This is a genomic window from Actinomycetospora sp. 2LY8.5 (assembly GCF_057180585.1).
The window spans coordinates 1-57671 of sequence record NZ_JBXUHE010000040.1 but is presented as its reverse complement, the minus strand read 5'-3'; the positions used below and the strand labels follow the sequence as shown (position 1 = coordinate 57671).

The following is a 57671-nucleotide window of genomic DNA, read 5'->3' as shown; positions in this document are numbered from 1 at the left end:
ACCTTCAGGCCAAGGTCGACCCGTGCATCAGCCTCACCGGCGAGCACGTCCTCCTTGGTCACGAAGTGCAGGAAGAACGTGCGGGTGCTGACATCCGCCTTCTCGGCGATCTGCGCGACCGTGGTCTCCTCGAAGCCCTGCTCGGTGAACAGCTCCACCGCCGCATCGACCAGCGCGCGGCGCGTGGCGAGCTTCTTGCGCTCCCGCCGACCCATCTCCTCGCTCACGACGCGAAGTATTACAGTCAGCACCTAAATGCAGTAGCTGTATCGCTACACTTGATGCATCGACAGCAGAGAGATGCGGGACGTCGCGGGGCGCGAGGCGTTGGTAACCGGCGGGACCCAAGGGATCAGGCGCGGGATCGCCGAGGAGCTCGTCCGAACCGGCGCGAGGGTCGCCCTCGCCGATCTCGACCGCTACCGCCTTCTAACGACAGAGGACGAGCCGGCGGCGGCCGGAGACCTGGTCGCGCTGGGTCGCGAGGCGTCGCCGTCAAGCGCCGATCCGCCACCCGCGGGCGCGCCGACGCACCTCCCAGAACACGGTATAGCGACCGCCCCTCGCGAGGAGGTCCTCGTGTCGGCCCTGTTCGGCGATCGTGCCGTCGTCACCGAGCACGAGGATCCAGTCGGCCGCGACGACCGTCGGCAGCTGGTGGGCGATCACGACGAGGGTCCGCCGAGCCATGAGCGCGCGCATCGACCGGGTCACGACCGTGGCGTTCTCGGGATCGAGCGCAGCCGTGGCCTCGTCGAGCATCACGATCGGCGCGTCCTTGAGGATCGCCCGCGCGACCGACACCCGCTGGCGCTCGCCACCCGAGAGCGCCACCCCGCCCTCCCCCACCGCGGTCGCCCAGCCATCGGGCAATTGCGCGACGACCTCGTCGAGACCGGCGAGCCGGGCCGCCTCGGCGACGTCGACGTCGGAGGCGTCCGGGCGGCCCATGCGGACGTTGGCCTCGAGGGTGTCGTCGAACAGGTAGACGTCCTGAAGACCATCGACAGCTGACCGCGCATGTCGGCGTCGTCCAGCTCGCGGACGTCGACCCCGCCGACCAGCACCGACCCGTCCGCCACGTCGGGGAACCCGCCCGATCAACGTGGTGATCGTCGTCTTGCCGGAGCCGGACGGCCCCACCAGCGCCACCATCGTCCGCGGGGCGACGCGGAACGAGACGCCGTCGAGCACCGTGCGCTCGGTGGCGTAGCCGAAGCGGACGTCGCGGAATTCGATCGCCCCCGGCTCCTCGACGGCCACGGGTTGCGCAGGCGCAGGCAGCGGGCGCTCGTCGAGGATACTGACCACGCGCGCGAGGTCGTTGCGGGCCATCCGCAGCGCCCCGGCGAGCAGGCCGACGTCGGCCAGCGGCCCGACGAACCGGGCCCCGAGCGCGATGACCGCGACGAGCACGGCGGCCTGCACCGACCCGGCCACGGCCAGCCCCGCGCCGACGACGATGATCGCCGACAGGGTCATCTGTACCGCGATGCCGCTCATGATCGAGCCCGGGACGCTGGCCCACACCGACCGTCTCCCGGCGGCCCGCTGCTCGGCGATCGCGTCCGAGAAGGGCCGGTATCCCTCCGCGCCGCGGCCGAACGCGCGCAGCACCGGCTGGCGGCGGGCGAACTCGACGGCCCGGCTGCCGGCGACGACACCGGCCTGGTCGACCGCCTGGTCGGTGCGGGCGATCAGGCGGGCGCTGGCGGTGAACGCGAGCGCGATCACCGGCGTCGCGACCACCGCGACCAGGCCGAGGCGCCAGTCGAGGAACAGCATGACCACGGCGATCGTCGCCGGGGTGACGACGCCGGTGACCAGCGGCGCGAGCAGGTGTGCGCAGACCCCGCCGACGGTCGTGGTGCCGGTGGTGGCGCTGCGGGTGAGACGACCGATGCGCTCGGAGCTGAACCAGCCCGGCGGCAGCGTGACGATGTGGTCGCCGAGGCGGTGGTGCAGGGTGCGCAGGATCGTCAGCGCGACCGCGAAGCCCGACATGGACTGCAGGTAGTGGACGACGCAGGTCGCGACGACGGCGGCCAGCATGATCGGGAGCCATCCCGCCGCCGTGGCGGTGTCGCCGACCAGCAACGCCGAGAGGGTCGGGACGAGCAGCGCCAGGGAGAGCCCTTGCAGCACCCCGTAGAGCACCAGCCACGCCAGGAAGCGTCGCAGCGCCGGCGTGTGCGACGGACCGAGGATGGTCGAGAGCAGGGAGATCACGAGCGCTCCTCCGTCGTGGTGCCGGCGGCCTCGGCCGCGGCGTGGGCGCTCCACATCCGCGAGTAGAGTCCGCCCGCCGCCACGAGGTCGTGGTGTCGGCCGCGCTCGACGACCCGGCCGCCGTCGAGGACGACGATCTGGTCGGCGTCGGCGATGCTCGGCAAGCGGTGCGCGATCACGAGCAGGGTGCGGCCGTGCGCCAGCTCGCTCAGTGCGTCCTGGATGGCGGCCTCGGCCTCCGGGTCGGCGAACGCCGTGGCCTCGTCGAGGACGAGCACCGGGGTATCGGCGAGCAGGGCCCGGGCGATCGAGACGCGCTGGGCCTCGCCACCGGAGAGCACCGCGTCCTCGCCGATCACCAAGTCGTAGCCGCGGGGCAGCTCGAGGATGCGATCGTGGATGCGTGCGACCCGGGCGGCCGCCTCGACCTGCTCGTCGGTGGCGTCCGGCGCGCCGAGCCGCAGGTTGTGGGCGACGGTGCCGCGCAGCAGCCCGACGTCCTGGAGCACGAAGCCGACGTGGCGGTAGAGCTCGTCGGCGGCGATGTCGCGCACGTGAACGCCGCCGACGCGCACTGCGCCGGCGGCGACGTCGTGGAAGCGGGGGAACGAGCGTCGCGAGCGTCGACTTGCTGGCTCCGGACGGCCCGACGAGCGCGGTGACGGTGCCGGCGGGCAGCGTCAGGTCGATGTCCTGCAGCGTGGCGGCCTCCCCATAGGAGAACGACACGTTCTCGAACTCCACGTCGGCACCGTCGGGGACCCGCGGAGTACTCGGCGCCGCCAGCGGCGGCGTCGCGAGCAGCGTCGCGATGCGCCCGGCGGCGGCCGTGGCCTGCAGGGAAGCTCCGCGGGGCCGGCTCGCTTGGTGGGTCCCGGTCGCGCCGGCACCGGGCTGAGATCACCCGCCCCGTTCAGCACCTGTCTCCGGTTCTCGACGCCCTAAGGTTCCCGGTGTACCGGTGGTAGGCGGTCATGCCTGCTGCGGCGGACCTCAATGGGACACCTGGTCGGCAGTCGACTCCAGCCAACCCACCCACGTCAACGGGCGGAGGGAGCGTGCGGCCACCTTCCTGGGGCGTCGAGTTCGTCGGCGATGTCGTAGCCGTGGATCCAGTCCAGCTGCTCCGGCAGGGAGCGCAACGCCCGATCGCGGTCGGCCGAGGTCGCGCCGTCCGGCCGGTGAAAGATCTCCGAGTTCACCCATGACGCCCGCTGCACCTGCCTTGTGCGCGTCCGTCGGCGGGCCTCGAATGTGCTCAGGGCTGCCGGGAGGTCCGCGACCGTGCAGTCGGCCAGCAACCTCGCCAGCAGATAGGCGTCCTCGATGGTCTGGTTCGCCCCCTGGCCCTGGTGCGGCAGCATCGAGTGCGCGGCGTCGCCGAGCAGGACGATGTTGCCACGATGCCATGACGACAGGGGCGGGAGCGAGTACAGCGCCCATCGCGGACTCTGCTCGCATGCGGTGACCATCTCGACTACGGCGTGATGCCAGCCGGCGAATTCGGCCTCGACCGTGCCCGCTGGCGCGTCCTGCAACCATCGATCGACGGGCCACGGGACGGGGCCCGGGACCACTGCGAGGAAGTTTACGCGATCCCCGGCGATCGGATAGTGGAGGATATGCGCACCCGGCCCCATCCAGAACTGAATCGCGAACGGATCGGGCAGCGACGGTAGGGCGTTGATGGGGACGATTCCTCGGAACGCCGACGTCGACGAGTACTGTGGAACGACGCCCTCGGGGACGACCCAGTCTCGGACCACGGAGTGGACGCCGTCGGCGCCGACGACGACGTCGGCGGTCACGGTGGCGCCGTTCGCGAAGGTGAGCTCGATCTCCGCCGCCTGCTGGGTGATCGCCTTCAGTGTGTGGCCGAGGTGCAGCCGCTCGGGGGCGAGCGCTGAGGCCAACACAGTCTGGAGGCTCACGCGGTGCAGGCCGAGGAACTCGGCACCATAGCGTTGCGTGTAGGTCTCCCTCATCGGGAACGCGATCGATCGGGCACCGTCCGACCAGTGTCGGTACACGACCTCGGTCGGCTCCACGGAGACCTCGGTGAGCCGCTCGCCCACGCCGAGCCTACGCAGGACACGCGTGCCGTTGGCAGCCAGGCCCACCGCGGCCCCGGCCTCCCGCAGCTCCGGTGCATGCTCGTACACGTTTGCCTCGACGCCGAATCGACGCAGCGTTAGCGCGAGGGTCAGGCCGCCGATACCACCACCGACGATCGCGATTCGTGGCACATCCATGTCCTTCATCTCCGGTCCCGTCGTCCGTCCGACGTCCGCGCGAACTGCCTCCGAGCGCCCAGCGTCCAGCGCCGCCACCATGGCCGTCTCCTGGCACGTCTCAGATGTAGGTGGTGATGTTCTCGGGAAGCTCGAACTCGGCCCGGGCGAACGCCTCGTACATGAGGGTCGGATTGATCCACGCATGACGGCTGCCGACACTGAGGTCCCTCCAGTACCGCTGCACCACGCTGCCCTCGCTGAAGGACGAGGCTCCGCCGAGGTCGAGGAGTCCGTTCATCGCCGCCTGCATCCGCCGCACCCCGTGCGAGGTGTCCATGCGGCAGCGCGCTCGCACCGCGGGCGGCAGGGCGCGGCCGCCAACCGTCTCGTCCTCGAGGGTCGACGCCGCGCGCAGGATGTGCAGCCAGGCGCTGTCGATGCTCATCCGCGCCTTCCCGTACTCGGCGTTGAGGACCCCGGAGTCGGTCTTCTTGCTGAAGTCGAAGTAGGAGACGCCACGGTCGGGGAGATCGCGTGCGACGACCGTGGCAGCCCCTTCGACGGCGCCGAGCAGCGGGCCCATCAGCGCGACGCTGAACATCGCCGCGAATGGGATCCGGTCCATGTACTCACCGTCCGCCGCCGGATTCGCCTCCTGCGCGAGGCGGCCGCTCAACGTCATCATCAGCTCTCGGGGCACTCGGACCTCGTCGGCGATGACGGTGTTGCTCCCCGTCGCCCGCATGCCGGCGACCCGCCAGGTGTCTTTGATCGACAGTTCCGACATCGGCATGAAGGCGAATCCGACCTCGGCGGGGCCGGCGGCGGCGTTCTCGATCCGGACCCCGCCGAAGAACCAATTCGCATGGAGGCAGCCGCTGGCGAACCCCCAGGTGCCGGAGACGAGGTACCCGCCGTCGCTGGTCGGGCGGGCTCGCCCGTTGAAACCGTTGACCCCGCACACCAGCGGCCGCCCGCCCGGTGCGCCGAGGATGGTCCGTGCGCCCTCCTCGGGCAGATAGGCTCCGGCCATCGCCGTGCTGTAGCTGATCAAGGTGAAGACCCAGGCCGTCGCCGGGCAGCCCTTCGCCAGCTCGGCCGCCACTCGGAGATGGTCCTGCAACCTCGCGCCGAGGCCACCCCATCGCCGGGGGACGACCAAGTCGAAGAAGCCCTTCTGGACGAGGGCTTCGATGGTGTCGTCGGAGACCCGACGTCGTTCCTCGGCGTCGGGTGCACGTTCCAGCAGGACGTCGTGCAGCTCGCGCGCCTGGGCGAGCAGCTGCTCGGGGGTGGTCTCGGTGGTTGTCATGAGTGAGCCTCCAGTTCGCTCGGCGTCGGCGGAAGGGGCGCGTCGGTACCCGTCGGCCGCGCCTCACGCGGCCGTGGCGGGGGACTCGCACATGTGCTCGGCGGCCAGGAAGCCGAAGGCCGATGACTGACCGAGCGAGATCCCGCCGCTGGCGTAGATCCGCCCCATCACGCTGGCGGCGGACGTTCCGCAGGCGTAGAGCCCCTCGATGCGCTTCCCGTCGGGGGTCAACACTGCGGCGTTCTCGTCGGTCACCAGACCGCCGGCCATGCCCAGGTCGCCGGGCACGACCTGCACCGCGTAGAACGGAGCCCGCTCCAGCGCGCCCAGACAGGGATTGGGCTGCACCGCCGGATCGCCGTACACCTGGTCGTAGGCCGACACGCCCCGGTGGAAGTCCTCGTCCACTCCACGGCGCGCCATGGCGTTGAACCTCGCGACCTGTTCGACGAGTCCCGTCGGGTCGATGCCGCACTGCACGGCGAGGTCGCGGATCGAGCTGGCCTTCTTCAGGTGCCCGCTTCGCAGCCACGCGGTGGGGCGCAGCCTGGGGAGCGACGAGCCGAGCGGGAAGCGGTTGCGGTGCTGGGAGTCGAGGATGAGCCAGGCTGGTACCGCGGGGACGACTCGTTGGCGCTCGTACATCGCCTTGCCGACGGCCATGTAGTTGCACGCCTCGTTGGTGAACCTGCTGCCCGTAGAGTCGACGATCATGGTGTGAGGCTGGTGTCGCTCGGCGAAGAACAGCTCAGGCTGCCCGGTCGGGCCGATGAGCAGCGGGAACCAGTACGCCTCGTCGAGGTTGTCCACCGCGGCGCCGAGCTCGGTGCCGCGGGCGTAGGCGTCCCCGGTGTCCGCAGGGACCGTCAGTGACCAGTCCGTTGAGACCGGGTGCGGACCGAACTTCTCCCGGAGCTCCTGGCTCTGCGCGAAGCCGCCGCAGTTGAGGAGTACGCCACGCCGCGCTCGGATCCGCATCATCCCGCGGCTGGTGCGGGCGAGGACTCCGGTGACCCGGTCACCCTCCCGTAGGACGTCCACCATCTCGGTGTTCAGCAGGATTGGGATCGACAGCTGCTGTGCAGCGTGGAGCAGCTGGCCGATGTAGGCGGCGCCAAGCGTCAACGGCTGCACGCCCCGCAACTTCGTCCAGTACGACCTGGCGAGCACACCGGCCGCCGCCGCTGCCGCCCGCGGAGACGTCATGGCAAACGACATCTTCTTGGCGTCCCCGATCGAGCTCATCAACGCGCCCAGGGGGAACTGCTTGGAGTCGACGACCCAATTGCGGCCCGGACCGAGGCGGCGCGCGTCGAACAGCGGCGAATTGAGCATCCGGCCGTCGGACTTGCCCCCCGGCAGCTCCGGGTAGTAGTCGGGGTAGTGGTCGACGAAGAATCGGCAGCCAACGGACTCGAGGAACGAGAGCATGCGCCGTCCGCCCGCGAGGTACGCCCTCTTTCGGGCGGTGTCGGTTGCTGGTCCCGCGTTGCCGACCGCAGCCTCTAGGTAGTCCAGACCGTCGTCCACGGAGTCCGCCACGCCCGCGGCCCGCTGGCAGGGGTTGTCCGCGAACCACAATGCGCCGAGCGACCGGGACGAGGTCCCTCCGACGTGTGGGCTGCTTTCGATGACCAGCGGCTTGTAGCCGCGCGAGCGGCTCACCATAGCCGCGATCAGGCCGCCCGGGCCCGCGCCAACCGAGACGACATCAACCTCGATGTCCCTGATGCCACCTAACTCCGTTGACGACATATCGTCCTCCTCATCTCGTTCAACCGACCAGATCGAGTACCGATCGCACGACCGCCGACTCGCGATGGCTGGCGCCATCGAGACCCGGTCGAAAAGTGTCACCACGCCCGCCGACTTGCCCGAGTCGACCGCGGTCTGGCGGCGCTTCGACTAGAGAGAACTGCGTGAACACACGCGGCGGGCTGTGGGCGGCTCGACGTGGCTGCCCGCCCGGACCGGGAGGACGCCAGCAGGTTGTCGGTCAAACAGTCAGGTGCTGGAGATCGGCAGCGGCCTCCGCCGAGATCATGGGAGTGCCTTCGGTGAAGAACCCGGAGGGGAGTTGGGTGCCTCCGATCGCCAGCCCGTCAGCAGCGAACTCCTCCATCGTCCACGTCTTCGTCTCCCCGTCCGGATCGAAGTGCAGGAACCCCGAGTTGCCAAACAGCTCGATCCGGTTCCCGCCAGGCTCGAAAACGTAAAGGAACGCGCCCTGGGTGATCCCGTGAACGTCGGGCCCGGCCTCGATCTTGATGCCGTACTCGCGAAACATCTCGGCGGCATCGACATTGTGCTGGTAAATCCCATAGTAGAAGGCGAGGTGGTGCAGGCGCCCGCGAGCCCCGTAGGCGTCGCGCATAATTGCGATCTCGTGACCGAGCAGGTTGCTCGAGAGCCAGGCACCGATCTCGTCCCCACCGTCGACGACGCGCTCACGGGTCAGGTAGCCGAGGTGTCGTTCAAGCGACTCGCGGGTGCCCGCAACGTCCCGAGCGAGGAGGTTGACGTGATCGAGTCGCTTCACAGGGATGCCCTGGAGTGGGCGCTTGGAGGCGCGCGACTTGATCGGAGAGCGCAGTTCTGCGGGCGCGTCGTACTTCTGCGCCTCCCATAACAGGGCGAACTCGTGGCCGTCGGGCGTGCGATAAGCAAAGGTCTTCCCGTAACCGAACTCGTCCTCGTGCCACCGACCGTCGACGTTGCCATCCCGGAGGGACTTCACCCGACGATCTAGAGCGGACGCCGACCGCGTCCGCAGGGCGGAGTGCCGGAGCCCAGCCTCGGGAGCCTCAGTGAGCTTCAGGCTCCACTCGTACGGATCCTCGTAGCCGCGAAGGTACGCCGACTGCCCCTCACGTCTGACCTCGTACATTCCGAGCAGCTGAGTGAAGAACCGCAGTGACTCGTCGGGGTTGGGCGTCAACAACTCGACCCGTGCGAGGTGGGCGATCTCCGTGCTCAATGTTTCCATCTCTTCTCCTTCGGATCGAACGTCTTCGCGTGCCTATTCCGCCAGAAAGTCGCCCACCAAGGCGCAGAACCGTTCAGCCTGCTCAACCTGGACCCAGTGACCACATCGGCCGAACACATGGAGCTGGGAGCGAGGGATCATCATGTTGAGCTGCACGGAGGACTCCAGTGGGATCACCCGGTCCTCCCGGCCGTGGACAATCAAAGTCTCCTGCTCGATCGAGGCGAGACTTTCGTCAGACAGACTCATGCGGTCCAGCGCTGCCTGACGTGGCGGCGGGAACATGCGGGCCCATGCCTCGGCGACTTCTGGTCGTGCGGCCGCATCGTGGCGGGCCTCGGCCACTTCGTCCGTGACGAGCCCCTGGTCATAGGCGAACAGAGCCAGCAGCTCACGCATCTGTTGCCGCTCCGGCGTGTAGCCCCAGACGGCGTCGAGGGCGGCGGTTATCGTGAAGCTGCGTCCGACACTGCCCATGAGGACAAGTCGCTCCGCGCGCTTCTCGAGCGCGAGCCGCAACGCCATCCCCCCTCCGAAGCTGTTGCCGACCACGTGCACTTTGTCGAGCCCCAGGGCGTCGAGGAAGCCGATCAGGTGGTCGACCCACGCCTCGACCGAGTACACCGTCCCCTGCGGTCGTTCGGTATCCCCGAAGCCAAGGATGTCAGGGGCGACGACGCGGAACCGCTGTGCCAACGTCCGCAAGGTCCCGCTCCAGTTCGCCCAGGCCGAGACACCAGGACCGGAGCCGTGAAGCAGCAGGACCGAGGTCCCCTCGCAGTCACCGGCGTCGTAATAGTGGGTCCCGACGCCGTCGACCATGACGCGGTAGCCTCGTGACTCGACTCTGGCCATGCGGTCGATCCACCTCCGTGGTCCTGTTAGACGTCAGTGGACCTCGCCACCCGCGCGCGCCGGAAGCGTCGTTTCGGTGGGTAGAACGCGCGAACCGCGCCAGCTGGGTCCGCACGGTGCGCCACTGGCGTCCGCGCGTCCTTCGGGGCATCATGTGTTGGTGGGCACGCGAAGGGGCATCAACTTGACGCCCTCGCCTAGATGCTCCCGGCGCCGATCGATCTCTGGTCAGATCTGTCATGTCCACAGACACCAGTGGCGGTGGTCAACGTGAGCGGAGGACCGTCGGGGAAAGCCGACGTCACGGTGCGCTCGATCTTGACGGCCCTGGACGTGCTCGACTGCTTCGTATCGGACGAGGAGATCGGCGTATCGGAGATCGGTCGCCGGCTCGGAGTCTCGAAGAGCACGGTCTACAGGATCCTGTCCACGTTGTCCCGCCGCGGGTTCATCGAGCAGAACCGCGACACGAACCGGTACCGGGTGGGTCTCCACATATTCGAACTCGGACAACTCGCTGCGACCCGCCTACGATTGCGCCAGGAGGCCATGCCGCTGCTCGAGGAAATCCGGCAACGGACCGGCAGCACGGTCCAGCTGTCCACGCCTGACGGGGTGGACGTGATATTCGTCGAGCGGTTGCAGAGCGCTCGCGGGCTCGAGCTACTGATGCCGTTCGGACGACGAACTCCCTCCCATGCCGCGAGCGGTGGCAAGATCGTCGCAGCTCACGACGAAGCGTTTGCGCAGGCACGGCGTACGTGCGGATTCCCGAAGCTGACACCACGGACTACGGCCTCTGTCGAGGAGTTCGACCAGCATCTCTCGTTCGCCCGGCACAGCGGCTACGCTGTCACGTTCGATGAGGTTGCTATTGGCCTATCGTCCGTCGCCGCCCCCATCTTCGATTCCGCTGGCCAGGTCGTCGCGGCTCTCTCGATGATCGACGTGTCAGAGAACGTGCGGGCACGCACGGAGAGAATGGGACGGCTGGCGACCGAGTCGGCGCGCAAGCTGTCTCGATCGGTCTGAACCGGCCAGGAGCACCGGGCTAGTGCTCCTCGGACGTGTGCCTCACACGCTCGCACCTCTCCGACTCTTCTGGCTACAGGGTGCGTCGATGTCGTATCGGGCCTGGCCGCAGCCGCGCGGTCCTCTCGCGTGGCTCCGAGAACGCGACGCCGGCGTGCGTGGCGGTCACGGCGCTGGACACGTTGCGCGGGTCCGACACGGACGACATTGACTGCCGTGATTGGCATGGCGGTCGCGAAGGACGCCCTGTGGACGACGAAGATCCCCAGTCGGCGATTGGTGATGCCACGGCAGCCTGGCCGGTTGGACGCGGCGCTGCAGCCCGAAGCGATCGACGCCCTGCTGGTGGTCGACGCCAAGGTGGCCGGTAGCCCGCTCGACCGGGCTGATGGTCTCCTCGACCAGATGACCAAGTCCGTTCTGGGCGGGCCCTGCAGGGCGAGGCGTCCCATCACGTGGCTACGAGCGCGACGCCCCCGTCTGGGTCGGTTCGGGGGACGTCGCCACGCTACCGTCCGGTCCCTGCTCCACTATGGAGCTCTTGCACTCCGAGTCCGGAAGAGCGCTACATGCGCAGTGGATCGGGTGCTGTCCGGACCTTCGATCTGATCACGTCCGCGCCGCAGTCGGCGAGCAGCCGCCCACAGCACGGGCCGGCGATGAGCGTACCGAGTTCCAGTACCCCCACGGCGTGCACTGCGCCCTCGTGCCGGACCGGGCGCGGTCAGAGCTGGCCACCGGCGTCCACGACCTGCATCGAGCCGGTGATGTACCGGCCGCTGTCGGAGACGAGGAACAGGATGGTCTCTGAGATGTCCGATGGCTCGAGGGCTGCGATGGGGAGCTTGTTGAGGGTGCGAGTCGCCACCTCGAAGTCCTCCCTCGTGGGGTTCTCCAGGTCTGGCCGGAAGAGCCGGTACATCGCGTCGTTGAGGATCATGTCGGTGTTCACCATCGTCGGGTGCACCGTGTTGACTCGGATGCTGTGCGGCGCGAGCTCCTTGGCCATCACCTTTGCCAACATCACCAGGCCCGCCTTCGACGCTCCATAATGAGCGGTGTTCTCGTTCGCGTAGATCGCCGCCAGCGAGCTGATGATCACAACGGATCCGCCGCGACCACCTCTCACGATGTGCGGAACGGAGGCCTTCAGCGATTTCCATACGCCGGTGAGATTGATGTCTATCATGTCCTGCCACGTCTGGTCGGACATGCTCAATGTGGGTGCCGGACTCGAGATCCCCGCGTTAGCGACGACGATGTCCAGGCGTCCGAACTCCGCGATGCCCATCTCGACGGCGGCCTCAAGACCTGCGGGGTCCCGGACGTCGGCCTCGGCAGCGACGATCCGTCGGTCCAGCGCCTCCACCTGCCGGACGACCTGAGCAAGGTCCTCAGCTGTGGCCAGCGGATACGGCACGGTGTCGACCACCGCCGTGGTGTCCACCGCGATGATGTCGGCCCCCTCTTCCGCGAGGCGGACGGCGTGGCTGCGGCCCTGACCTCGCGCCGCACCGGTGATGAACGCGACCTGTCCGTCCAGTTTCCCCATGTTTCCTCTCTTCGATTGCGTCAGGGCACGGCCGAATCAGCCCTGGAGAGACGACCGTCTTGAACCGCTCGGTCCGAAGGTCAACGACCGCCGGGCATGCCGCAATTCGAGCGTTCCACGTCATGACGAAATTCGCCGACGCAATTGGCGACGGTCGCGCTGACGTGCGCCGGACGTCGACGAGATTGTCACGCAGGACCCTCCCGGGAGGGACCCAGGCGTCGAGGACTATGCGGCGCGTCAGGGCTCCGCGCCGTGATCGGAACGTGTGCCGTACCCGGCGGTAGCCGGTGCTTGTTCGTGGGCGACAAAATTCGCCCTTGGAGCACACATACACGCCGCCAGCCCAGCGGCCCAGATAGACGACCGAACCGAGAGAATGGTCCAGGTTCGACAAACGGGGCGCGGTTCGCGCTCATCGCGTGGCCGGTGGTGTCGCCCAAGACCTACTCGCGGCCGCCGATCTGCCGTAGGAGTTGATCGTTGTCGAAGACGACGGTTTCGTCAAGGAGTCGGTCCTCATCGAAGTGGAAGATCGCGACCCCTGGTACGTCGACATTGCGGCCGGTCGGCTCGATGCCCGAGTAGCTCCCCCGGTGCTGCGCGGTGAAGTAGCCGTAGAGGATCACTGCACTGTCGGCGTGATGGGTCTCGGTGACGTGGTAGTAGAAGTCGGGGAACGCGGAGAGTAGGGCGGTGAGGCCCGCCTTGACGGCGTCGTGGCCGTCGAGTTCCTGGCCGAGCATGATGTATCGGGGTCGGTGGTGGAAGGTCGCGAGGGTCCGTTCCAGATCCCCGACGTTCTCGGCGTCGAGGTGCTCGTCGACGATTGCTTGTCGTCGCTCTCGCAGTGTCGTCAGCGGCTCCGCGGCGGTCACTGGGAGTCCTCCCATGTGGGTTCGGCGAACACAGGGTCGACGTCCATCGTGATCCGGTAGTCCACGATGGCGTCGCCGCGCAGGCGGATGACCGTCACGCACGGCAGCTCCACCTGCCGGTCAGTGCCGGCGTGGAAGCCGATGGAGAACTCAGCGATGATGATGTTCGGCTGATGCCAGACCTCGACGATGGTGTGTGTGGTGGTTCCGAGCGCGTTCAGGGCGCTGACGACGGCTTGTCGGATGTTCTCCCGGCCGTGCACAGGGTCCTGGTTCGCGAACCGGAAGCGAGCGTCGGCGGCGAACGGTTCCAGGTAGGTGTCGACGTCGCCGTTGTCGAGCGCGGCGGTCATCTGCACTACCCGCTCACGGGCTGTCTCCAGGTTGAGCTCGGTGGAAATTGACATTCTGCACCTCATGTTGTTGTCGGCTTGCTCCGATTGCACGACCCTCGGGCGTCAGCCGGTGGCTCGCCGAGAGAGCGGCGGGCACCCGTATAGCCGCTGATGCCTTGGTCAGCCGTACAGCCCGATGGGACCGTCTTGGAGATTGATGACGACGCCCTTGGTCAGGGTGTAGTGGCCGATCGTTTCGGCGCTGCCCTCGCGCCCAAAGCCGCTCTGCTTGTAGCCGCCGAATGCTTGCCCCTGCACGAAGTTGTAGTAACGGTTGACCCACACGGTGCCAGTCTGGAGGCCACGCGCGAGCCGGTGGGTCCGCGCGAGGTCGGTCGAGAAGATCCCGCCGCCAAGGCCGTAGATCGAGTCGTTTGCCATCTCCAGCACCTGCTCCTCGCTCTTCCAGGGGAAGACGCACGTGACTGGGCCGAAAATCTCCTCCTGCGCGATCGTCATGTCGCGGGTGACGTCAGTGAAGATCGTCGGCTCCACGAAATACCCGCCGTCGAAGCCAGGTACCGTTGCGCGCTGGCCGCCAGTGAGCGCAGTGGCCCCCTCTTCCTCGCCTAGCTCCAGGTAACGCAGCACACGGTCGAGCTGGAGCTGTGATGCCTGCGGTCCGAGCTGGGTGGTGGGCTGGGTAGGGTCGCCGTGACGGACTTTGCGGATGGTGTCGGCGAAGCGGGAAACGAATTCCTCGTAGACTCCTTCCTGCACGAAACAGCGGCTACCCGCCAGGCAGATTTCGCCCTTCATCAGCGTCGTCGACATCACCGCGCCTTCGACGGCCTGGTCGAGGTCGGCGTCATCACAGATGATCATCGCGGACTTGCCGCCCAGCTCGAGGGTCTGCGGAATGATGTTCTTCTGGGCGTACCCCATGATCGTTCGGGCGGTGGGGCGGGACCCTGTGAAGGCGACCTTGCGGACCTTCGGATTGGTCACCAACGCCTCGCCAACGGCTGGGCCGTAACCGGTGAGGATGTTCACCACGCCCGGCGGGAGGATGTCCGAGCACTCCTTGATGAACTCCAGCACCGACAGGCAGACGCTCTCGGCCGGCTTGAGCACGACGGTGTTGCCCGCCGCCAGCGCGGGTCCGAGCTTGAAGGACATGCTGATGAGCGGGATGTTCCACGGAATGATCTGGGCGCAGACACCGATAGGTTCGCGGTGGGTGATCATCGTCGCGCCGGGCAGATCGACGGTGTCGCCGTGCAGGTCGGAGACGGCCCCGGCGTAGACGTCGAACATCCCCGACGCCATCGGCACATCGGCCATGTGGGACTCGGCGAGCGTCTTGCCGTTGTCTAGAGTCTCCATCATGGCATAGTCGTTGGCCCGCGCCTTGAGCCTTCGGCCCATCTCGAACAGGATCGCTTGGCGCTCGTAAGGTGAGGTGGCGGCCCACGTCGGGAATGCCCGGTACGCGGCGTCGACCGCTCGGGCGGCGTCGTTCTCGTTGCCGGCGGCGATTCGCGAGATCTCTTCGCCGGTCGCGGGGCTGAGGATCGGTATGGTCTCGCCCGAATCCCCGCCGACCCATTCGCCGTCGATGAACAGCCCGTATTCCGCCTGGAAGTACCGACTCGCCAACTCTTCGAGGGGCGACGGGCCGGGCAGTGTGACAGACATTCTATACTCCTCCTCGCTCGTTCGACCCACTAGACTGCATTAGGGCTACGAGCCCAGTTCGAAACCTGGCGGGGGAAGCTGCCCCCATGCGCTGAAAACCTGAGCGAAGTCGCCGATGTCCCAGTAATTCGGGCCCGCGGCTCTGTTGGCCGCCCGCCCCATCTCGGCGGACAACTCGTAACGGTTGCCGCCCGGTGTCTTGAAGTAGGTGAAGAGGTTCGACCCGATCACGTGTCGGCCGGGGCCGACTTCCACCGGCAGCCCCACGTGGCCGAGAAGATCAGCGCTGCGTTTCATGTGCTCGATGTTGTCGAGCGTCCACGCGAGGTGGTGCAACGTGTACCCCCCTCCAGTGAGGAACGCCATGTCGTGCTGGTAGTCGCTGGTATGCAGCCAGCCCCCGAAGTAGCCCCCATCAGGTGTTTGGATGACATCCGACGCTCGGAAGTCCAGCAGCTGCGTGAAGAAGTTGGTGAACTCCCGGCCGTTCTCGAGCATCACGGTCACATGGTCGACATCGAGCGGCGCGATCCCGGTCCCGCGAGGATGGGCCGGCCGCGCAACTGACAGATACTCCACGCTCTCCTTGAGAGTCACCAACTCGATGACGTGCCCGCTCGGCGCGGCGAAGTGAAGCGCCTTGCCGACTCCGGGGTCGGGGTCGGACCGCAGCTGCGTCTCGATCCCGGCGTCGCGCAACCGACCATCATAGCGGTCGAGGTCCTCGTCCGAGGTCACGTCGAACGCGATGCGCTTCACCCCGGTGCCTCCGGTGGTGAGGATGACATCAGCGTTGTTGTCGATCCCGCATCCGAGGTAGATGGATTCGCCGACTCGATCCAGCTCGACCAGACCAAGTGTCTCGCGATGGAACTGGAGCCCAGCCTCTGCCTCGTTGATTCCGACCTCGACATGCGAGAGCTTCTGAATCCCCATTGGAATACCTTCCCGTCGCCTGGTCCTGTGGTGTTCCCCTACGACGAGGCATGTAGCAGCGGGTTCCTCGTCAGTGAGCCTCGACACCGAAGGGGCTCACTCGGGGACGGTCTCAAATGTCCGATTTCTTCCCGAACTCGTCAGCGAAACTGACGCTGCCACGGCTCTCCCGGAGATCGGCGTCCATGGCGTCGAGGAGTCGAGAGTTCTCGATGATGACCATGTGCACGTCTCGGTCGTGCGCGTAGTGGCGATGCCAGATCCACGGCGGCGTGAAGACGAAATCGCCCTTCTTCCACTCGACGACCTGGTCGCCGATCTCCGACCACCCGGTGCCTTCGGTCACGTAGTGGACCGACTCGTGCACGTGCCGCTGCAGGTCCGTCGCCGTCCCGCCCGGTATCATCTGGAGGAAAAACTCGACCGTCTTCATCGGCAGGTGTCGGATCAAGCCGATGTGCGAAGGATTGTCGGTGCTACCTCTTAGCCAGCAGGCATCCTCGGAGTGCGTCACGAGGTGCGGCTCGGTGACGTCCTGGTCGTCGCGCTCGTGCACGCGACGGAGCTGCTGGAGGAATTCCTGGAGGCCTTCCTCGCTCAGCTTGGCGCTCTGCGGCTCGGTCATGGGTGTCCTCCAAGACAACGGGGTGAGGAGCCATCGAGATGGCTGCAATCACGCTCGGATCGGGCGTCTATCCGGTCGGGAGCTCCTGCGACCGCGTCTCGCGAGCGGAGAGCGTGCAGAACAGTGAAACCAGCGCGAGGGCCGCAATGTAGAGTGCAATGGGCCAGAAGTGCCCGACCGCCGCGAGCAGGGCGGTCGCGATCAGCGGAGTGAAGCCGCCGGCGAGCGCGGAGGTGAGCTGGACCCCCAGAGAGACGCCACTGAGACGAACCTGTGTGGTGAACAGCTCAGCGAAAAAGGCACCGACCGGAGCGCTGATCGGCGCGTGTCCGAGACCGAAAGCCAGGATCAGTGCCAGCTGGATCAACCCGGTCGACTTCGTGTTCATCAGCAGGAAAAAGGGCGCGGCGAAGGCCGTCAGGAACACGGCACCGATGACCATGACCGGCCGCCGTCCGATACGGTCGGAGAGCGCGCCCCAGAGCGGCAGCGTGATCATCTCCGCGACCGCCCCGAGGAGGACAGCGGCCAGCAGCGTCGAGTTGGGGAGGCCGAGGAAGGTGCTGCCGTAGGCGACCGAGAAGGTCGCGATGAAGAAGAAGGCCGCCGTTTCTCCCGACTTCATCCCGAGGATGAGCAGGATCTGCCTCCAGTGTTGGCGGAGCACCTCGAGCATCGGAGCTCGCACCGTCCGGTTCTGCGTCCGGGCTGCCTCGAATACGCTTGACTCCGGCACGCTCAGCCGCACCGCGAGGCCGACTCCGACGAGCAGCAGGCTGAGCAGGAAGGGGACCCGCCAACCCCAATCGAGGAAGGTCGCCCGGTCGAGACCGGCGACCGCCCCGAAGGCCAGAGTCGCGAGCACGAGACCTGCCGCCATCCCGACCCCGGGCCACGCGCCGAAGAAGCCGCGCCGTGCAGAGCGGGCTCCATCGGCTTCAGCCGCCATCACAAAGGCTCCTCCCTGCTCGCCCCCCATAGCGACGCCCTGGAGCAGCCGGAGGACGACGAGCAGGATCGGCGCCGCGACACCAATCGTTTCGTAGGTCGGCAGCAGCCCGATGAGGGTGGAGACGACCCCCATGCCGATCATCGTCGTGATGAGGACGCTCTTGCGTCCGATGCGGTCCCCGAGGCTTCCGAAGATCACGCCGCCGAGCGGGCGGGCCAGGAAGCCAACACCGAAGGTAGCCAATGCCGCGAGCGTACCGACCACCGGATCGGCGTCGGGGAAGAACAACGTGCCGAATACGAGCGACGCCGCAGTGCCGTACAGCACGAAGTCGTACATTTCCATCGCGGTGCCGGCAGCGGCGGCGGTCACGGTGCGAGCGGTCCCCGGCCCGGTGCTCGTCCGAGCGGTCGACACCGCATCGCTGTCAACGGTCGACACAGGTGGGTCCTCTCTCAGAGGTGGCGGCTCGTGACCGGCACGCCCGGACGGGAGACGGTCGGCATGACGGAAGAGGGAAACGGGGTCCGGTGGTACACCGCCGACGGGCGCACATGGCCGCGGCGGCTCGCCTACACCGTGACGGTGGCCTGCTGGGCGCGACTCAAGTCGGCCCACCGCCGCCCGGCCTCTATGGCTCCATCGAGGTAGTCCTGCGGGGCGCTCTGGTAGGGCGGACGCGCGGGGCCGGGATCGACGACCCCTGCTGCCGCGATCCGCGCCTTGTCCAGCGGGATGTTGTAGAGCGAGAACTGCGAGAAGTCCCCGCCGGGCATCAGGGTCTCGTACGTGTGCCTGATGCCGTTCGTGATTTCCTCGGCGTCGTCCCAATCGGCTGACGAGATCGCTTTCCGCAGCCGCTCCAACGGTGCGGTGCCGCAGGCCGTGCTCGGGGTCCAGCACGCAGGCGCCCGGCCGCCCGCCAAGCGGTTTGCGTCGAGCCAGTCGGCGTCCATGGGGAGTAGCCGGAGCTCGTCTCCGCAGGCGGCGACGTCGTCAGCGTATTGCGGGCCAAGTGGTGGGTACTTGGCGCCGATGAGCGTCGGGATCTCAGCGAGGCGCGCATACACCTCCGGGGTGATCTTGCCCTTGAAGGCGGACGGATTGTCATAGAGGATGACCGGGGTCTCCGGCAGCGCCTCTGCAACTTCCGAATAGAAGCGGACGGTGCTGTCAGCGTCCAGCTGGCACCACATCGGCCGCCCAAGGAACAGCCCGGTGGCGCCGGCGTCCAACAGCCTGCGAGCCCGACTGATCGTCTCCCGCGTGTGCATCGTGGTCGCGCCGACGAAGATCGGAGCCCGTCCGCTGCACTCGGCGGCGACCGTCTCCGTGAACGTCACCGCCTCCTGCTCGGTGACCGTCGCCCCTTCACCGAACGTCCCCAGCGTGATCAGGGCGTCCACGCTGTGGGAGACGCCGCGGATCATCTCGGTAGTCGTTGCCACATCTACCGTGTCATCGGCGTCCCACCGTCTAGCATCCGACGTCGCCGGCGTCGGGACGATCCCTACGACACCGACCAGGTCCTCGGCCAACTGCATCCGCACCACGACTTGCTCCTTGTGTGAGGGTAGAAGGACGAACCGGGTACGTCCCGGCCGGACATCTCGAGTCCGGGGCGGGGGCACCGCACTCAGTGACCAACCGGCCAACCCGAGGAGAGGCTGCGGTCGTGCGACGACTCCCGCGCCCCGCCAACGTCGGTCTCGTCAGACGTACATGGTGACGTTGGGCTCGACGCCGAGATCAGCTCTGGCGAATGCCTCGAACATCAGCGAGGAGCCGATCCAGGCGTGCCTGCTCCCGACGCTCAGATCCCGCCACAGCCGCTGGAGCGGGTTGGACTCCGCGAAAGACGAGGCACCGCTGATGTCAAGGAGGATGTCCATGGCGGTCCGCATGGCGATCGCCGCCTCCGAGGCGTCGGCGCGGCAACGAATCCGGACCTCCGGGGGCAGCTGGGCCTCGAGGGTGCCCTGCTCGAGGGTGTCTGCCGCGCGCATCACATGCAGCCACGCAGTGTCGATCTGCATCCGGGCCCGGCCGAGCTGGGACAGGAGCGTCCCCGAGTCCGTCTGCTTGTCGAACTCGAAGTACGACACACCCCGCTTGGGCATGTTCTTGCTGACGACGTCGTATGCAGCCTCGACGGCGCCCAGGCACGGACCCATCAACCCGATGCTGAACAGTGGCGCGAAGGGCATCCGGTCCAGGACCTCACTGTCGGGGCCCGGGGCGATCTCCTGTGCCTGCCGGTCACCGATCCGCAACATGAGCTCGGGGCGAACCGTCAGCTTCTCCCCGATGACAGTGTTGCTCCCGGTCGCGCGCATGCCCGCGACGTTCCAGGTGTCCTTGATCGAGAGGTCCGAGAATGGGATGAAGGCCCACCCGAAGTCGACGGGGTTGTCATCCTCGTCCAGGATCATGACCCCGCCCATGAACCAGTCGGAGTGCAGACTGCCGCTCGCGAACCCCCATCGACCCGAGACGACGTACTGACCGTTCGGCGTCTGCTTCGCGCTCCCGGTGAAACCGTTGACGCCGCAGACGAGCGGCCGTCGCCCGGACCCGTACACGAGGTTCGCGCCCGCCTCCGGGAGGTACGCCCCCGCGATGCCGGTGATGAAACCGATGATCGTCAGTACCCAGCCGCTGGAGGGGCAGCCCTTGGCGACCTCGGCGGCCACCTTGACCTGACTCTTGATCCCCTCCCCCATCCCGCCCCAGCGGCGCGGGACCAGGAGCTCGAAGAAGCCCTCCTCGTACAGCGCGTCGATCGTCTCCTGCGGGAGTCGGCGGTCACGTTCCGCGCCGGCGGCACGTTCGGCAAGGACCGAGCGGAGGTCCCGCGCCTTGGCGAGCAAGGCGTCGGTGCCCTGAAGCGTTGAGGTCATCGTTTCAGCTCCTACGGTTACGTGGGTCGACGCGGCGGGCGCCACAACTGATCGGGCACGGTCGGCGATGTGCTGGAACGGCGTCAGGAAGCCCGCGGTACGGTGGTGGATTGCGACGCCATGTGCTCGGCTGCCAAGAACCCGAACACTGACGACTGGCCCAGGGAAATGCCACCGCCTGCGTAGACTCGGCCCATCGCGCTCGCGGCGACAGTTCCGCACGCGTACAGGCCGGGAACAGCGCGGCCGTCCTCCGAGATCACTGCCCCGTTCTCGTCGGTGCGGACGCCGCCTGCCATCCCCAGGTCTCCAGGGATGACCTTGGCGGCGTAGAACGGGCCCTTCTCCACCGGCCCGAGACACGGGTTGGGACGTATCCGCGGGTCACCGTAAACCCGGTCGTAGGCCGACCGGCCGCGGTGGAACTCGTCGTCCTCGCCGCTCCGGGCTGCCTCGTTGAAGCTCTTGACCTGGGCCTCCAGCCCTGCCGAGTCGATGCCGCACTCGTCGGCGAGCTCGCGCAACGATGAGGCCTTCTTCAGGTGGCCGCTGCGCAGCCACTTGCGCGGTTCCGCCATGGGAAGCGCCGCTCCCAACGAGTAGCTGCGCCGGTGCTGCGCATCGACAATCAACCAGGCGGGCACCGCCGGGACCGTGCGCTGCCGCTCGTACATCGACCGTCCGAACTCCATGTAGTTCGACGCCTCGTTGCCGAACCTCCTGCCGGAGGAGTCGACGATGATGCTGTGCGGCAGGTGCCGTTCGGCCAGGAACATCTGCGGCTTGCCGTCCGCCCCGACCAGCAGCGGAAGCCAGTAGGCCTCGTCCAGGTTGTCGCTCGCCGCGCCGAGCGCGAGCGCGGCCCGGTAACCGTCGCCGGTGTCCCCTGCCGCAGTCAGCGTCCAGGCCGTCGACGCAGGGTGCGGTCCGAATCTCTCCCGGAGGTCGAGGTCACGGGCGAACCCGCCGGTGTCGAGCAGCACCCCCCGCCTCGCTCGTATCCGACGGGTCACCCCGCCACTGCGGACGACGGCGCCGACCACCCGGCCGTCCTCGACCAGGAGCTCGGTCATCGCCGTCCGGAGCGCGACAGGGACGCCGAGCCCACGTGCGGCGTACAGCAGCTGCGACACGTAGGCCGCGCCGAGGGTCCGGGGTTTCACGCCGCGCAGCTTCATCCAGTACGAGCGAGCCACCACGGCGACCGCCGCACGGGCCATCGTGGCCGACGTCCCGGCCAGCGCCATCTTCTTCATGTCGGCGAGTGATTCGACGACGACGCCCATCGGGAGGGGGGCGGGAGGATCGACAAGGTCCTGCGCCGGGCCGAGCCGTCGGGCGTCGAACAACGGCGAATTCAACATCCGCCCATCCATTTTGCCGCCGGGCGCCTCCGGGTAATAGTCCGGATAATGGTCGATGAAGAACCGCAGACCACGCTCCTCGAGGAACCTCAACATCTGTGGACCCGCCTCCAGGTACGCCCTGTGGCGACGTGAGTTCGCGGACGGACCAGGATCGACGACTGCCTGCAAGTACTCCAGCGCGCTGTCCAGCGCGTCCTGGTGGCCCTCAGCGCGTTGGCGCGGATTGTCGGCGAACCAGAGCGCGCCGAACGACTTCGTCGACGTCCCGCCGACGAACGAGGTCTTCTCGATCACCAGCGGCTCTAGGCCGTGGGCATGGGCGACCATCGCGGCCACCAGGCCTCCAGGCCCAGCCCCCACCGCCAACACGTCGACAACCTGGTCGACCTCTTCAGTCGATTCCATAGCGGACACGCCACGCTCCCGAGTCGATACCAAGAGAGGAGGAGCCCGGCGAAATCACGCAGCGTCCACGACGCCCTCACGAGGACGTGACATATCGGAGCGAAGCATCGGTGAACCGGACCCACCAGCCAGCCCCAATCAAGGGCCGAGAACTTGGCGCGAGGGTCGTCCCGATCGAGGACAGGCCCCCCACTAACCGGCGCCGTGCGTGACCGACGTTACCGCCATGCGACAGGCCCGTCAACAATCTCGACGGATGCGACGACGAGCTCTATGGTTCAGCCAGACGAGGTGACGTCGCCCGAGACGTTGGCGCACAGTCACCTTGGGATCGTCCAGCTCCGCGCCGCCGGGGTGCAGGCGAGCGACTTGCTCCATGGAGCCGCTGCCGATGATCGCATTCGCGACACACACACGGCGCCGAGTGGCCGCTCGACCGATGCTGTGTCTCCCGACCAAGCGCATGAGGACGTGTTCGACGCGAGAGCCGAGCTTCGATCCTCCGCTCATCGATGCGACCTCGAGTTCCGCTCCGGGCGGTCCTCGACGAGGAGAAGCAGGATGCTAGAGCTCGAGCCGGTGAGCAGTGACCCGACGCGGCTCCATCGGGCCTATGGGTGCTTACCCAGTGGCGTGACCGCGATCTGCGCCGCGGACTCTGAGGCGAAGCCGGCGGGCATGTCAGCGAGCTCAGTCACTTCGGTTTCCTTAAGTCCGCCGCTGGTGTCGGTGTGCATGCAGAACACATCCACCACTTGGCCGAAGCTGCGGGCCCTCCCCCGAGTCGGCGTCAGCGTGCTCGCAACGGACCAGGATCGGGCGGCACAGCGTCTGGCGTCGAAGGACAGCGAGGGGTTCGGAGACCTCAACTGGACACGCACCGAGGACGGCAGCATGCTCGTGCACGGGGCAGCGGCCTGGCTGGAGCGCACAGCACAGACCGAGATTGCGGCCGGCGACCACCGCATCGTGCTCCTGCGTCTCCACGCGGTGGCGGCGTGGCCTGGGCGTACTCCGCTGGTGTTCCATGCCAGCCGGTTCCGTCGCCTCGAAGAGATCGCGTGATCTCGCTGTCGAGCGAGTCAGCGAGGGACGGCTCGTCGTCTTCGCCGCCTCCGACGAGCTCTGGGATCACAGGTCCGGTCCGACCGCGCCGGGCCGAGCCGACCGCGCCGGGGCGGGGCGGGGCGTTCGGGGTAGAAGTGAGACCCGAGCCACCCGTGGCCTCCGGCGACGGCCCGCCACTCTCGATGTCCTGATCAGCTCCTCCCCATCTCCATCGCCGGCGGCGGCTCGACGCCGTCCCCGGACTCGGCCTGGTCGACGACGTTGCGCCGTTCGCGCGCGGGCACGGCGAACGCGGCGAGCGCGCCGAGCAGGGCGATGGCGGCGAAGAACCCGAAGTTCCAACCGAGCCCCAGGCCGGACCCGACGAGATAGCCGCCGATGATGGGTCCGGCGACCGCGCCGAGGCGCCCGATCCCGGTGCTGAGGCCGAGGGCCGTGGCTCGCGTGCGGTCATGGAAGTAGGTGGCGACGTAGCCGAACACGACGATCTGCGTGCCGACGGAGGCGGCTCCGGCCACGGCGATGATGAAGTAGAGGATGATCGGCGGCAGGGGGATCGTCAGCGCTCCGATCGCGAGCGCACCGAGGACGAAGGCCGCTCCGGCCACCGGGCGACCGCCGTGGCGGTCAGCGAGCGCTGAGCCCGCGAGCGCGCCGGCGATGCCACCCAGGTTGAACACGACGAGGAACGCGATGGCCGGTCCGAGCGCGTAGCCGCCCTGGCGCATGAGTTGCGGCAGCCATGTGTTGAGACCGTAGACGAGCAGGAAGCCGCAGACGTTGGCGAGCGCGAACAGGGTGATGGCGAGCATCGCGCGGGCCCCGCGCAAACGTTCCTTGCCTGGTGTCGCCGCTGCGGCGGCGCGGCGCGGCTCGAAGCCCGGCGACTCGGGGAGTCGCCAGATCGCCAGCGGAACGAGGGTCACCAACGCGAGGCCGCCGAGGGCGAAGAGCACGCGGAAGCCCAGCGGTTCCAGCAGGATTGCGCCCAGGAACCCGGCGAGTACGCCACCGACGGGGAAGCCGCACAGCATCAGGGCGTTGAGCAGGTTGCGACGGCGGGGTTCGACCGACTCCACGACGAGCGCGATCGCTGTCGGTGCAAGTCCACCGAAGCCGAGACCGGCCAGGAACCGTCCGAGACCGAGCAGGCCGGGGTTGGGTGCGGCGGCGACGACGAGCATCATGAGCGAGAACAGGACCACGCAGCCGATAAACAGTTTCCGGCGTCCGAAGCGGTCGGCAAGGCTGCCCGCTGCGATGGCGCCGAGGAACATGCCGAGCAGGGCGTAGCTGCCGATGACGCCGACCTGCTGCGGGGTGAGGTCCCACTCGGGGTGCTCGAGCAGGGCGGGGACGGCCGAGCCGTAGACGATGAGGTCGTAACCGTCGAAGACGATCGCGGCGAAGCCGATGCCGACGACTGTGCGGCCGCCTCTCGATCCAGGGGTCGCTGTCGTCGGGCTGGCGTTCATCGGGTCTCCTGTGGTGATGGTGTGGTTGGCTAAGTGGTGGGGACCTCGGCGCACAAGGAGGCGGGCGGGCCGCCGAGCGCCGCGAGGACCTCGTCGGTGTGGGCGCCGAGGTCGGAGCCGCGGGAACTCACGGGCGCGGAGCGGGCTCCCAGCACCGGACGACGTCCGGGAAGCCGACGTGGCGCGGTCGGCTCGCGCCCGTGTCGACCTCGAATTACTGGATCACTTCGCGGGCCGCGTACTGGAGGTCGGCGCAGATGTCGGCCGGGGTGTCGATGGACTCGGCGGGTACCGCGGCCTCGTCGAGGGTGTGGAGCGCGCCGCGATGGGCTCGCAGCGCCCACCGCCGGCAGGTTGCCGCCCAATCTCGGCACCGAGGTGATCAAGATAGGCAGGGCCGCCCGTTGGTGGTCGGCGGGAGCGTCGTCCTGGTGGTCGTGTGCGCTCACGGCGTTCCTCGACTCCTGACGTCGCGCCGACACCGTCACTGCTCGGCTCGCCGCTCCGTCAGGGGTGCGCCGCAGGAGCCGCGACGAGCCCGGGCTCGTCGGACGTCGACGGCCGGGCGGCGCGGCTCGACACCTCCGCGACGAGTTGCTTCTTGTCAATCTTCCCGATAGGCGTCAGCGGGAGCTCGGCGATGATCTCGAGGTGTTCGGGCCACTTGAAGCGGGCGACCTCACGCTGCTCCAGGAACCGCTGGACGTCAGCCAGCTCAAGATCGAGCGTGGCTCCGGTGGGCTCGACGCAGACGCAGGCGCGCTCGCCAAGCCGTTCGTCGGGGACGGGAACGAGGGCGACCCGGCGGATTCCCGGCATCTCCGCGACCAGCGACTCAACCTCGGACGAGGCGATCTTCTCCCCGCCCCGACTGATCAGGTCCTTGGTCCGTCCCTCGTAGGTGAAGCAGCGGACGCCGTCGATGTCCTGCTCGCGCAGAAGGTCGCCGGTGCGGTAGAAGCCGTCCGGGGAGAACGCCTCGCGGTTGCGTACGGGCTCGTCGAGGTAGCCGCGGATGGTGTAAGGGCCGCGACAGCAGAGCTCTCCGACCTCGCCGACCGCGACCGGGGTGTCGCTTCCCGGTTCGACGATGCGGATCTCGTCGAGGGCGGAGAGCTCGTGGCCGACCGATCGCCGGCGCACCTCGGGCGGGTCGTCCGGCGAGGTGACGGTGCACTGCCCTTCACCCATGCCGTAGAGCCCCATCACGTGAACGCCGAGGCCTTCGAACTCACTGAACAGCTCCTGGGTGACCGGCGCGATGGTGAAGGTCACCTGCCGAACGGCTGCCATGGCGTCACGGAAGCGGGGGTGGCGGCGCAACTCGGGCACGAGGCCGGGAAAAAGGACCAGGTCGGTGACGCCGTACCGGGCCATCGCCGGGAGGAGTGCGTCCGGGTCGGCGTTGGCGACGACGAAGGCACCGCCGACGGCGTGGACGCTGTGCAGGGCGCAGACGATGCCGGCATTGTGGACCAGGGGGCCGAAGTGGGTGACCCGTGTGCTCGGGGCCCACCGTTGGCGCTGGGCATAGGCGAGGGCGTTGTACCAGTACTCGCCGTGCAGACGAGGGATCACCTTGGGGGTCCCCGTGGTCCCCCCGGACAGCTGGAAGACCGCGACGTCCTCGTCATCGACAGCGCGCTGTGTCGCCTCCACGATGGCGCGCGCGTCCTCGGGAGCGATGTCCCGCCCGACATCCTCGAGACGCGGCGGGCGCGATCCGGCGGCAGCGCCGACGGTCAAGACCACGCGGCGGTCCTCGGCGTCCTCGGCGTCCTCGGCGTCCTTGGCCGCCTCGCCGGCCAGACGTTCGGCGAACTCCACGAGATCGAACTTCGTGGTCGCGTCGACGACGTGGCCCCGTGCCCGAGTGATGGCGGCGATCTCGCGGATCTCGTGTCCGCGGTGCACGCTGAGCGTGGCCACGGGGATGAGCGCGGCCTTGATGAGCCCGTACCAGGCCAGGACCGTCCCGACCGAGTTGTCGAGCTGCAGCAGGACGGCGTCGCCCGGCCGGAGGTGGTGCCCGCGCAGCAGGCCCGCCGCAATCCGGTCGGTCCGGCTGTCGAGCTCCGCCCAGGTGAGCGCCTGCTCAGGTCCTGCAAGGGCCAGGTCGTCGGGGCGCGCGATAGCGACGCGGTGCAATTCGGTCCCGATGGTGGCACCGGCCCACAGGCCGTCCGCCCGGTACCGCTCGACGCGGTCGTCCGGGTGCCGGACGACGACGTCGCGCCAGGTCGACAGTTTCATGGCAACTCCACGATGAGGAAAGTGATCCGGTGGCGGACCGCTGGTTCTACGGCGTGAGGACGGAGGTGGTGTCGAGCCGCCCCGAGACGAGGGCGTCGGCGACGTCGTCGAGGCGCTCGGGCCGCGCGGCCACGTGGACACCGAGGCCGGTCTCGGTGCGGACGCGCTCGGCGAGGGCGAGCCGGTCGAGCAGGGCGCCGCGAGAGTCGGCCCCGACGAGCTCCACCTCGCCGCTGCCCGAGGCCCGCAGCGAGCAGGCCTTCTCCACGATCTCGGTCGCCTCGTCGCCCCAGGGGTCGGCGCAGTCGCCGGGGAGCTGGGTCTCCACAGGTGTCGCCGTCGCGCGCTCGACCAGCCAGCGGGAGAGCCCAACCAGTGGGAGATCCTCCGACGCGACGTCGGCGCACTGCGCCACCGCGGACCGGACCAGCGACGGCGCCGAACTCGCCAGCGCGTCGACGGACACCACCCCGGCCCGGGTGAGGAAGGCGATCGCCAGGCGCTCCGGGCTGAGGTGCAGACGGCTGCCCAGCGACTCCCACCAGAGCTGGCTGCGGCGTGCCCGGTCCTGGAACGTCTCGACCTGCGGGCGGCGCCGGGCCTCGTAGGCCGCCGCGGCCGCCGCGAAGGTCGGCTCCGCGGCGATGGCCTCGTCCAGGGCGATGGCGCTCTCCATGGCCAGCTTGGTGCCCGACCCGACGGAGGGGTGCGCGTTGGCGGCCGCGTCCCCGAGCAACACGACGTTGCCGTGCGACCACCGCTCGCACGTCACCGTGCGGAACAGCGCCCACTGGGACTTGTTCCCGATCAGGGGCCGTCCACCGAGAGCGTCGGCGAAAGCCGCCGACAGGTACTCGATCGCCCGCTGGTCGGTGCCGTGGGTCGAGACCTCGGAGGTGTCGAACCCGGCGCGGCGCCAGCTCTCCTCGTCGGTCTCGACCACCCACGTCGACCGGTCCGGTCCATAGGGGTAGGCGTGGGCGACGAACAGGCCATCGTCGGTCGTCACCGGCTCGAAGACCATGCCGTCGAGCAGCGCCTCGCTGCCACACCAGATGAACAGGCCCCGCCCCTGCGAGACCCGCGCCCCGAGCTCACGGGCGAAGCTCTGACGGCTCGCACTCGACACCCCGTCGGCGGCCACGACCAGATCGGCCGCGGCGGCGATCTCCTCGACGTTGACCGACGTGCCCACACGGACCTCGACGCCGGCCTCGACGGCGCGGCGATGCAGATCGCGCAGCAGGCGTGCACGACCGATCGCGACGCCACTGTGGAACCCGGGGATCTCCACGTCCCCGGTCGGCAGACGGAACCGGGCCGTCGAGTAGCTGTGGGCCGCGGCCAGCACGTCGGCGTGCACGTCCCGGTCAGCCGCCCGGAGCGAGCGCAGCGTCCCACCGCTGAGCCCCACCCCGAAGCCGAAGGTCTCGAGCGGGGGAAGGCGCTCGTAGACCACGACCTCCCACGACGGCTGCCGCAACGCGATCAGTCGCGCTGCGAACAGTCCGCCGGGGCCCCCACCGATCACGGCCACCCGTCTGCCTGCCATGTCGCAAAGAGATACCGGTCACCAGCATTCTAGTCAACAAACTCGTCACACACGTTGAAAAGCAGTCTCTGGCGTCGTAACTTTGACACCGACGTCGAGGCCATGCCGACGAGAAGGGGACGTGTCATGACCCAGAGCGAGCATCGGGTACGCGGGGTGGACCACGCCGCGTTCCCGACCTTCGATCCCGTCGCCACGGTGCGCTTCTACCGCGACACGCTGAAGTTCCCGGTCGTCCACTCGATCTGCGCCGCCGGATGGGGCTTCGAGGACCACCCCGACTTCATCCACTTCTTCTTCGACATCGGCAACGACGACCGGATCGCGTTCTTCTACTACTTCGGGCACCGCCCCGTCGGCGACCAGGGCGCCCGGGGGGACGCCTGGGCCCGCCTGCCCGAGGGCACTCCGGAGTTCTTCGCCAACTCGCGACACCTCGCGATCCACGTCGACTCCGAGGCGGACCTCCTCGAGTACCGCCGACGCCTCGACGAGAGCTCGTGGCCGGTCGAGATGCAGGTTCGCCACGAGACCATCGAGTCGATCTACACCCACGACCCCAACGGCTACATGATCGAGCTGACGCGGGCATTGCGACCGGTCACGCCGCAGGAGGACCTCGACGCCAACCTCACGATCGATGCGCTGCTCGACGTCCTCGGCGAGGAGGACGACCCGAGCCTCGGGACGCTGCTCGGCCGTAAGGCCGAGCTGATCGTCGAGCGCGCGGCCGCGTGGGAGCAATCCCAGGAGCAGGAGGTACAGGCGTGACGACCCTCTACGTGCTCGACGTCCCCGAGAACACCTCGATGCCCAAGGTGGCCGGCCTGGACCCCTCGGTCACGGTCGGGCGGGTGGGCCCGTACTTCGAGATCGTCGCCGACGGCACGCTGCTGATCGATCGGCACGCGACCAGCTGCCGGCACGCCGTCTGGTACAGCGTCGTCGCCGGTGTCTCCGGGGGACGGATCGTGCAGCACGACAAGCACGCCCTGCGGATCGAACCGTCATGAGCACGAGCACGACCGAGCGGCTCGGCGACGGCCGCCACGTCGTCGCCGGCGACCGGCCACGAGCCACCGGCACGACCGTCCACGAGATCAGCACCGCTGACGGTGCGACCGTGCACGGCGTGCTCCACCGGGTCCCCGGCGCTCGCGCCGTGGTCTGCCTGATGCACCCGCGGCAGGACTTCACCCACCACACGCTCGTTCCGGGCCTGCTGCGCGCCGGGGTGGACGTGTGGACGCAACACACCCGTTCGGTCAACAACGACCTCGCGCTCCTGCACGAACAGGCGCTGCTCGACGTCGCCGCCGGGCAGGCGTTCCTCCGCGACCGCGGTTACGGGACTGTCGTCCTGCTCGGTCACTCTGGAGGCGGCACGCTCTTCGCGTTCTATCAGGAGCAGGCAGCCAGCGCGCCCGACCGACGTGATACGAAGTCCCCCGGCGGTCGCCCCACCGGCTTCGCCGATGCGGTGATGCCGCCGGCGGACGCACTGATCTTCCTGGCACCGCACCCCGGCCAGGGCCGGCTGCTCCTCGGGTGCATCGACCCCTCCGTGGCCGACGAGGGCGACCCCCTCTCGGTGGTACCCGAGCTGGACGCCTATGACCCGGCCAACGGGTTCGCCGAACCGCCGACGAGCGCGACATACAGCGCCGACTTCCTCGTCCGCTACCGCGACGCGCAGCGCGAACGGGTCGCCCGCCTCGACGCCGTCGCGCGCGAGCACGTCGCACGCGCCGGCGAGGCGCGGGCCGCGTCCAAGCGGACCGGGGACGTCGCCGACCGCCGGCGCGCACTCGCTCCGAGGATCATCACGGTCTTCCGCACCGACGCCGACCCCCGCACGGTCGACCTCTCCCTGGACGCCAACGAGCGACCGTACGGATCGGTCTTCGGCCGCCGACCGGACCTCATCAACTACGGCCTGGTCGGCTTCGGACGCCTCAGCACCCCCGAGGCCTGGCTCTCCACCTGGTCGGCCCTGAGCACACGGGCCGACTTCGTCCGCTGCGCCCCCGGCGTCGTCGTCCCGACCCTGTTCCTGGAACTGACCGGGGACCAGGCGGCGTTCCCCACCGTCAGCAAGGAGATGGTTGGCGCCCTCGGCGCGCCCGACCTGACCCACCTCCGGGTGCGCGGCACACACTTCGGCGGAGCCGTCTCCCCCGGTGAACCCACCGGCACCGACCTCGCCGGGCAAGAGATCCGCACCTGGTTGCGGAGCCGCGTCGAGCTGACCCCACCCCGACGTGACGACGACTAGCCCAACGTTCCCCACCTCATCGCGCCGTCCGCCGCCACGGAACGGCATGACCGCGACGGGTACGGTCGCCCGGTGAGCACCGACGGCGACACCGACACAGGACAGTCCTCGGCTCGCCGCGGACTCGTCATGTCGGAGATCTACACGCAGGCCGCGCGCCTATTCGCCGAGCGTGGTTTCGCGGGGACGAGCCTCGGTGACGTCGCCAAGGCATGCGGGTTCAGCCGCCAAGGGCTCTACCACTACGTCAAGAGCAAAGAAGAGCTCTTCGAGCACCTCGTCACCGACATCACGCGCTCTCCCACCTCGGAGCTCCGAGCCATCAACGCGCGGACCGACCTCGACGCGAGAGGGAGGCTCCGCGCGATCGCCCGGGCGATCGCGACCCACCGCGCCGAGAACCCCCACAGCTTCCTGCTCGCGGTACGGTCCGAGGCCAACCTCCCCGACAACCTCTCCGGCGAACACCGAGAAGGCAAGAAGGCCGTCCTCGACGAGATCGTCCTCGCCGTCGCCGCCGGCCAGCGCAGCGGACTGTTCCGTCAGGAGGTCGACCCGAGGGTCGCCTCGCTCAGCATCCTGGGCATGCTCAACTGGGTCGCCTGGTGGTTCAACCCCAGCGGCCGGGACACCGCCCAGACGGTCGGTGACGAAGTCGCCGACCTCGCAGTCGCCGTGGTCGCGCAGTCGCCACACACGATCGCCCCCACCGACCCCGACAGCGCCTTCGCCGTCCTGCGGGACAACCTCGATGCCCTCGAGTACGCCGTCAAGACGGCCGCCGACCGACGGTCGCGCTCCTGACAGCGGAGCACAGAACCAGCGGTCGCGCCTGCGAAAACCCGTCTCTAATGATCACGGCGTTGCCCGCTCTCCACTCCCTCGCCACCGGAGGTTGGCCCCAGCGCCGAACATTTCAGACACCCCCCTGCGCCACGCCGCCGCCCCCTAGCAGCCGGTCAACCGGGGGGAACGTCAGCCTCCGCGACACCCGGATGCGGCGCGATGCGACGGGCGTACTCACCGAGAGTGGCGTCGAGGTGCCTATCAAGAGCCGCCTCGAGAGCGGCGTGGGCCGCTTCGGTCGCCACAGGGCGAATGCGGGACGCGAAGTCGACGACCGTCGGGATCTCCTCAGGCGTCGGCAGCGATCCTGCGTCTCGGCCGGCGAGAAGGTGCTCGGTCATTACCTTCACGGGGCCACGAGCGGTGGCATCGACGGGCTGCTGGAGCTCGGTGGCCAGGCAAGGAATCGCGACACGCCCATCGCGCCGCGTGCCGGGGGCGGCCCGCGCTCCCGGTAGGTGCGGACGTCGCGCACCGTGGCGCCGGCGGCCTGGCGAGCTCGTCGATCCGGTGCTCGGTCGTCGCGCCGGTCACCGTAGACGCTCGGCCAGGGTGGTGTCGTGAGCTCGCAACTGGGCCTGCAAGTTGGCAGCGAGAGTGGAGGTCAGGGGTAGCTGCTCACCACCGCCGCCTCGGTGGTGTCGGTTCCGGTGATCTGATCACCGCCTGAGGGCCCCACCGTCGGCACGACACGACGAGGGAACGCGACTCCCTACTCGGGCCACCCGCGGGGACCTCTACCTGGCCAACACCGGGGCTTTTCATGGCCACGGACAAGAGCAAGACCCCCACGGCGCGGCCTCCCGACTCGCTCGCGACCGGCCCAACCTCGCGAGCAGAGACCACCGCAACCGCAACGGCGGAGACCGCGTTGCCGCCCAGGACGTCACACCGGCCCACCCCCGAAGGTCGCCCATCACAGTGCTCAAGATAGCAGAGCTGGGCGCGAGGGGTTCACCCGCAGGCAATATCGTATCCGAGCTGCAAAGGTAAATACAGCAACCCGTTGGCCGAAATCGCAGCGGCGCAGCGCATGCGGGATGGCGAGGCAGAGCCTAAGCGCCTTGGCGGTGCACACTAAACCGCATGTCCAACGCTGGCGAGTCGTCCGGCCGGAGGTGGTGGACCCACGAGCGCCGGGGTCGACCGCAGGACTGGCAACCCTCCCCGTCGACTCGATTGCTGACCGCCCTTCGGCACGATAACCTCGCAGCGCCGTGTGTCCCATATCACGATGGCGAGCCGCGAGCTCGTCCCCTGACGAATGCGAGGCCTATCCGATGACCTCTCTCGAGGGTGACCCGACCGTCCGGTACGATCCGTGTTCCCCGCTGGTGAAGCCTTCCGTGGAGGATCACTTCGCGGAGCTCCGGGGGCGCTGCCCAGTCCATCACCACAGGTTCTCCGACCAGCAGCTCCGGGAGATCAACGACAATCCTTTCGTCTCCGGGCGGGTCGATGAGATGTACTCGTTACTGAAGTACCGCGACGTGGAGTCGTGCTTGAGGAAGCCGGAGGAGTTCCTCAACATCGAGGGCTCGGGGCCCGAGCGCATGGCGCCTCCCCCGGGGGGCGGCATGCTCGTCTGGTCCGACGGCGAGGCCCACCGCAGGTCGCGTCGTATCACGCTGCAGGCCTTCGCCCCACGCGCGATCGCTCCGCTCGAGCCGATGCTGTCGGGCCGGGTCCACGACCTGATCGACGAGCTCGCGGAGAAAGGCTCGGGTGACCTGCTGCAGGACTTCGCCCTTCCGCTGACCAGTGGAATGATGGCGTATTTCCTCGGCCTGCCCCTCGACCTTAGCCCCCGGCTGCAGGAATGGGCATTCGCGATCCTCGGCACACACGGCGGGGACGACGATGCCGTCGAGCGCGGCGGTCGCGCCATGACCGAGATTTCCGAGCTGATGGCCGAGGTGGTCGCCGACCGGAGGGCGGCTCGGCAACGCGGGCAGCAGCGCGACGATGCGGTCACGCTCCTCATGGAGGCCCAGGACGACCACGGCAGCATGTTCAGCACGGACGAGGTCGTGAACGCGGTCGTGCAGCTCGTCGGCGCCGGGTTCGAGACCAGTGCCACCGCGATCGCGAACGGCGTGTACCTGTTGTGCACCAACCCGGAGGAACGCCGCAAGTTGGATCGGACGCCGGAGCTGCTCGACAGTGCGGTTGAGGAGGTCTTGCGCCACATGGCGCCGATCGAGGGGATGTTCCGGACGACGGCGAACGCCCTCGACTTCGCCGGCACGGCGTTCCCCGCTGGAGCCAAGGTCCGGGCGGTTGTCGCGTCCGCCAACATGGACGAGGACGTGTTCTCTGAGCCACGCCGGTTCCGGATCGATCGCGACCGATCCGAGCTGCGCAGACACCTCGCGTTCGGGAAGGGGCCGCATAGCTGTTTGGGAAGCGCATTGGCCCGGATGGAGATCCGGGTTGCCTTCGCGGGCTTGTTCGGCCGAATCCCCGGACTCGAGCTCGACCCGAAAGATCGCCCCACCCGCAACCCCATCATGATCCTGCACGGCTACGACCGGTTGCCGGTGCGGTGGGAGCCCTCGACGGTCCTCCCGAGACCCCTGCCGGAGCAGGGCTGATCCCACCGGTCACGGAAGCGCGCCGCGGCCGTGCCTCGGCCCGCTGGGGGAGGGCCGCCATGTGGCGGTCCTCCCCCAGCGAGATCACCTGGCACTCACGACTCGCCACTGACCCCGTGCCCTCGGCTCGCCAACAGCCCGGGACCCGGTCGGTCTCAGTCGATGAGTTCCACACTGCCGGTCTGCCCGTCGATACGGACTACGGCGCCGTCCGGGATGAACTTGGTCGCGCGGGGCAGATGCACCGCTGGCATGCCCAGTTCCCGTGCCAGGCACGAGGCGTGCGCGAGCATCCCGCCCGTCTCGCACACGATGCCCGAGACGACGTGGAACGCGGGGGTCCAGCCCGGGTCGGTCTTGTTGACCACCATGATGTCGCCGCTGCGCAGGCCCCCGATCTCCTCCAGGCGCTTGATCACCCGAGCCGTACCCGTGACGGAACCCTGGCTCGTCCCGGTGCCTTTCAGACCGCCGGCGATGTTCACGCCGTCGGTGACCCCGTGCTCGGCATCGGCACGCTGGAAGCGCGCCAGGTAGTGGGGGCTGTCGGCGATGTTCCCTTCGATTTGCTCAACGTTGCGCCGGCGCGCCGCGACTTTCGCGGCGGTCAACCGCGTGTTCGCGCGACCGTCCATGACGGCGAACAGTTCCTCCATGGTGAGGAAGTAGAACGCGTCGTCCTCTGTGAGGAGCCCACGTTCTTGGAGTCGTCGGCCGACCTCAACGAAGCCACGCTTCATCGCCATCATCTCGCGGTCCTCGATCTCACGATGGTCGTCCCGGAGCATGAGCATCTTCATCACGTAGTCCAGCGTGCCGCGGAACACTTGCTCGCGGATCCATCCCCACGGCTTCTGTCGCAGATTTGCTGCTACCTCCTCGACGAGCAGGCAGCGTCGACTCTCGGTTTCTTGTTCTTTTTGTTTCGGGTCGACCGTCGAGGTGATGAGCGCATTCAAAGCCTGGAGGTCAATCGAGGGGTCCTCGCAACGACGAGGGTAGAAGATGTCCCGGTCGGCCATCCCACGGAATCCCCATCTCGCCCGGAAGCCTTCGTATTCCTCCAACCATGCCCGGCCTTCAGGTGTGGCTCTGACCGTGGTGAAGAACTCCGCCCCGTCGTCGCGTAGGAGCAGTTCCATCAATGCCGGTGAGCTCGCGATGCTTTGCGCAAGTTTCCAGAGCTCGTAGGATTCGATCATGGTGGCCGTGGCTCGGGGTGTTCCTGTAATGAGATCCAGGAACACGTTCTCATGGGGCCCGTCGTACCAACGCGCGACGATCTGGGCGAGCAGCCCGAGCGTGTCTCTGCCGTGGATGAACAGCCCGCTCCAGATGTCGGTGGCGTACTGTCCCTCCCAGCGCACCCGCTCGAGCACGTAACGCCGGAGCGCGCTGTCTGATAGGCAGCCCAGCTGCTGGACGCTCAGCCCCTCCTGCTCGTCGACGCGGTTGCGGGCGTAGTCGTAGATGGTCTCGAACCACGTTGCGATTCCCTGAGACTTGTCCAGGAACTGGCACCGCGCTTGGAGCTTGATGTATGACATGAGACTGAAGGGTGCGTCTAGCACTTCCTGATGCCACGCCGTCGGGATGTTCGCCAGGAGCCCGGGACGGTGCGACGGCCACGATGTCCGCGCGACGGTCTGCTTCTCCAGTGAGCAGTTGTAGTAGGCGGTTCCCTTGTAGTACTGGAACACCCGCAGACCGGCAAGATCTGGGTTTCCCAGGATCTTGTGGAAGTACTCGTTGGTCCAGGTTAAGGTGCGCGCGCGGCACGAGTAGAATAATGGTGTGATGGCGCCGGTCCACACCTCGTCCGCCCACGATCGCGTCCACACCTGGTCGTCGGGCGCCGTGGGCAGCCATTGCCAGTCGTCGATCTCCGCGTCCCACGAGAAGGCGACGCCGGTCACGGGCCGGGCTTGGAGCAGAAGGAAGGTCCCGTCGCGCAGTGCCCACTCGAGATCCTGGGGGAAGCCGTCGTTGAATTCCTGGACACGCCGACCCAGCTCGCCGAGTTCCCCGAGTTGTGTGTCGTCCAGGGTGAAACGGGCGCGGTCAGTGTCGGGGACGGGCACGGTGATGGTGCCCGTCCCGACGTGCGGGTCCCGGACCACCTTCTCGTCTTTGGTCCCCAAGGTGCGGTCGACGACGTGCAGGTCGTTCGCGGCGAGGACGAACTCGTCGGGTGTGATAGACCCGCTCACGACCGCCTCTCCGAGCCCCCAGCTCGCATTGACGATGAGCTCGTCGGTGGCGGTTGTCGTCGGGTTCGCGGTGAACAGAACACCGGCGACCTCGGCGTCCACCATCTGTTGGACTACTACGGCCATTCCCGCGGAGTGGTCGAACTTCTTGGTGCTGCGGTATTGGGCGGCACGTGCTGTCCAGAGCGATGCCCAGCAGCTCCTGATCGCGGACAGCACGGCGTCGGCTCCGCGGACGTCGAGGTAGGTGTCGTGCAGTCCGGCGAAGGAGGCCTCCTCGAGGTCCTCGTCCACGCCCGAGGAGCGAACCGCCACAAAGGGATCGTCGCCGAGTGTGGTGTAGCAGCGGCGGATCTGTTCGGCGATGCCCTCGGGGATCTCCCGCGCCGTCACCAGCGTACGGATCTGTGCGGTCATTCGATCCAGTTCGGCGGCGTCGTCGAACGACAGCTCCGCGGCGAGCTCGGCGAGCTTTTCGTCGAGGCCGGTGTCGCGGAGGAAAGCTTGGTACGCCTCGGTCGTCACGACGAACCCGCTCGGCACCGGGAAGCCAGCTTGCGTCAGCTTACCCAGACTGGCGCCCTTGCCACCGCTCAGCGAGTGATCGGCGGCACGCTCGTGCTCGAAGTGGAGGACCGCGGGGCTCATGCGCCGCCTCCCCGGACGGGCTGCGGGAGCCTGCTGCGCCGATGGCTTCGTTCGAAGAAGCCGTAGCCGACCGAGCCGTCTTGATCGACGAACCGGGCGATCCCTTCGATCATCACCATCGGGTCGCCGTCGAGCGTCCAATCGACGCCGTTGATGTTGTCGTTGTTCTCGTGGGTGATCGTGATGGGCAGACCGTGCAGGTTCTCCACCTCCAGAACGGTGGTGGTACCGTCCGCGAGCTCCACGTGGACCTGGTTCGTCTCGGGCCCACCGGTGGCGTCGGTGAGCAGCGGACCCTCCAGCCGCAGACCGCTGACCTTCTCTTTCGCCTCACCGCGGAACGCTGCGCCGGAGGTGTGTAGGAGCTCGTCGTCGAGCGCCATGAGACGCATCGTGTGGATGACGGTGTTGGGCATGACGGCCAGGACGAACGCGTGGCTACCGAAGCCGTCCCAGGAACGCACACCGGTCGAATGATCGCTGACTCCGATCCCGTCGAGCGAATACTCGTGCTCACCCACCACCAGTCGTCCCTGAGTGGTGAAGGTCTGCTGCGTGTGCAGCTCACCGGCGAAGCTCAGCGCCTGGTCGGCGTCGGCGGCCATGTTCCACAGCGGGGACGAGGCAAGCGCGTCCACCGACCATCGGACAGTTTCGATCGGCGCGGAGCTCCCTCCGTGTCCGGACGCCAGCCCCTTGATCGAGGTCACCTCGCTCGCGCTGTCGTAGTCAGCGGTCCACCCCGTGTCGTTGAGCCGGTAGCGCAGGGTTCCCGCGTCGAGGGTGTACTCGCCGACGTCGCGGGTCCACAGTCGATCGACAGCGAGCTCGCCGCCGGGCAGGAACGCGACGACCTGCACCCACCAGACGTCAAGATCCTTCCGGAACCGACCCATATGCAGATAGATCCCCACACCTTGGTGCGGGTTCCAACAACACATAAACCGAGTCTCGTTCCATGCGCGGACGGAACGATTGGGCTCGACGTTGCCCTCCATAAGTCCTCCTTGTGACAGTTCGACCTCGCGCGGTGAGCCTCATTCACCGCCTCCGAGCAGATAGCCGGTCTGGTGAGCGGAGCCGTTGGCGGTCGATGGCGGCGAATGCCGCAGCGAGCTGGCTCAGCATCGTTCGATAGTGGCGGCCCTGCGCTATTCGAGCAGATAGCCGGACGCGCGACCCCAGAACAGCCAGTTGACGGGCCGCGTTGATCGCGACACGTCCGAACGGAGCTGCGATACCGAAGTACCGGACCTGTCGTCGTCGATCACGACCGTCCCGACCCGGCTGCCGGCCTGTTCAACGGGAAGGCTCGCCCATACGCTTGTTCTCGGTCTCGGCGCCAGCACCCGGCCCCGCCGGCGGTCGTGAACGCGGGGGCGACACCAAGCTGGATTGAAGCTCCGAGGAACGCGTCGCGCTCGCGGAGCGCGCCCGGTCGTTCGCGGGGTGCCCGACCACTGGCCGAGTACCGGCCGAGCCCGACCGCCGGACGGGACAACTTCCACGCGGACGACAAGTACCTCGCCGCGGTGGCGAACGACCGCGAGGACCCCCTTGCGTGTCAGAGAAGAAGCGACCGGGTCTGACCAGGCGCAGGTACGTCACTGCGTCCCGCATACCGTCGTGCTCCGAGAGCAGGAAGCTCCCGCTCCGGCACGACAAGCACGGCTCCCGTGAAGCGACCCGCGCGGCCTCGATCGGGACCTCGCAGGAGCTGGGCAGCTCCGGGCAGATCGCGCTCACATGGGACTCCGTTCCGGATGCGGTGGTCCGTTGGGACACTGGCAGGCTCATGATCTGCGGCACGCGTTCACCCGGGGCACGAGCGGGGCTCACACGAGCTCCTCGCGCCGGCCACGGTCTCGCTGGACCTGCTGACGTGATGCAGGTCGCAATCCGAACTATAACCAGACGGCCACCGGTCGGTAAACAGTGGTACTCACCTAGCTGATAGCGCGTCATATCGAGTGATGCGAAGCATTGCTAGTCGGTCCGCATCACCTTAAGGTGGGTGACTTGGAGCACGTTGGCTGCTCCGGCCGATGCCGGTCACGGCGCGCCCGTCGGCCAGCCCGCGCACGCCGATGGCCCCGGCCTCCGTGCGCGCTCGATCGAGATCACCCGAGGAGGACGACGTCAGATGGCAGGACGTGTCGCAGGCAAGGTCGCGCTCATCACTGGAGCCGCTCGCGGTCAGGGGCGGGCCCACGCTGTCCGACTAGCCAAGGAAGGCGCGGACGTCATCGGCATCGACGTCTGCGCTCCCCTGCGGGGTGTCGCCTACCCCGCCCCGACCCCGGAGGATCTACAGGAGACGACGCTGCAGGTGGAGAAGGCCGGGCAACGGATGGTCCCCGCGATCGCCGACATCCGGGACCTCGACACCCTAGGGAAGGCCGTCGACGACGCAGTCGGCGAGCTCGGCGGGCTGGATGTCGTCGTCGCCAACGCGGCCATCGCGATTCCTGGGGCATGGGACCAGGTCACTCCGCAGAACCTGTCCGACACCCTCGATGTCAACGTGCGCGGCACGTGGAACACGGTGATGGTCGCCGCCCCGCACCTCCTGGAGCGCGGCGCGGGTTCGGTCATCCTCGTCAGCTCCGCGGTGGCCCTGACAGTCTCGCCGTTTCTGCTGCCCTACACGACCAGCAAGTTCGCGGTGCGCGGGATGGCGAAGGCCTTCGCCGCAGAACTCGCGCGCCACAATATCCGTGTGAATAGCGTTCACCCGACAGGCGTTAACACTCCGATGATGGGCCCGGAGCTGCGCGCCGTCGTCGAGCCGGCGATCGCGAACGACCCCCGCCTAGGCCCGATGTTCACCAACATGCTCCCGGTCGAGCAGATCGAGCCGGAGGATGTGACGGGGACCGTGCTGTTCCTTGCCTCCGACGACTCGACGTTCGTTACCGCCCACGAACTCGCTCCGGACGCCGGGGTCTCGGAGTTCTGATCGGGCGGGAGCTGTGGCTCGTGAGCGGTCGTTGGCGCGGCGGGAGCCTACCGAGCCCACCGGGCGGGAGGTCTCACCGCCATCCACGGACGGAGGCATCCCACGGAGGACGTCGCTGGAGTCATCACACACTGTCCTCGGCTCCTGTGGCTCTCCTCCAGTGAGGAAGACGCGCAGTCAGTCGACCAGACGGCGTCCGACGATCTCTTTCATGATCTCGGTCGTGCCTGCGTAGATGGTCTCCGCTCGACTGTCCATGAACGCCCTGGCGATGGGGTATTCCCGCATGTACCCGTAGCCGCCGTGTAGCTGAACGCAGCGATCGACGACCCTGGTCCGCAGTTCGGTGCACCACCACTTCGCCATGGCCGCGTGTTCGGAAGTGAGAGATCCAGCGAGGAGTAGCTCGACGCAGCGGTCAACGAATGTCCGCGCGATCTGGATCTCGGTGGCCATCTCCGCGAGTTTGAACATGCTGTTCTGAAAGTAGTTGATCGGTTGCCCGAAGGCTGTTCGTTCACCGGTATAGGCCAGCGTCCAGGACAGGTAGTTTTCGGCGTGGTTGACCGCGCCGAGAGCGGTCGCGAGACGCTCGCGGACGAGGAAGCGTCGCAGGTAGCGCATGCCGCTTCCTCCCTCCCCCAGCAGGTTGGCGGCGGGCACGACGACCGAGTCGAAGCTCAGTTCCGCGGTGTCCTGGGCGTGCAGGCCGACCTTCTCCAGCCGGCGACCGGTCTCGAAGCCCGGCGTTCCTCGCTCGACCACGAACAGCGACAGACCTCGCGAGTCGTTCTCCGTCCTCGCTGCCACCACCACGACATCGGCGACGGTGCCGTTGGAGATGAAGGTCTTGGTGCCCTTGAGGACCCAGTCAGCCCCGTGCGGCCGGGCGGTGGTTCGGATGGCGCTGAGATCACTGCCGGCGCTTGGCTCGGTCATGGCCACCGCGAGCACCGTCTCTCCGGTGCATACGCCGGGTAACCACCGTTGCTTCTGCTCGAGGGTGCCGAGCTCGGCGAGATAGGGCGTCACAAGGTCGTTGTGCACGGAGAGCCCGACCGCCACCGAGGCGTGGCCGCAGCGAGCGATCTCCTCGTTGAGCACCATGCCGAACCTCATGTCGGGCGCACCGCCGCCGCCGAACTCCTCCGGGACCGCGAGTCCCAGGAGCCCGATCGCGCCGGCCGCCTTCCAGAACGATCGCGGAATGACCCCTTGGTCCTCCCACGCCTCCGCGTGCGGCACGACCTCCCTCCGGACGAACTCGCGGACAGTAGCGCGGAACGTCTCGTGGTCGTCGTCGTAGAGCCGCCGCGGCATCGGGTCCAGCACGGTTCGCCTCCTCGGCTGTCGCCTCCTCGAGGCACTATATGCCCTCGCCCTTCGTCGCTGAAAGAACCAGCAGCAGGACTCTGACACCATGCTTGCCGATATTGCAGGACGGAGATCGTACATATAATCTCACGGTCCAGGCCCTACGGCGTCGCAGGAGAAGGGGAAGCGCGTGCCCGTCGAGCGTTATCCCGGCCGGTTCGCGGCCGAAGCGCCGAGCCGCCCGGCTGTCATCTCGGCAGCCACCGGCGCTGTGCAGACCTTTGCCGAGCTCGACGCTCAAGCGCGTCGCCTGGCCGAGTTCCTGGCCGAGCGAGGATTCGTGCCTGGTGATCACGTGGTGATCCTCTTGGAGAACCACGTCCGCTTCCTCGAGGTGGTGTGGGGCTGCCACTACGCCGGGCTGGTGTACACGACCTGCTCGACGAAGCTGACCGCGGGCGAGGTCGCCTACATCGTCGACGACGCCGGCGCCCGCGCGGTGATCACCTCCGCCGCGATGGCCGACGTGGCCGCTGAGGTCGTCGGACGCACGCCGGCCGTACGGCTGAGGCTCATCATCGGCACCGACCTCGACGGCCACGAACGCTACGAGCCGGCCGTGGACGGCCGCCCGCTCGAGCCCGCGCCGGCCGGGCGGGTCGCGGGCGCTGACATGCTCTATTCCTCTGGGACGACCGGTCGCCCCAAGGGCGTCGTGCGCCCGTGGTCGCGCCTACCGCTGGAAACCGCACCGGTCGGGGTGTCCTACGCGGCTAAGCGCTACTTCGGTTTCGGCGAGTCCACGGTCTACCTCGCCACGTCCCCGCTCTATCACGGTGCGGGCGTGCGCTTCTGCATGGCGGCGAACGCGCTCGGCGGCACGGTCGTCTTCCTCGACCGCTTCGACCCGGCAGCGGCCCTCCAAGCGATCGCGACCTACCGGGTCACCCACACCCAGATGGTGCCAACGATGCTGCAGCGGCTCATCGACCTGCCCTCCGATGTCCGTGACGGAGCCGGCGTCACGAGCCTGCGCTACGTGATCCACTCCGCGGCACCCATCACCGTCGGGCTGAAGCGCCGCGTCATCGAGTGGCTCGGCCCGATCGTGTACGAGTACTACGCGGGGACCGAGAGCAACGGGCTAGTGCTGTGCGACTCGCGGGAGTGGCTGGCGCACCCCGGGACGGTCGGGAGGCCAGCAGGGTGCACGATCCATATCTGCGACCGAGAAGGCGAGGAGCTGCCCCCCGGAGAGATCGGCACCGTGTACTTCGGTGGAGGTGGCGACTTCAGCTATCACGGCGACCCGGACAAGACCGTCGAGTCCCGCGACCCGCAACACCGGGGGTGGAACACGCTCGGGGATGTCGGGTACGTGGACCCGGACGGCTTCCTCTTCCTCACCGACCGCAAGGCGTTCCTGATCATTTCGGGCGGTGTGAACGTCTACCCGGCCGAGACCGAGCAGCATCTGCTCACCCACCCCGCCGTGCGCGACGCCGCGGTGTTCGGCGCGCCGCACGCCGACCTCGGCGAACAGGTGGTGGCGGTCATCGAACCGACCCAGCCGTGCGCCGACGACGCGGCAGCAGATGCGCTGCGCGACGAGCTGTGGTCCTTCTGCCGAGCCGACCTCTCGCCGATCAAGTGTCCCCGCGCCCTGGACATCGTCGCGACCCTGCCCCGGGACGACACCGGCAAGCTGCGCAAGAAGGAGCTGCAGCGAACCTGGGTAGACGCCCACGTCCAGGTCACCCCGAACACGACGAACCCCGACCCGACGCCCCGGGAGACCTCCCCGTGACCGACGCCGCCTCGATTCGCTACGACGAGCCCGCGCCAGGTGTGGCGCGTATCGCGCTGGCCCGTCCCGAGACACGCAATGCGCAGGACACGCACCTGCTCTACGAACTCAACGACGCCTTCGACCGCGCCTCCCAGGACGACGGGATCCGCGTGATTGTGCTCGCCGCGGACGGGCCCCACTTCTCATCAGGACACGACCTGCGCGAGCATGAGCCGGTGCGTGCCATGGCCGAGCACCGCACGGTGGGCACCTGGTGCGGATTCGGGTGCCACGGTGCGGAAGCACAGTTGGCCCGCGAGAAGGAGATCTATCTGGGCCTCTCGGAGAGGTGGCGCAACATCCCCAAGCCGACCATCGCCCAGGTGCACGGGAAGGTGATCGCGGGTGGGCTGATGCTGGTATGGCCGTGTGACCTGATCGTCGCCTCGGACGACGCCCTCTTCGTGGACAACACGGTCGCCATGGGCGTCAGCGGGGCGGAGTTCTTCAACCATCCTTTCGAGGTCGGCGTGCGCGTGGCGAAGGAGATGCTGTTCACCTCGGATTCCCTGTCCGCCGCGGACGCCCATCGGCTCGGCATGGTCAACCACGTCGTGCCCCGCGCCGAGCTCGACGACTTCGTGCTCCAGCTCGCGAGCCGGATCGCCGAGCAGCCGCTCTTTGCGCTCCGCCTGGCCAAGGAGGCGGTCAACTCCGCCCAGGACAACCAGGGGCGGGTCAACGCGATGCAAACGTCGTTCGCCCTCCACCAGCTCTGCCACAGCCACAATCAGCAGCTCCACGGCCAGCTGCTCGATCCCACCTTCCCCGAGCGGCACAAGGAGCTCGCCGCACGCTGGTGACCCTCGTCGCGGCAGCCGGCGCGGGTCGCTGCGACGGTGCCGTCGGCCCTGTCAGTCGGTCAGCGGGGCCAGACTCCACCGACTTCGACGCCGACTGCACGGACCTCGTTCAGCAACACCTCGAGCCCACCGTCAAGCGGGCTCTCCGTGAAGCCGTCCGAGCACCAGGTCAACCAGCTCCTCGCAGAGCTTGTGGGTCGCGGCGGAGGACCGCAACACTTGTGCCGGCGCGGTGAGCGAGTGCACGAGGATCCCGCCTGAAAGCGCATCGAGGAGCGTGGTCACCCGCACCCCGGCGGGGAGCTGGCCGCCATCGACGCCCCGCCGCAGGATCTGGCGTGAGACCTTCATCTGCTCCTGCTGGAAGTCCCAGTACTCCTCGAAGCCCGGGATCGCCCCGCCCTCGAGGTTGACTCGGAGGAAGGCCCGCCCATTGTCGGCGGCGTATGCATCGACGAGTTGATGCGCGAGGTTCAGCAGGTCCTCGCGCAGGTCCCCGGTGTCCGGATCGGTGACAAACCGGACATTCGTCCGCATTGCGTCGAGGAGCAGCTGCTCGGCCGAGGACCAGCGCAGGTAGATGGAGCCCTTCGCGACACCGGCGGCCTTGGCCGCACCTTCGACGCTGAATCCAGACCAGCCCTGCTCGGCGAACAACGAGATGGCGGCCTGACGTACCCGACTATCGAGAGAGGCGTCCCGCGGACGGCCTCGCTTCGGACGATCATTGCTCGTCATTGCTTCTCTCAGGTCTGAGGGCACGGTGTCGATGATCCCACTCGGCTCGCCGCGCTGCGTCGCCCTTCGCCATGATTCATGCTCGTGCCGCGGATCATAACTTGTAGTCGCACGACTCTGTGCCAGCAACGCCGACGCCCCTGGCGTCACCGACCGACGAAGATCGGTGGGCGCTTCTCGGCGAACGCCGTGATCGCCTCCTTGAAGTCTCGGGTCCGCAGGTTCACCGATTGCGCTGCCGCTTCCCGCTCGAGGGCCGCCTCGAGGGAGGCTCCCATGCCGTCATCCACCAGGCGGGCAGTCTGACGTGCAGCAATCGGGGGCATGCCCCCGAGCACCTCGGCCAGCTCGGTGACCCGCTCTTCGAGCCTGTCGTCGGGCAGGCACTCGGCAACCAACCCCGCATCGACCCCCTCCCGGCCTGTCACAGTGCGGCCGGCCAGCAACCAGCTCTTCGCCCTGGCCAGACCGACCAGTCGGGGGAGAATCCAGGACACCCCCATGTCGGGCGAGAGGCCGATCGCGCCGAACCCGAACCCGAAGCGAGCCGACTCGCCGGCGAGCACGACGTCGCAGGCCAACGCGAGACCGCACCCTCCGCCGAACGCGGACCCCCGGACCACGGCGAGTGTCGGTTGCGGCATCCGTGTCAGCAGGCGCACCAGCTCGGTGAGCGCGTCCATCCGGTCGAGAGGGTGGACCGGCGACCCTGTCTCGGCCCGCGGGTTCTCCTTCAGATCCGCCCCGGCGCTGAAGTGCTCGCCCGCGCCACGCAAGACCACGACGCGGACCTCGGCGTCCGAGGCCACGCTTCGCAGGACGGCCAGCAGTTCCCTCCAGCCTCGGGCGTTCAACGCGTTCCTCACCGATGGCCGGTCGAGGACGACCTGGGCCACGCCGGCCTCGCGGTGACATCGCACCGCGTGACCGTCGAACGTGCACGGTCCAGTCTCGGTCATGACACTCCTCGGATACCTCGGCGACCCTCAGTCGACGGCGAGGGCGGTCTCGTCCACCGGACCGATCACACCCTCCTCCTCCCCGCGGGGAGCGCGTTCGCCGCTGCACGCCGCTGCACGCCGCTGCACGCCGCTGCAGGCCGCTGCAGGCCGACGGTCAGCGGCGTGCGTCGTGGGCCCTCGCGGAGCTGCGTCGCCGGTCTTGTTTGTTCACGACCAGCCCTTGGGCGTGCAGGTCCACGCGGGTCGTCTCGCGGGGGTTCGCTCGGAGTTCGTCCTTGAGCACTCGCCCGCTCGCGTTGCGAGGCAGCGCGGGCACGAAGTCGACGAACCGGGGTACGGCGTAGTAGGGAACCTCGGTGGTGAAGTGGGCGAAGACGTCCGAGGGGGTCAGCGTCGCGTGGCCGACGATGCTGACCTGGACCGAGGGCTCGTCGTCGTCGGGTGACGACGTCCCGAAGGCCGCGATCTCGTCGATCTTGGGGTGGCGCAGGCCAGCTCGCTCGAGTTCGAAGGCGGAGATGTTCTCCCCACGTCGGCGGATGGAGTCCTTCTTCCGGTCCACGAAGATCAGTCGGCCGTGCTCGAAGTAGCCACGGTCGCCGGTGTGGTACCAGAGGCCTCGGAAAGCCTCCAGCGTGGTTCGGTCCCGACGCCAGTAGCCGTCGAACATGACGAAGGGGCGCAGCGGGCGGACCACGATCTCCCCGGTCTCGCCTTCCGCGGCCGCCACCCCCTCGTCGTCGTGGACCTCGACGGTCACACCGCTGAACGGGATACCGCACGACACGTCGATGTCGTTCTGCTCCCACGGGATGTGGCTCACCGGCCAGCATTCGGTCTGCCCGTATTGCTGCGACAGCGCGGGGATGCCGAATCGCTCCCGGAACCGTCGCTGCTCCTCGGTCGACAGCTGCACCGTCGACATGGCGCGCAACCCATGGTCGCGGTCGGCCGGCCCCGGTGGCTGGGCCAGCAGCGCCTGAGCGATCCACCCGACCCCCACCGCGAGGGTGGCTTTGGTGTCCCGAGCCCGGCCGAGGTAGCGGCTGGCCGAGAAGGCCGGCTCGAGCACGACCCGGATGCCTCGGAGCAGCGCTCCGAAGATGGGGGTCAGGCAACCGATGTGATACGTCGGCGCGGCGGTGAACACCACGTCGGTGTCTCGTAGATCAGCGAACTCCTGCAACGCCTCGGCCAGGGAGACCGCGTAGCCCTGACTCATGATGCAGCCTTTGGGTAGGCCGGTTGTCCCTGAGGTGTAGATGATCGCGAACGTGTCGGCCCGGGTCGGGAGTGGTCGATCCGAGGCCGGGTCGGTCGCCTCGAGCTCCACGGCCGTCGTGGACCGGGTTCCGGGGACGGGATGGACCCGCTCGTGGTGGACGACGGTCTCCAACTCGTCGGGGAGCGCAGCGAGACTACCGAGTAGGTCCGCGGCCGCCTCGTCGCAGAACACGGCGCGCGCACCGCTGTCATCGAGTTGATGCAGGAGGCTCTCGCCTTTGAGGTAGATGCTCAACGGAACGCAGATCACGCCGAGCCGTGCCGCCGCGAACATCATGATGACGTAGGTCGAGGACGTCGGTGCCATCAGTGCCAGTCGGTCGCCGGGGCGCATACCTCGTTGGGCGAGGCCGGCGGCGACGCTCAAGGCCTTCTGCTCGAACTCGGCGTAGGTGAGGACCTCATCGCCCACTTGCAGGAACGGCGCCTCGGGTGTGGCCGTCGCCCACGCGTGGAGCAGGTCGGGAAGTGTCGAGCTCGGCGTCCGCTCGCCCATCTGCTCACCCGTTCTTCGTCAGACCACGGACCCGTTCGGCGTGCTCGGGTTCGAGCACACAGAGCCGCTCCTCCGAGAGCGCGAACTCGGCCGCCGCGCGGACCTGCTGCTCCAGCTGAAGGGTGAACATTCTCTTGGTGGACTGCGCGGCTCGCCGCGGCAGCGCCGCGAGGCGCTCGGCGTAGTGCCGTGCCCTGGCGTCCAGCTCGTCACGGGCCACGACCTCGTTCACCATCCCGAGGCGGTACGCCTCGGCCGCGCCCAGCCGGTCACCGAGTAGCACGTACTGCTTCGCGATCTGCATCCCGACCGACATCGGCCAGGCAACCCCACCGTCCCCGGCGACCATGCCCAGCGCCACGTGGGGATCGCGGTAGAACGCCTCCGTGCTCATGATCACGAGATCAGAGAGCATCGCCACGCTCGCCGCCAGACCCACCGCACCACCCTGTACAGCGGTCACGATCGGGAGCCGGCACGCCATCATCCGTTCCAGGATGCGGTGCCCGTCGCGGAAGGCAGTCTCCATCTCACGCCGGTCGCGCTGCTGTTCGGCGAACCAGTCGTAGTCGCCGCCCGCCGAGAAGATGTCCCCCTCGGCCCGGATCAGCAGGACCCGGGCGTCTTCGTCGTCGTCCAGCAGGAGCCAGACCCGGGCGAGCGCCTCGTGGACGGCGGCATTGATGGCGTTCTTCTTCTCAGTGCGGTCCAGGGTGAGGATCCGCAGCGGCCCGTCCAACACGATCGCACATTCCGGCGGGAGCTCCGAGTAGTCGACCTTTGTCATGTTGGTCCTCTGGTCGTGGGTCGGGTCACTCGCCGAGGGCTTCGGAGAGGCGTTCGTAACCCGCGAGGAGGTCATCGACCATGTCGGCCACCACCTGCTTCACCGGCTTGGCCGTCCGCATCAGGCCCACCCCCTGGCCGATCCAGTAGCTGCTCAGTCGACGGGCACCTTCGTGCCCGCTCGCGGCGAGGACGTCCGCTCGGCGCAGCGCGGGCTCGCTCACGTATCCCATCAGCGGCATGGGGAGCGCCGACGGGGCGCCGGGGCGCTCCCAGGAGTCGTGCCAGGTGGATCGCAGCTGGCGGGATTCCTTGCCGGTCCGGAACCGGGACCGCACGGTGTCCGACGACGAGGCGGCGAGCATCTTCTGCTTGGTGTACTCAGCGGTCTCGGCCTCGTGCGTGGTCAGCCAGACCGAGCCGGTCCACACCCCCGCGGCGCCCAGAGCGATCGCCGCCGCGACCTGCCGGCCGGTGACGATGCCGCCCGCGGCCAGCACCGGGACATCGGACCCGAGCTCCGCGATCCGCTCCACGACCTCGGGGACCAACACCATCGTGGAGACCTCGCCGGTGTGCCCACCGGCCTCGACGCCCGACGCGACCACGAAGTCGACCCCGGCGGTGACTTGCGCGGCAGCATGCTTGGCCGTTCCGACCAAGGCTCCAACCGGCACTCCTGCGACCTTCGCCGCCGCGAGCATCGCCGGGGGCGGCGTCCCGAGAGCATTCGCGAGCAGGGCGATCGGATGCTTGAGCGCCACCTCAACCATGTCGGCCGCATAACCTTCGGACAGCGTCTCCGCCGACGCCATGACCGGCGGGGGAACCTGACCGGGATCCATGTCGTGGTCGCGGAGGATCCCGGTGACGTAATCAGTCACCTCGACAGGGATCTGTGCCGTGTCCGGCGACGCGGTCGTCGACCCCCCTTTGCCCTCGAAGCTGTTCGGGACGATCAGGTCGACGCCGTACGGGCGCCCTTTGACCTGCTCGTCGATCCAGCTGAGCTCCACATCAAGTTCTTCCGGCGACATCAGCGCAGCCCCGAGCACACCGCACCCACCCGCCTTCGTCACCTCCGCGACGACGTCACGGCAGTGGGAGAAGGCGACCAGCGGGAGGTCGATCCCCAAGAGATCACAGATCGCTGTCTTCACGTCACCCGTCCTCGCCCCAAGCATCCCACGTCGACGACGACGGTAGCACTTACCGACGCTGACCGATCAAGTTATAGTCGGCACGAGCGACCCTCAGTCGGGAGAAGACCTCGGAACGAGGGCCTTTGTCGTCGGCTCTCGTGCAGATATACTGCGCACTCCGTCAGCCCTCGAGGAAGGTGACCCATGGCGAGCAACGAGGCTCTGGAGCTCCAGGCCCAGCTGCGGGCATTCAAGGACTCCATGTCGGGCGCCGAACCGCCCACCGTCGAAGAACAACGCCAGAACGTCCAGTTCCTCGGCACCCTGGCCACCGAACCCGTGGGCATCGCCACCACCGAGGTCGACGCGAACGGGTGCCGGGCGCTGCTGGTCACGCCCCCCGACGCCGAGCCGGGACGCCTGATCATCTGGACGCACGGCGGGGGCTACAACCTGCTGGCTGCCGACAACTACATCAGGCTCTGCGGGCACGTGGCGCTCGCGACCCGACAGGCGGTCCTGATCGTCGATTTCCGGCTCGCCCCGGAGCACCCCTATCCCGCCGCGCTGGACGACGCGCTGAGTTCCACCGCGTGGGCCCGCGCCAACGGCTACACCCGGCTCGTGTACGGCGGGGACAGCGCCGGCGCCGGACTGGCCATTGCCACGATGCTCACCCTGCACAATCGGGGCGTGGAGCTGCCCGAGGCCGGGATCCTCATCTCCGGCTGGTACGACATGAACCTCACGCTGCCCAGCACGACGGAGCGCCAGGACCGGGACCTGGCCAACGACTCCCGGATGATGGGGAACCTGCGCGACAACTACCTCGTGGGACGGTCGCCGTCGGAGCCCGACGTGTCCCCGATCTTCGGTGAGTTGTCCGTGCTCCCTCCGCTCTACATCACCGTGAGCGAGGAGGAGGTCCTCTTCGACGACTCGATCGAGCTCGCGCGGCGGGCACGGGCGTCGGGAGTGTCCGTCCAGCTGGAGACCGTCGAGGTCGTTCCGCACGTGCACCTGTTCTGGGCCGGGAACCTCCCCGAAGCCGACAGCACCATCGCCGCCATCGCCAAGTGGCTGCCCGCCTGATGGCGCGATGATCGGAATCGACGGGCGAACGCCGGTCATCGTCGGAGGGGGACAGCTCACCGTCCGAGACGGCGATGCTCCCGACCCGGTGGTCCTGCTGGCGGAGGCGCTTCGTGGTGGCGTTCCGGGCCGGCTGCTCGCCCGCGCCGACTCGGTCGGACTGGCGCGCATCGTGTCCCGTGGCTACCCGGACCCCGCGGCGCTGCTCGCCGCCGAGCTCGGTGCGATGCCGCGGGAGACGGTGTACACACATCACGGGGGACACGTTCCCCAGGTCCTGCTGCAGGACGCAGCGCTGCGGATCCAGGATGGCCACACCGACGTGGCAGTCGTGGGAGGTGCCGAGTGCGGCCGCACGCGCCACCGGTACAAGCGGCGCGCAGAACGGCCGCCCTGGTTAACTCAGGGTGACGTGCACCCCAGCCGCACCATCGGTAGCGACCTGATCATGGCGAGCCCAGCCGAAGCGGGGATCGGCTTCGGGCTGCCGGTGCACGCCTACCCCCTGTTCGAGACGGCCCTGCGGGCCCGACGCGCAGCGTCGGTGCCCGCGCACGCGGAGGCGATGTCGCGGCTCTGGGCATCCCTGAGCCGCGTGGCGGCGACCAACCCGCACGCCGCCGTGCCTGGCCCGTTCTCTGCCGAGCACATCCGCACGGTGTCAGCGGACAACAGGATCATCTGCGACCCGTACCCCAAGTTCATGGTGGCCAACGATCACGTCGACCAGGCCGCCGGCGTGGTCGTCTGCTCGGTAGACGCTGCCCGCGCCGCCGGCGTTCCCCGAGACCGGTGGCTGTTCCTGCACGGCATCGGGCACGCCGAGGACACCGCATCGGTTTCCGAGCGCGACGAGCTCTCCCGTTCACCCGCCATAGCCCACGCCACACGGACCGCACTGGATGCGGCGGGCCTCGGCATCGACGACATCGCCGTGCTGGACCTGTACTCGTGCTTCCCCTCCGCGGTCGAAATCGCCGCCGAGGAGCTCGGGATCACCTCCGAGCGATCCCTGAGCGTGACCGGAGGACTGACCTTCGCCGGCGGACCCTGGAACAACTACACCTCCCACGCTCTTGCCACCGTGCTCGAGATGATGCAGGGCCGGCCGGACGAGTTCGCCATGGTGACCGGCAACGGCGGACTGCTGACCAAGCACGCCGTCGCAGTCCTCGGGCCGACACCGCCGAGAAGGCCGCTGTCCCCGCCGGTCGCGTTCACCCCACCTCGGCGGCGGACGGAGCCAGACTACGTCGGGACAGCCGTCGTCGAGGGGTACACCGTGATGCGGGACCGCGACGGAGAGCCGCAGACGACGTACGCTGCCTGCCGCACCCCCACCGGCTCACGGGTGCTCGCCGCGGCGAGGGGTGACGCCGAGTTCGTGCCGGCGCCGAACGACGACTTTTGCGCCGTCACCGTCGAACTGCGCGGCACGACCATCGCGGGAACCGCGGCGGACGATCGGACCTTTCGAGCACCGGCGACACCGATCGATCGGACGCCGCCGCGGTGACAGCCCCGCCCGGAGTGGGGGTGGACGCCGCTGCTTGACACCTCGTGGTTGCTGGACCAAAGCGGCCACCAATTGCAGAGGTGACCTGTCCCGGCCGAGTGGGACTTGCAGGAAGAAGAGCTGGGTGGGCATCTCGACGGCGGCACTGCACACCGGCCCGTCTTGATTTAATCATCGCTTGCCGTCACTATTAACCTGTCGGGGAGAGAGCGGTCTGACCGCCGTCACGAGTACGCCGAGCAGAACGCTCGATCCGAGCTTCCTGGCCTCTCCCGGCGCAGAGTGAGCCTTCCCCGACCACCAGGACGAAGGGGCCCGGATGGAGATGACGAAGCCAACGGCCGTGGTCACGGGGGCGGCAAGCGGCATGGGGCGCGCGACCGCGGAGCTTCTGGTCACCCACGGCTGGCACGTCGTCGCGGCCGACCACGACGAAGCGGGACTCGCAGAGCTGGAGAGCTCCCGGGACCTCTCTGTGCTCCAGGCCGATGTCTCCTCCGAGCGCGACAACGAGCGCCTCGCGGGCGAGGCGGTACGGCGATACGGGCGGCTGGATGGCCTGGTACTCAACGCCGGCGTCGCGGTCGCAGCTCCGGTGGACGTCCTTGATCGAGCGACGGTGAGCCGACACCTGGACGTCAACCTGTTCGGTCCCCTCTTCGGCATCCAGGCCGCGTTGCCGCACCTGCGGAAGGCCCCGTCGCCCTCGGTGGTGGTGGTGTCGTCGACCAACGGGCTCGGCGGCGACAACTCGATGGCGGCGTACTCGGCGAGCAAGTCCGCCGTGCTCGGTCTCGTCCGCTCTCTGGCGCGCGAGATCGCCCACGAGGGCGTCCGCGTCAACGCCGTATGCCCCGGTGCCACCCGCACCGGGATGACGATCCCGCTGGAACGGGCGAGTCCGGACCTGTACCGAGGAATCGCCGACTGGGTGCCGTTGGGCCGGTGGGCCGAGCCGCGGGAGATCGCCACAGTGATCGAGTTCCTGCTCTCCGACGCCGCCTCCTACGTCAACGGTGTCGCCCTACCGATCGACGGGGGCGCTTCAGCCGGCGTGGGGCTGCACCCCCCGGCCAGAGCGAGCACCGATGTTCGCGTCTTTGAGTACGCCGAGAACAGCGGCGCCGACACCGAAGCCCATTGACTGGCCGGCACCTGTGCGACGCAATCCGCTTCCGGACCCATCACATCAGCCGCGCAACCACAAGGAACACCCATGGGCAACGCCACCACCGCCGCGAAAGTGTCGAGCACCATCGATGATCTGCCGTGGGTCGACATCGACTCCGACCAGTACCGCGAGGACCCTGAGTCGGTGTTCGCTCCCGCCCGCGACGCCGTCGGCCTGGCGCGGAGCAGCCGGGGCGTGGAGGTCCTGAGCTACGACGCCGTGAACGAGCTGCTCCGCTCCCCCGGCTTCTGGGCCGGCCGCGAGAGGAGCCTCGCGGCCGCCGGAGTCCATGACGGCCCAGTGTTCGACTCGATGTCCCGGCTCATCATCAATGTCGAAGGGGACGTCCACCGCCGAGAGCGCAAGGCCGTCTCACGCTGGTTCACTCCCCGCCGCGTTGAACAGTGGCGCGCCGAGGTGCGCTCGTGGATCCACAGCTGGCTAGACGAGGACACCGAGCACGACCAGGTCGACATCTTCCGCAGTGTCACCCGTCGCCTGCCCGCCACTGTCTTCTGCCGGATCGTGGGCGCTCCAGTCGAGGACGCCCGGCTGGTCGCCGGCTGGTCGGACGGTCTCCTCGCGATCGTCAGCTTCAATCCCGACACCGAGCCCATTTTGCGTAAGGCCCAGGCCGAGTCGGTGGCCTACTTGCGCGCACTGATCGCCGACAAGCGCTCCCGACCGGGCGACGACCTGATCTCAGCCATGATCGAATCCGAGCGTGCGGGCGACATCAGTGAAGACGAGATGGTGGATCTGTGCCTGTCGATTCTCACAGGCAGTACCGACACCACCAACACCCAGATCTGTCTGAACCTGTCGACGCTCGCCCGGAACCCCGACCAGTGGCAGGCAGTGCGGGACGACCCTGGCCTGATTCCCCGCGCAGTGCGCGAGCTCTACCGATTCTCTCCCGGCATGCTCACAACGCCACGGTGCGCCTACGACGAAACGACCCAGTTCCGAGGTGTCGCCATCGACCCGTCGGTCTTCTATTTCGCGACGATCGAAGCGGCCAACCGCGACCCTCAAGTCTTCGACGATCCGGCTACCCTCGACGTCCGCCGAGACCCTCACCCGGGCGCACTCAACTTCGGCAGCGGCCGGCACAGCTGCCTCGGCCTGGCACTATCCATGGTTGAGATGGAGGAGGTGCTCGCCGCGGTCATCCAGCGGTGGTCCTCGTTTACCGTCGAGGAGGCGACGTTCGACGGTGCGCCGTTCATGCTCTTCGCTCGTTCGATGACCGTCCGACACACTCCTGCGACGGAGACGATCCCGTAAACGGGCTCTTCGTCATGAAGGGGACTGTCCGACTCTCGGTGTAGCTAGCGTTGATGGGTCAGTAGGTGCTTGACGGGACGATACGGTCGAGGAACGTGATCGCGAAGGCGTTCGGGGCGGGCTTCCATCGCATCGCCCAGCGGTCCCGTCCTCTGCCGGTCGGGTCGAGCGAGCGGGTGACCAGATCCAGGCACTTCAGCGCGGCCTGCTCGGTCGGGAAGTGCCCGCGCGCTCGGACCGCGCGCCGGTAACGGGCGTTGATCGACTGACGACCACCGGCAAGATCGAGCGGTTCCACCAGACGTTGCGCCGCGAGCTGCTCGACCAGGTCGCCCCGTTCGCCGACCTGGAGACCGCGCAGGCGGCGATCGAGGGGTGGGCGCACGGCTACAACCACTCGCGGCCGCACCAGAGCCTGGACATGGACGTCCCGGCCGACTTGTTCCGGCCCGGGCCATCCGCCACGCGCCGCCACCGGGCCCGTCGAGGCCGGCCATCGTTCCGACATCGCCGTTCCGGGTGCGTCTGCGACGTCGACCGAGCAGGTCGGGCCGGGAGGCGCGGTGGAGCTCGAGGTCCGGGTGCCCGGCTGCGGCAGCGTCGCGCTCGCCGCCCATCAGCAGCTCTGGCTCGGCCGCCTGTCGCGCAGTCATCTCGGCGAGCTCCGCGCTCGGGGCGCCCGACCAGGCAGTGACCCGCCCGCGGCGGCCGCGCTGCCCCGCTCGGCCCGTCACGCCGCGTCCGACACCATCGTCGAGGTCGACCGCGTCGTCGGCCGCGACGGGCTGGTACGCGTGGACAACACCACCTTCAACGTCGGCGCCGCCCACACCGGCACCCTGGTCGCGCTGCGCCTCGACGGCCACCTCGTCCACGCCGTCGCCGGGCAGCTGCTGCTGGGGGCAGCTGGCCCCACTCGAGCACCCTCGCCCAGCGCCTCGCCCTACGCGGTGCGCGCCGCCCCGGCGGGCCACTGCCCGCGCCGACCCCGAGCCAGGCGCCGTGGGCGAAGCGGGTCGTCGGCGCCGACGGGGTCGTCATGGTCGCCCGCCAGCGCCTGCGGATCGGACGCGCCCACGCCGGCAAGACCATCACCGTCATCGCCGAAGACACCAGCTTCCGCGTCCTGCATGGCGACCACGACCTCGCCACCTACCCCCGCGACCCCTCCAGGCCCCTGACCCGCTTCAAGGCCTGGTCCCACCGATCCACGTCAACGATGTCCTGACGACGATCTGTCAACCATCCCCTGAGACCGAACACATCACCGTCACGGCCGACTCGGCGGCAGGCCTGCTGCGCCGCCCGGGTCGTCAGCGACGCTCGCGGCGGGATCTCCGGGCTGGTCTCCGACCACGTGCGCGTCTCGCGACCGGCAGCAGCCCGAGCCGGGTGCGCAGGGTGCGGCGGACGCGGTAGAGCGGGTCGCCGGCGCGCCCGCGGTGCCCGAGGGTGTCCTGCTGGACGCGCTGGCGGCACAGGTCGAGCTTCTGGCCGCACAGCGCGACGACGTGGAACGGGTCCATGACCGTGACCGCGTCGGGTAGCGCCTCGACCGTGGCGTTCTTGTAGCCGCCGAACCCGTCCATGGCCACGATCTCGACCCGGTCCCGGAAGGTCTGATCGCGGGCGTCGAGCCAGTTCTTCATGGCTGCCGCCGAGCGGCCCGCGGCCATGTCGAGCAGCCGGCCCGGCCCGTGACCGGCCAGGACCGGGGTGAGGTCGGTGATCACGGTGACGAACCCGTCGGCGTCGGCGCCGAGCACATGGGACCACTTGTGCTCGTCGACCCCGATCACCCGGACACCGTCCAACCGCGCCGGACCGGCCGAGAGCAGCAACTGTTGGGTGGCGGCGACCGCGATGCTGTTCACGGTGTCCCAGCTGCGGCCCAGCTCGCGGGCCACCGCGGCCACAGTGGCCTTGTCGATCGCCAGGCGCCGCATGACGAAGGTCGCGCAGCGCCGGGTCGTCGCCGCGCCGGGACGGGCCAGCCAATTGGTGTCGTGGGCGAAGATCGCCCGAGCGCAGCCGTCGTGGCGGCACTCGTAGCGCGGTAGCCGAAACCGCAGCTCGAGCGGATACCCGACCACCGGGACGTCGCTGACCCGGCGCTCGACGGTGTCGCGATAGGTCCCGACCAGACCACAGCTCGGGCAGCGCCCGGGCTCCTCGACGACCAGGTCCGCGAAGACCACCGTGGTCTCGCCGGCGAGCGCGGCGTCGACGATCCGCACCCCGAGCTCCACGGTCCGGACGATCGTGTCTGCCACGATCTGGGCAGGCGGCGACGTAGGCTCCACTGCAGGGCTCCCGGGTGCTGACGGGGCATGGCGTGAGAACCTGCATCGTCATCCGCCCGGGGCCCGCCCTATCGCAGCGACACCACCCCAGCATCTGGCCCAGTCACACCCTCAGCTGCACTCCATTTCCGGAAGAATCAGATTACTCGAACTTCGTCGAGCTCCTTCAGTCCCGTGACGTACGTGCTCTCGTCTGCATCGACAACATCTCCGATCGTGGGATTCGCGGCCCGGGCGTGCTCGACGGTCGGGCGCCTAGAGATGTACCCGGCCGCCACGTTGGTGACAGCCGGGTACAGGAGGATGTACCCGGCCGTCACGTTGGTGACAGCCGGGTATAGGAGCAGCCCGGCCCAGCCCTCGGCGTCGTAGCGCTTGACCCAGCGGTGCGCGCACTGCCGTGACACTCCGAGCTCGGCCGCGACATGCGCGACCGGGCGGTCATCGATGCGGACACGACGCACCAAGACGGTGCGCCCGTAGACGGTCAAGCGAGCGTTAGCGTGCACGGGAAGGCCCTTCGTGGCGTGGCGGCGGCGTCAGACACCTCCACCTCGCCCGAAGGGCCTTCCCCGATCAAACAGCCACGCCGCACCGTCACCAACGTCCTGGCCGGGTACAACAACTGATATGGAGGGCGTTCCTGTCAAGCGGGCAGGGGTGAGTGGCCTCGGTGCTTACGCATCGTGGCTGTTCGGAGGGTGCCGGCGGGGCCGGGTGGGTGGAGGCGTGTCGGCGCGACGCGCGGTCAG

The 57671-nt window shown here is 68.3% G+C and carries 47 protein-coding genes and 3 pseudogenes (1 of these 50 running past the window's edge); 16 read left to right on the top strand and 34 right to left on the bottom strand.

The window, feature by feature from the left end; all coding sequences use genetic code 11:
• From AC2A1K_RS29335 to AC2A1K_RS29300, 8 genes are all read right to left on the bottom strand, one after another.
• Positions 1-227, bottom strand: partial view of a TetR/AcrR family transcriptional regulator gene (locus tag AC2A1K_RS29335; RefSeq protein ID WP_483899883.1) — the start only. It extends 376 nt beyond the left edge of the window; the window shows 227 of its 603 coding nt (coding positions 1-227); the start codon lies at positions 225-227; its stop codon lies beyond the left edge, outside the window.
• A gap of 268 nt (positions 228-495) precedes the next feature.
• Positions 496-2229 (bottom strand): ABC transporter ATP-binding protein, encoded by a 1734-nt coding sequence (locus AC2A1K_RS29330; protein WP_483899882.1) that lies wholly within the window; start codon positions 2227-2229, stop codon positions 496-498.
• Positions 2226-2783, bottom strand: a complete 558-nt coding sequence (locus tag AC2A1K_RS29325; protein ID WP_483899881.1) for an ATP-binding cassette domain-containing protein — start codon at positions 2781-2783, stop codon at positions 2226-2228. Before AC2A1K_RS29325 ends, AC2A1K_RS29330 begins: the two co-directional genes overlap by 4 nt.
• A 486-nt stretch (positions 2784-3269) precedes the next feature.
• Complete coding sequence (locus AC2A1K_RS29320) at positions 3270-4562, bottom strand: FAD-dependent oxidoreductase (protein WP_483899880.1); 1293 nt, start codon at positions 4560-4562, stop codon at positions 3270-3272.
• Between the two features lie 19 nt (positions 4563-4581).
• Positions 4582-5775, bottom strand: coding sequence for an acyl-CoA dehydrogenase family protein (locus AC2A1K_RS29315; RefSeq protein WP_483899879.1), 1194 nt, complete (start codon positions 5773-5775; stop codon positions 4582-4584).
• 63 nt (positions 5776-5838) lie between these two features.
• A complete protein-coding gene (locus tag AC2A1K_RS29310; RefSeq protein ID WP_483899878.1) occupies positions 5839-7608 on the bottom strand; it encodes an FAD-binding protein in 1770 nt (589 codons plus the stop codon).
• 163 nt (positions 7609-7771) lie between these two features.
• Positions 7772-8761: a VOC family protein gene (locus AC2A1K_RS29305; RefSeq protein WP_483899877.1), complete on the bottom strand. Its 990-nt coding sequence runs from the start codon at positions 8759-8761 to the stop codon at positions 7772-7774.
• 33 nt (positions 8762-8794) lie between these two features.
• A complete protein-coding gene (locus tag AC2A1K_RS29300; RefSeq protein ID WP_483899876.1) occupies positions 8795-9583 on the bottom strand; it encodes an alpha/beta fold hydrolase in 789 nt (262 codons plus the stop codon).
• A 303-nt stretch (positions 9584-9886) separates the two neighbouring features.
• On the opposite strand from AC2A1K_RS29300, the gene AC2A1K_RS29295 reads away from it, so the two are divergent.
• Positions 9887-10648, top strand: coding sequence for an IclR family transcriptional regulator (locus AC2A1K_RS29295; RefSeq protein ID WP_483899875.1), 762 nt, complete (start codon positions 9887-9889; stop codon positions 10646-10648).
• Between the two features lie 565 nt (positions 10649-11213).
• Here AC2A1K_RS29295 and AC2A1K_RS29290 read toward each other — a convergent pair.
• The 11 genes from AC2A1K_RS29290 to AC2A1K_RS29240 form a co-directional block, all read right to left on the bottom strand.
• Positions 11214-11336: a CoA transferase gene (locus tag AC2A1K_RS29290; RefSeq protein ID WP_483899874.1), complete on the bottom strand. Its 123-nt coding sequence runs from the start codon at positions 11334-11336 to the stop codon at positions 11214-11216.
• A 36-nt stretch (positions 11337-11372) separates the two neighbouring features.
• The gene (locus AC2A1K_RS29285; protein ID WP_483899873.1) at positions 11373-12200 is read right to left on the bottom strand and encodes a mycofactocin-coupled SDR family oxidoreductase; all 828 of its coding nucleotides are present in this window, start codon (positions 12198-12200) and stop codon (positions 11373-11375) included.
• Positions 12201-12646: 446 nt separating this feature from the next.
• On the bottom strand, positions 12647-13078 hold the full coding sequence (locus AC2A1K_RS29280; protein WP_483899872.1) for an ester cyclase: 432 nt from the start codon (positions 13076-13078) through the stop codon (positions 12647-12649).
• On the bottom strand, positions 13075-13431 hold the full coding sequence (locus AC2A1K_RS29275) for a nuclear transport factor 2 family protein (protein WP_483899871.1): 357 nt from the start codon (positions 13429-13431) through the stop codon (positions 13075-13077). The genes AC2A1K_RS29280 and AC2A1K_RS29275 overlap by 4 nt, the downstream gene beginning before the upstream one ends.
• A gap of 162 nt (positions 13432-13593) precedes the next feature.
• Positions 13594-15111 carry an aldehyde dehydrogenase family protein gene (locus tag AC2A1K_RS29270; RefSeq protein ID WP_483899870.1) on the bottom strand — a complete coding sequence of 506 codons (1518 nt, stop codon included), beginning with the start codon at positions 15109-15111 and terminating at the stop codon, positions 13594-13596.
• A 45-nt stretch (positions 15112-15156) separates the two neighbouring features.
• Complete coding sequence (locus tag AC2A1K_RS29265) at positions 15157-16047, bottom strand: VOC family protein (protein WP_483899869.1); 891 nt, start codon at positions 16045-16047, stop codon at positions 15157-15159.
• 112 nt (positions 16048-16159) lie between these two features.
• Positions 16160-16672 carry a cupin domain-containing protein gene (locus AC2A1K_RS29260; RefSeq protein ID WP_483899868.1) on the bottom strand — a complete coding sequence of 171 codons (513 nt, stop codon included), beginning with the start codon at positions 16670-16672 and terminating at the stop codon, positions 16160-16162.
• A 67-nt stretch (positions 16673-16739) separates the two neighbouring features.
• Positions 16740-18065 (bottom strand): MFS transporter, encoded by a 1326-nt coding sequence (locus tag AC2A1K_RS29255; protein ID WP_483899867.1) that lies wholly within the window; start codon positions 18063-18065, stop codon positions 16740-16742.
• Positions 18066-18196: 131 nt separating this feature from the next.
• A complete protein-coding gene (locus AC2A1K_RS29250) occupies positions 18197-19168 on the bottom strand; it encodes a dihydrodipicolinate synthase family protein (RefSeq protein WP_483899890.1) in 972 nt (323 codons plus the stop codon).
• Between the two features lie 168 nt (positions 19169-19336).
• Positions 19337-20524 (bottom strand): acyl-CoA dehydrogenase family protein, encoded by a 1188-nt coding sequence (locus AC2A1K_RS29245; protein ID WP_483899866.1) that lies wholly within the window; start codon positions 20522-20524, stop codon positions 19337-19339.
• An 83-nt stretch (positions 20525-20607) separates the two neighbouring features.
• Positions 20608-22296: an FAD-binding protein gene (locus AC2A1K_RS29240; RefSeq protein WP_483899865.1), complete on the bottom strand. Its 1689-nt coding sequence runs from the start codon at positions 22294-22296 to the stop codon at positions 20608-20610.
• Positions 22297-22569: 273 nt separating this feature from the next.
• On the opposite strand from AC2A1K_RS29240, the gene AC2A1K_RS29235 reads away from it, so the two are divergent.
• Complete coding sequence (locus AC2A1K_RS29235) at positions 22570-23361, top strand: flavin reductase family protein (RefSeq protein WP_483899864.1); 792 nt, start codon at positions 22570-22572, stop codon at positions 23359-23361.
• Positions 23362-23555: 194 nt separating this feature from the next.
• On the opposite strand, the gene AC2A1K_RS29230 is transcribed toward AC2A1K_RS29235, so the two are convergent.
• The 3 genes from AC2A1K_RS29230 to AC2A1K_RS29220 all read right to left on the bottom strand — a co-directional run bounded on the left by AC2A1K_RS29230 (position 23556) and on the right by AC2A1K_RS29220 (position 28644).
• Complete coding sequence (locus tag AC2A1K_RS29230) at positions 23556-24839, bottom strand: MFS transporter (RefSeq protein ID WP_483899863.1); 1284 nt, start codon at positions 24837-24839, stop codon at positions 23556-23558.
• 507 nt (positions 24840-25346) lie between these two features.
• Positions 25347-27092 (bottom strand): AMP-binding protein, encoded by a 1746-nt coding sequence (locus AC2A1K_RS29225; RefSeq protein WP_483899862.1) that lies wholly within the window; start codon positions 27090-27092, stop codon positions 25347-25349.
• 46 nt (positions 27093-27138) lie between these two features.
• Positions 27139-28644, bottom strand: a complete 1506-nt coding sequence (locus tag AC2A1K_RS29220; RefSeq protein ID WP_483899861.1) for an FAD-dependent monooxygenase — start codon at positions 28642-28644, stop codon at positions 27139-27141.
• 126 nt (positions 28645-28770) lie between these two features.
• On the opposite strand from AC2A1K_RS29220, the gene AC2A1K_RS29215 reads away from it, so the two are divergent.
• The 4 genes from AC2A1K_RS29215 to AC2A1K_RS29200 all read left to right on the top strand — a co-directional run bounded on the left by AC2A1K_RS29215 (position 28771) and on the right by AC2A1K_RS29200 (position 31723).
• Positions 28771-29415, top strand: a complete 645-nt coding sequence (locus AC2A1K_RS29215; RefSeq protein WP_483899860.1) for a VOC family protein — start codon at positions 28771-28773, stop codon at positions 29413-29415.
• Positions 29412-29657: a hypothetical protein gene (locus tag AC2A1K_RS29210; protein WP_483899859.1), complete on the top strand. Its 246-nt coding sequence runs from the start codon at positions 29412-29414 to the stop codon at positions 29655-29657. The genes AC2A1K_RS29215 and AC2A1K_RS29210 overlap by 4 nt, the downstream gene beginning before the upstream one ends.
• Entirely contained in the window at positions 29654-30919 is a 1266-nt protein-coding gene (locus tag AC2A1K_RS29205) for an alpha/beta fold hydrolase (RefSeq protein ID WP_483899858.1), read from the top strand. Before AC2A1K_RS29210 ends, AC2A1K_RS29205 begins: the two co-directional genes overlap by 4 nt.
• A 72-nt stretch (positions 30920-30991) precedes the next feature.
• Positions 30992-31723, top strand: coding sequence for a TetR/AcrR family transcriptional regulator (locus tag AC2A1K_RS29200; RefSeq protein WP_483899857.1), 732 nt, complete (start codon positions 30992-30994; stop codon positions 31721-31723).
• 155 nt (positions 31724-31878) lie between these two features.
• Here the strand turns inward: AC2A1K_RS29200 and AC2A1K_RS29195 are convergent, their stop codons facing one another.
• Positions 31879-32115: a hypothetical protein gene (locus AC2A1K_RS29195; protein ID WP_483899856.1), complete on the bottom strand. Its 237-nt coding sequence runs from the start codon at positions 32113-32115 to the stop codon at positions 31879-31881.
• A gap of 996 nt (positions 32116-33111) precedes the next feature.
• Between AC2A1K_RS29195 and AC2A1K_RS29190 the strand changes: the two genes are divergently transcribed.
• Positions 33112-34359 carry a cytochrome P450 gene (locus AC2A1K_RS29190; RefSeq protein ID WP_483899855.1) on the top strand — a complete coding sequence of 416 codons (1248 nt, stop codon included), beginning with the start codon at positions 33112-33114 and terminating at the stop codon, positions 34357-34359.
• Positions 34360-34514: 155 nt separating this feature from the next.
• On the opposite strand, the gene AC2A1K_RS29185 is transcribed toward AC2A1K_RS29190, so the two are convergent.
• Both AC2A1K_RS29185 and AC2A1K_RS29180 read right to left on the bottom strand, forming a co-directional pair.
• A complete protein-coding gene (locus AC2A1K_RS29185) occupies positions 34515-37217 on the bottom strand; it encodes a PEP/pyruvate-binding domain-containing protein (protein WP_483899854.1) in 2703 nt (900 codons plus the stop codon).
• Positions 37214-38215 (bottom strand): hypothetical protein, encoded by a 1002-nt coding sequence (locus AC2A1K_RS29180; RefSeq protein WP_483899853.1) that lies wholly within the window; start codon positions 38213-38215, stop codon positions 37214-37216. The genes AC2A1K_RS29185 and AC2A1K_RS29180 overlap by 4 nt, the downstream gene beginning before the upstream one ends.
• A gap of 1016 nt (positions 38216-39231) precedes the next feature.
• Here AC2A1K_RS29180 and AC2A1K_RS29175 point away from each other — a divergent pair.
• Positions 39232-40176, top strand: coding sequence for a mycofactocin-coupled SDR family oxidoreductase (locus tag AC2A1K_RS29175; RefSeq protein WP_483899852.1), 945 nt, complete (start codon positions 39232-39234; stop codon positions 40174-40176).
• A 177-nt stretch (positions 40177-40353) separates the two neighbouring features.
• On the opposite strand, the gene AC2A1K_RS29170 is transcribed toward AC2A1K_RS29175, so the two are convergent.
• On the bottom strand, positions 40354-41508 hold the full coding sequence (locus tag AC2A1K_RS29170) for an acyl-CoA dehydrogenase family protein (RefSeq protein ID WP_483899851.1): 1155 nt from the start codon (positions 41506-41508) through the stop codon (positions 40354-40356).
• A gap of 172 nt (positions 41509-41680) precedes the next feature.
• On the opposite strand from AC2A1K_RS29170, the gene AC2A1K_RS29165 reads away from it, so the two are divergent.
• A complete protein-coding gene (locus AC2A1K_RS29165; protein ID WP_483899850.1) occupies positions 41681-43297 on the top strand; it encodes an AMP-binding protein in 1617 nt (538 codons plus the stop codon).
• A complete protein-coding gene (locus tag AC2A1K_RS29160) occupies positions 43294-44142 on the top strand; it encodes an enoyl-CoA hydratase (protein WP_483899849.1) in 849 nt (282 codons plus the stop codon). The genes AC2A1K_RS29165 and AC2A1K_RS29160 overlap by 4 nt, the downstream gene beginning before the upstream one ends.
• A gap of 132 nt (positions 44143-44274) precedes the next feature.
• On the opposite strand, the gene AC2A1K_RS29155 is transcribed toward AC2A1K_RS29160, so the two are convergent.
• The 5 genes from AC2A1K_RS29155 to AC2A1K_RS29135 form a co-directional block, all read right to left on the bottom strand.
• A complete protein-coding gene (locus tag AC2A1K_RS29155) occupies positions 44275-44904 on the bottom strand; it encodes a TetR-like C-terminal domain-containing protein (RefSeq protein ID WP_483899848.1) in 630 nt (209 codons plus the stop codon).
• A gap of 122 nt (positions 44905-45026) precedes the next feature.
• A complete protein-coding gene (locus tag AC2A1K_RS29150; RefSeq protein WP_483899847.1) occupies positions 45027-45776 on the bottom strand; it encodes an enoyl-CoA hydratase/isomerase family protein in 750 nt (249 codons plus the stop codon).
• Positions 45777-45996: 220 nt separating this feature from the next.
• Positions 45997-47622, bottom strand: coding sequence for an AMP-binding protein (locus AC2A1K_RS29145; RefSeq protein ID WP_483899846.1), 1626 nt, complete (start codon positions 47620-47622; stop codon positions 45997-45999).
• 4 nt (positions 47623-47626) lie between these two features.
• Positions 47627-48409, bottom strand: coding sequence for an enoyl-CoA hydratase/isomerase family protein (locus AC2A1K_RS29140; protein ID WP_483899845.1), 783 nt, complete (start codon positions 48407-48409; stop codon positions 47627-47629).
• Positions 48410-48434: 25 nt separating this feature from the next.
• Positions 48435-49592 (bottom strand): NAD(P)H-dependent flavin oxidoreductase, encoded by a 1158-nt coding sequence (locus AC2A1K_RS29135; protein WP_483899844.1) that lies wholly within the window; start codon positions 49590-49592, stop codon positions 48435-48437.
• A gap of 162 nt (positions 49593-49754) precedes the next feature.
• On the opposite strand from AC2A1K_RS29135, the gene AC2A1K_RS29130 reads away from it, so the two are divergent.
• The 4 genes from AC2A1K_RS29130 to AC2A1K_RS29115 all read left to right on the top strand — a co-directional run bounded on the left by AC2A1K_RS29130 (position 49755) and on the right by AC2A1K_RS29115 (position 54616).
• On the top strand, positions 49755-50642 hold the full coding sequence (locus AC2A1K_RS29130; RefSeq protein ID WP_483899843.1) for an alpha/beta hydrolase: 888 nt from the start codon (positions 49755-49757) through the stop codon (positions 50640-50642).
• A gap of 7 nt (positions 50643-50649) precedes the next feature.
• Entirely contained in the window at positions 50650-52158 is a 1509-nt protein-coding gene (locus AC2A1K_RS29125) for an acetyl-CoA acetyltransferase (protein ID WP_483899842.1), read from the top strand.
• 325 nt (positions 52159-52483) lie between these two features.
• A complete protein-coding gene (locus AC2A1K_RS29120; protein ID WP_483899841.1) occupies positions 52484-53302 on the top strand; it encodes an SDR family NAD(P)-dependent oxidoreductase in 819 nt (272 codons plus the stop codon).
• A gap of 72 nt (positions 53303-53374) precedes the next feature.
• The gene (locus AC2A1K_RS29115) at positions 53375-54616 is read left to right on the top strand and encodes a cytochrome P450 (protein WP_483899840.1); all 1242 of its coding nucleotides are present in this window, start codon (positions 53375-53377) and stop codon (positions 54614-54616) included.
• 58 nt (positions 54617-54674) lie between these two features.
• On the opposite strand, the pseudogene AC2A1K_RS29110 reads toward AC2A1K_RS29115, so the two are convergent.
• Positions 54675-54884: pseudogene (locus AC2A1K_RS29110) on the bottom strand (transposase); the annotation flags it as partial.
• On the opposite strand from AC2A1K_RS29110, the pseudogene AC2A1K_RS29105 reads away from it, so the two are divergent.
• Together AC2A1K_RS29105 and AC2A1K_RS29100 are read left to right on the top strand one after the other, a co-directional pair.
• Positions 54885-55073: pseudogene (locus tag AC2A1K_RS29105) on the top strand (integrase core domain-containing protein); the annotation flags it as partial.
• 106 nt (positions 55074-55179) lie between these two features.
• Positions 55180-55797, top strand: a complete 618-nt coding sequence (locus AC2A1K_RS29100; RefSeq protein WP_483899891.1) for a hypothetical protein — start codon at positions 55180-55182, stop codon at positions 55795-55797.
• Positions 55798-55929: 132 nt separating this feature from the next.
• Here the strand turns inward: AC2A1K_RS29100 and AC2A1K_RS29095 are convergent, their stop codons facing one another.
• Together AC2A1K_RS29095 and AC2A1K_RS29090 are read right to left on the bottom strand one after the other, a co-directional pair.
• Entirely contained in the window at positions 55930-56865 is a 936-nt protein-coding gene (locus AC2A1K_RS29095; RefSeq protein WP_483899839.1) for an ISL3 family transposase, read from the bottom strand.
• A gap of 398 nt (positions 56866-57263) precedes the next feature.
• A pseudogene (locus AC2A1K_RS29090) lies at positions 57264-57428 on the bottom strand (helix-turn-helix domain-containing protein); the annotation flags it as partial.
• Between the last annotated feature and the right edge of the window lie 243 nt (positions 57429-57671).

Bases quoted from the DNA above. Each gene is read 5' to 3' on its own strand.
- AC2A1K_RS29245 (WP_483899866.1), bottom strand. From the start codon at position 20,524: ATGACCTCAACGCTTCAGGGCACCGACGCCTTGCTCGCCAAGGCGCGG.
- AC2A1K_RS29275 (WP_483899871.1), bottom strand. From the start codon at position 13,431: ATGACCGCCGCGCTCGACAACGGCGACGTCGACACCTACCTGGAACCG.
- AC2A1K_RS29180 (WP_483899853.1), bottom strand. From the start codon at position 38,215: ATGGAGGGCAACGTCGAGCCCAATCGTTCCGTCCGCGCATGGAACGAG.
- AC2A1K_RS29230 (WP_483899863.1), bottom strand. From the start codon at position 24,839: ATGAACGCCAGCCCGACGACAGCGACCCCTGGATCGAGAGGCGGCCGC.
- AC2A1K_RS29320 (WP_483899880.1), bottom strand. From the start codon at position 4,562: ATGGTGGCGGCGCTGGACGCTGGGCGCTCGGAGGCAGTTCGCGCGGAC.
- AC2A1K_RS29285 (WP_483899873.1), bottom strand. From the start codon at position 12,200: ATGGGGAAACTGGACGGACAGGTCGCGTTCATCACCGGTGCGGCGCGA.
- AC2A1K_RS29260 (WP_483899868.1), bottom strand. From the start codon at position 16,672: ATGACCGAGCCGCAGAGCGCCAAGCTGAGCGAGGAAGGCCTCCAGGAA.
- AC2A1K_RS29250 (WP_483899890.1), bottom strand. From the start codon at position 19,168: ATGCAGTTGGCCGAGGACCTGGTCGGTGTCGTAGGGATCGTCCCGACG.
- AC2A1K_RS29235 (WP_483899864.1), top strand. From the start codon at position 22,570: ATGGTTCAGCCAGACGAGGTGACGTCGCCCGAGACGTTGGCGCACAGT.
- AC2A1K_RS29315 (WP_483899879.1), bottom strand. From the start codon at position 5,775: ATGACAACCACCGAGACCACCCCCGAGCAGCTGCTCGCCCAGGCGCGC.
- AC2A1K_RS29220 (WP_483899861.1), bottom strand. From the start codon at position 28,644: ATGGCAGGCAGACGGGTGGCCGTGATCGGTGGGGGCCCCGGCGGACTG.
- AC2A1K_RS29125 (WP_483899842.1), top strand. From the start codon at position 50,650: ATGATCGGAATCGACGGGCGAACGCCGGTCATCGTCGGAGGGGGACAG.
- AC2A1K_RS29240 (WP_483899865.1), bottom strand. From the start codon at position 22,296: ATGGAATCGACTGAAGAGGTCGACCAGGTTGTCGACGTGTTGGCGGTG.
- AC2A1K_RS29135 (WP_483899844.1), bottom strand. From the start codon at position 49,592: ATGCTTGGGGCGAGGACGGGTGACGTGAAGACAGCGATCTGTGATCTC.
- AC2A1K_RS29140 (WP_483899845.1), bottom strand. From the start codon at position 48,409: ATGACAAAGGTCGACTACTCGGAGCTCCCGCCGGAATGTGCGATCGTG.
- AC2A1K_RS29130 (WP_483899843.1), top strand. From the start codon at position 49,755: ATGGCGAGCAACGAGGCTCTGGAGCTCCAGGCCCAGCTGCGGGCATTC.
- AC2A1K_RS29310 (WP_483899878.1), bottom strand. From the start codon at position 7,608: ATGGCGCCAGCCATCGCGAGTCGGCGGTCGTGCGATCGGTACTCGATC.
- AC2A1K_RS29305 (WP_483899877.1), bottom strand. From the start codon at position 8,761: ATGGAAACATTGAGCACGGAGATCGCCCACCTCGCACGGGTCGAGTTG.
- AC2A1K_RS29225 (WP_483899862.1), bottom strand. From the start codon at position 27,092: ATGAAACTGTCGACCTGGCGCGACGTCGTCGTCCGGCACCCGGACGAC.
- AC2A1K_RS29300 (WP_483899876.1), bottom strand. From the start codon at position 9,583: ATGGTCGACGGCGTCGGGACCCACTATTACGACGCCGGTGACTGCGAG.
- AC2A1K_RS29215 (WP_483899860.1), top strand. From the start codon at position 28,771: ATGACCCAGAGCGAGCATCGGGTACGCGGGGTGGACCACGCCGCGTTC.
- AC2A1K_RS29270 (WP_483899870.1), bottom strand. From the start codon at position 15,111: ATGTCTGTCACACTGCCCGGCCCGTCGCCCCTCGAAGAGTTGGCGAGT.
- AC2A1K_RS29145 (WP_483899846.1), bottom strand. From the start codon at position 47,622: ATGGGCGAGCGGACGCCGAGCTCGACACTTCCCGACCTGCTCCACGCG.
- AC2A1K_RS29205 (WP_483899858.1), top strand. From the start codon at position 29,654: ATGAGCACGAGCACGACCGAGCGGCTCGGCGACGGCCGCCACGTCGTC.
- AC2A1K_RS29115 (WP_483899840.1), top strand. From the start codon at position 53,375: ATGGGCAACGCCACCACCGCCGCGAAAGTGTCGAGCACCATCGATGAT.
- AC2A1K_RS29185 (WP_483899854.1), bottom strand. From the start codon at position 37,217: ATGAGCCCCGCGGTCCTCCACTTCGAGCACGAGCGTGCCGCCGATCAC.
- AC2A1K_RS29265 (WP_483899869.1), bottom strand. From the start codon at position 16,047: ATGGGGATTCAGAAGCTCTCGCATGTCGAGGTCGGAATCAACGAGGCA.
- AC2A1K_RS29120 (WP_483899841.1), top strand. From the start codon at position 52,484: ATGACGAAGCCAACGGCCGTGGTCACGGGGGCGGCAAGCGGCATGGGG.